General features: G+C 41.5%; 63 protein-coding genes, 1 tRNA gene, 8 pseudogenes and 2 riboswitches (1 of these 74 running past the window's edge). Of the genes and pseudogenes, 53 read left to right on the forward strand and 19 right to left on the reverse strand.

All coding sequences use genetic code 11. From position 1 onward, the window contains the following. Positions 1–374: 374 nt before the first annotated feature. The 8 genes from H8716_RS14060 to H8716_RS14095 form a co-directional block, all read right to left on the reverse strand. Positions 375–1,739 (reverse strand): sensor histidine kinase, encoded by a 1,365-nt coding sequence (locus H8716_RS14060; protein WP_249309689.1) that lies wholly within the window; start codon positions 1,737–1,739, stop codon positions 375–377. Next, on the reverse strand, positions 1,730–2,392 hold the full coding sequence (locus H8716_RS14065) for a response regulator transcription factor (protein ID WP_173701353.1): 663 nt from the start codon (positions 2,390–2,392) through the stop codon (positions 1,730–1,732). Before H8716_RS14065 ends, H8716_RS14060 begins: the two co-directional genes overlap by 10 nt. A 38-nt stretch (positions 2,393–2,430) precedes the next feature. Beyond that, complete coding sequence (locus H8716_RS14070; RefSeq protein ID WP_249309690.1) at positions 2,431–2,808, reverse strand: NisI/SpaI family lantibiotic immunity lipoprotein; 378 nt, start codon at positions 2,806–2,808, stop codon at positions 2,431–2,433. Next, entirely contained in the window at positions 2,801–3,544 is a 744-nt protein-coding gene (locus H8716_RS14075) for a lantibiotic immunity ABC transporter MutG family permease subunit (protein WP_025580193.1), read from the reverse strand. Before H8716_RS14075 ends, H8716_RS14070 begins: the two co-directional genes overlap by 8 nt. Positions 3,545–3,546: 2 nt before the next feature. Then, entirely contained in the window at positions 3,547–4,293 is a 747-nt protein-coding gene (locus H8716_RS14080) for a lantibiotic immunity ABC transporter MutE/EpiE family permease subunit (RefSeq protein ID WP_008705323.1), read from the reverse strand. Beyond that, positions 4,294–4,998, reverse strand: coding sequence for a lantibiotic protection ABC transporter ATP-binding protein (locus tag H8716_RS14085; RefSeq protein ID WP_249309740.1), 705 nt, complete (start codon positions 4,996–4,998; stop codon positions 4,294–4,296). 312 nt (positions 4,999–5,310) lie between these two features. Continuing rightward, positions 5,311–5,520, reverse strand: coding sequence for a transposon-transfer assisting family protein (locus tag H8716_RS14090; protein ID WP_128868158.1), 210 nt, complete (start codon positions 5,518–5,520; stop codon positions 5,311–5,313). A gap of 3 nt (positions 5,521–5,523) precedes the next feature. Continuing rightward, a complete protein-coding gene (locus H8716_RS14095; protein ID WP_021651320.1) occupies positions 5,524–5,664 on the reverse strand; it encodes a hypothetical protein in 141 nt (46 codons plus the stop codon). A 296-nt stretch (positions 5,665–5,960) separates the two neighbouring features. Between H8716_RS14095 and H8716_RS14100 the strand changes: the two genes are divergently transcribed. The 7 genes and pseudogenes from H8716_RS14100 to H8716_RS18080 all read left to right on the forward strand — a co-directional run. Further along, complete coding sequence (locus tag H8716_RS14100; protein ID WP_249309691.1) at positions 5,961–6,335, forward strand: TnpV protein; 375 nt, start codon at positions 5,961–5,963, stop codon at positions 6,333–6,335. Positions 6,336–6,428: 93 nt separating this feature from the next. Beyond that, positions 6,429–7,274 carry a MerR family transcriptional regulator gene (locus H8716_RS14105; RefSeq protein WP_249309692.1) on the forward strand — a complete coding sequence of 282 codons (846 nt, stop codon included), beginning with the start codon at positions 6,429–6,431 and terminating at the stop codon, positions 7,272–7,274. 57 nt (positions 7,275–7,331) lie between these two features. Beyond that, positions 7,332–7,694: pseudogene (locus tag H8716_RS14110) on the forward strand (ATP-binding cassette domain-containing protein); the annotation flags it as partial. A 17-nt stretch (positions 7,695–7,711) separates the two neighbouring features. Further along, positions 7,712–7,909, forward strand: a complete 198-nt coding sequence (locus H8716_RS14115) for a plasmid mobilization protein (protein WP_249309693.1) — start codon at positions 7,712–7,714, stop codon at positions 7,907–7,909. Between the two features lie 6 nt (positions 7,910–7,915). After that, positions 7,916–8,170, forward strand: a complete 255-nt coding sequence (locus H8716_RS14120) for a hypothetical protein (protein ID WP_249309694.1) — start codon at positions 7,916–7,918, stop codon at positions 8,168–8,170. Between the two features lie 64 nt (positions 8,171–8,234). Further along, the gene (locus H8716_RS14125; RefSeq protein ID WP_249309695.1) at positions 8,235–9,050 is read left to right on the forward strand and encodes a PD-(D/E)XK nuclease family transposase; all 816 of its coding nucleotides are present in this window, start codon (positions 8,235–8,237) and stop codon (positions 9,048–9,050) included. 302 nt (positions 9,051–9,352) lie between these two features. Then, positions 9,353–9,724: pseudogene (locus H8716_RS18080) on the forward strand (excinuclease ABC subunit UvrA); the annotation flags it as partial. Between the two features lie 11 nt (positions 9,725–9,735). Here H8716_RS18080 and H8716_RS14135 read toward each other — a convergent pair. Then, positions 9,736–9,972 (reverse strand): DUF6061 family protein, encoded by a 237-nt coding sequence (locus H8716_RS14135; protein WP_249309696.1) that lies wholly within the window; start codon positions 9,970–9,972, stop codon positions 9,736–9,738. 340 nt (positions 9,973–10,312) lie between these two features. Between H8716_RS14135 and H8716_RS14140 the strand changes: the two genes are divergently transcribed. The 8 genes from H8716_RS14140 to H8716_RS14175 all read left to right on the forward strand — a co-directional run bounded on the left by H8716_RS14140 (position 10,313) and on the right by H8716_RS14175 (position 14,664). Beyond that, positions 10,313–10,636 carry an LPS biosynthesis protein gene (locus H8716_RS14140; protein WP_119235664.1) on the forward strand — a complete coding sequence of 108 codons (324 nt, stop codon included), beginning with the start codon at positions 10,313–10,315 and terminating at the stop codon, positions 10,634–10,636. A 34-nt stretch (positions 10,637–10,670) separates the two neighbouring features. Further along, complete coding sequence (locus H8716_RS14145) at positions 10,671–11,114, forward strand: GNAT family N-acetyltransferase (RefSeq protein ID WP_004613236.1); 444 nt, start codon at positions 10,671–10,673, stop codon at positions 11,112–11,114. A 51-nt stretch (positions 11,115–11,165) separates the two neighbouring features. Beyond that, positions 11,166–11,570 carry an LptM family lipoprotein gene (locus H8716_RS14150; protein ID WP_249309697.1) on the forward strand — a complete coding sequence of 135 codons (405 nt, stop codon included), beginning with the start codon at positions 11,166–11,168 and terminating at the stop codon, positions 11,568–11,570. Between the two features lie 51 nt (positions 11,571–11,621). Next, positions 11,622–12,017: a DUF6483 family protein gene (locus tag H8716_RS14155; protein WP_005337294.1), complete on the forward strand. Its 396-nt coding sequence runs from the start codon at positions 11,622–11,624 to the stop codon at positions 12,015–12,017. A 54-nt stretch (positions 12,018–12,071) separates the two neighbouring features. Further along, complete coding sequence (locus tag H8716_RS14160; RefSeq protein WP_249309698.1) at positions 12,072–12,386, forward strand: DUF3784 domain-containing protein; 315 nt, start codon at positions 12,072–12,074, stop codon at positions 12,384–12,386. Positions 12,387–12,432: 46 nt separating this feature from the next. Beyond that, positions 12,433–12,630: a DUF6019 family protein gene (locus tag H8716_RS14165; protein ID WP_004613229.1), complete on the forward strand. Its 198-nt coding sequence runs from the start codon at positions 12,433–12,435 to the stop codon at positions 12,628–12,630. A 176-nt stretch (positions 12,631–12,806) separates the two neighbouring features. After that, positions 12,807–13,739, forward strand: coding sequence for a Fic family protein (rhuM, locus tag H8716_RS14170; protein ID WP_249309699.1), 933 nt, complete (start codon positions 12,807–12,809; stop codon positions 13,737–13,739). 658 nt (positions 13,740–14,397) lie between these two features. Further along, positions 14,398–14,664 (forward strand): single-stranded DNA-binding protein, encoded by a 267-nt coding sequence (locus H8716_RS14175; RefSeq protein WP_249309700.1) that lies wholly within the window; start codon positions 14,398–14,400, stop codon positions 14,662–14,664. Positions 14,665–14,737: 73 nt separating this feature from the next. On the opposite strand, the pseudogene H8716_RS14180 reads toward H8716_RS14175, so the two are convergent. After that, a pseudogene (locus tag H8716_RS14180) lies at positions 14,738–15,130 on the reverse strand (KilA-N domain-containing protein); the annotation flags it as partial. Positions 15,131–15,424: 294 nt separating this feature from the next. Here H8716_RS14180 and H8716_RS14185 point away from each other — a divergent pair. Then, entirely contained in the window at positions 15,425–15,856 is a 432-nt protein-coding gene (locus H8716_RS14185; protein ID WP_249309701.1) for a hypothetical protein, read from the forward strand. Positions 15,857–15,941: 85 nt separating this feature from the next. Here the strand turns inward: H8716_RS14185 and H8716_RS14190 are convergent, their stop codons facing one another. Then, the gene (locus tag H8716_RS14190; RefSeq protein ID WP_249309702.1) at positions 15,942–17,489 is read right to left on the reverse strand and encodes a PucR family transcriptional regulator; all 1,548 of its coding nucleotides are present in this window, start codon (positions 17,487–17,489) and stop codon (positions 15,942–15,944) included. A gap of 249 nt (positions 17,490–17,738) precedes the next feature. Between H8716_RS14190 and H8716_RS14195 the strand changes: the two genes are divergently transcribed. From H8716_RS14195 to H8716_RS14210, 4 genes are all read left to right on the forward strand, one after another. After that, positions 17,739–18,683, forward strand: a complete 945-nt coding sequence (locus tag H8716_RS14195) for an NmrA family NAD(P)-binding protein (RefSeq protein WP_118514200.1) — start codon at positions 17,739–17,741, stop codon at positions 18,681–18,683. A 20-nt stretch (positions 18,684–18,703) separates the two neighbouring features. Then, positions 18,704–20,053: an aminomethyl transferase family protein gene (locus H8716_RS14200; protein ID WP_249309703.1), complete on the forward strand. Its 1,350-nt coding sequence runs from the start codon at positions 18,704–18,706 to the stop codon at positions 20,051–20,053. Between the two features lie 330 nt (positions 20,054–20,383). Beyond that, a complete protein-coding gene (locus tag H8716_RS14205; RefSeq protein WP_055054195.1) occupies positions 20,384–20,641 on the forward strand; it encodes a type II toxin-antitoxin system HicA family toxin in 258 nt (85 codons plus the stop codon). After that, positions 20,625–20,987, forward strand: coding sequence for a type II toxin-antitoxin system HicB family antitoxin (locus H8716_RS14210; protein WP_117449528.1), 363 nt, complete (start codon positions 20,625–20,627; stop codon positions 20,985–20,987). The genes H8716_RS14205 and H8716_RS14210 overlap by 17 nt, the downstream gene beginning before the upstream one ends. Positions 20,988–21,506: 519 nt before the next feature. Here the strand turns inward: H8716_RS14210 and H8716_RS17925 are convergent. Next, positions 21,507–21,602: pseudogene (locus H8716_RS17925) on the reverse strand (AraC family transcriptional regulator); the annotation flags it as partial. Here H8716_RS17925 and H8716_RS14225 point away from each other — a divergent pair. Both H8716_RS14225 and H8716_RS14230 read left to right on the forward strand, forming a co-directional pair. Further along, positions 21,602–23,626, forward strand: a pseudogene (locus H8716_RS14225) (glycoside hydrolase family 2 TIM barrel-domain containing protein); the annotation flags it as partial. The pseudogenes H8716_RS17925 and H8716_RS14225 sit on opposite strands and share 1 nt — an antisense overlap. 12 nt (positions 23,627–23,638) lie before the next feature. Continuing rightward, positions 23,639–24,439, forward strand: a complete 801-nt coding sequence (locus tag H8716_RS14230; RefSeq protein WP_249309742.1) for a helix-turn-helix transcriptional regulator — start codon at positions 23,639–23,641, stop codon at positions 24,437–24,439. A 264-nt stretch (positions 24,440–24,703) separates the two neighbouring features. Here the strand turns inward: H8716_RS14230 and H8716_RS17930 are convergent. Continuing rightward, a pseudogene (locus tag H8716_RS17930) lies at positions 24,704–24,802 on the reverse strand (Crp/Fnr family transcriptional regulator); the annotation flags it as partial. A gap of 144 nt (positions 24,803–24,946) precedes the next feature. On the opposite strand from H8716_RS17930, the gene H8716_RS14240 reads away from it, so the two are divergent. From H8716_RS14240 to H8716_RS14250, 3 genes are all read left to right on the forward strand, one after another. Then, a complete protein-coding gene (locus H8716_RS14240) occupies positions 24,947–25,792 on the forward strand; it encodes a 4Fe-4S binding protein (protein WP_249309704.1) in 846 nt (281 codons plus the stop codon). A gap of 151 nt (positions 25,793–25,943) precedes the next feature. Further along, positions 25,944–26,279 (forward strand): helix-turn-helix domain-containing protein, encoded by a 336-nt coding sequence (locus H8716_RS14245; RefSeq protein ID WP_249309705.1) that lies wholly within the window; start codon positions 25,944–25,946, stop codon positions 26,277–26,279. Positions 26,280–26,348: 69 nt separating this feature from the next. Then, positions 26,349–27,026, forward strand: a complete 678-nt coding sequence (locus tag H8716_RS14250; protein ID WP_249309706.1) for a DUF6198 family protein — start codon at positions 26,349–26,351, stop codon at positions 27,024–27,026. 178 nt (positions 27,027–27,204) lie between these two features. Here the strand turns inward: H8716_RS14250 and H8716_RS14255 are convergent, their stop codons facing one another. Then, positions 27,205–27,663, reverse strand: coding sequence for a ferritin-like domain-containing protein (locus H8716_RS14255; protein WP_249309707.1), 459 nt, complete (start codon positions 27,661–27,663; stop codon positions 27,205–27,207). Positions 27,664–27,998: 335 nt separating this feature from the next. Between H8716_RS14255 and H8716_RS14260 the strand changes: the two genes are divergently transcribed. Both H8716_RS14260 and H8716_RS14265 read left to right on the forward strand, forming a co-directional pair. Then, positions 27,999–28,412, forward strand: coding sequence for an SseB family protein (locus H8716_RS14260; protein WP_249309708.1), 414 nt, complete (start codon positions 27,999–28,001; stop codon positions 28,410–28,412). Between the two features lie 23 nt (positions 28,413–28,435). Continuing rightward, complete coding sequence (locus H8716_RS14265) at positions 28,436–29,800, forward strand: MATE family efflux transporter (RefSeq protein WP_249309709.1); 1,365 nt, start codon at positions 28,436–28,438, stop codon at positions 29,798–29,800. A gap of 127 nt (positions 29,801–29,927) precedes the next feature. On the opposite strand, the gene folK is transcribed toward H8716_RS14265, so the two are convergent. From folK to folE, 4 genes are read right to left on the reverse strand one after another with little or no spacing between them, the layout of a single operon-like run. Continuing rightward, positions 29,928–30,746 (reverse strand): 2-amino-4-hydroxy-6-hydroxymethyldihydropteridine diphosphokinase, encoded by an 819-nt coding sequence (folK, locus tag H8716_RS14270; protein ID WP_249309710.1) that lies wholly within the window; start codon positions 30,744–30,746, stop codon positions 29,928–29,930. Positions 30,747–30,760: 14 nt separating this feature from the next. Beyond that, on the reverse strand, positions 30,761–31,567 hold the full coding sequence (gene folP, locus H8716_RS14275; protein ID WP_249309711.1) for a dihydropteroate synthase: 807 nt from the start codon (positions 31,565–31,567) through the stop codon (positions 30,761–30,763). 18 nt (positions 31,568–31,585) lie between these two features. After that, complete coding sequence (locus H8716_RS14280; protein ID WP_249309712.1) at positions 31,586–32,068, reverse strand: HD domain-containing protein; 483 nt, start codon at positions 32,066–32,068, stop codon at positions 31,586–31,588. Positions 32,069–32,074: 6 nt separating this feature from the next. Continuing rightward, positions 32,075–32,632, reverse strand: a complete 558-nt coding sequence (gene folE, locus H8716_RS14285) for a GTP cyclohydrolase I FolE (RefSeq protein WP_249309743.1) — start codon at positions 32,630–32,632, stop codon at positions 32,075–32,077. Between the two features lie 148 nt (positions 32,633–32,780). Next, a riboswitch (THF riboswitch) is annotated at positions 32,781–32,877 on the reverse strand. Between the two features lie 190 nt (positions 32,878–33,067). Here folE and H8716_RS14290 point away from each other — a divergent pair. The 23 genes and pseudogenes from H8716_RS14290 to H8716_RS14400 all read left to right on the forward strand — a co-directional run bounded on the left by H8716_RS14290 (position 33,068) and on the right by H8716_RS14400 (position 53,104). Then, positions 33,068–33,139, forward strand: a tRNA-Gln gene (locus H8716_RS14290). Between the two features lie 138 nt (positions 33,140–33,277). Next, the gene (locus tag H8716_RS14295) at positions 33,278–33,982 is read left to right on the forward strand and encodes an acyl-[acyl-carrier-protein] thioesterase (RefSeq protein ID WP_249309713.1); all 705 of its coding nucleotides are present in this window, start codon (positions 33,278–33,280) and stop codon (positions 33,980–33,982) included. 61 nt (positions 33,983–34,043) lie between these two features. Then, the gene (locus tag H8716_RS14300) at positions 34,044–34,880 is read left to right on the forward strand and encodes a CvfB family protein (RefSeq protein ID WP_249309714.1); all 837 of its coding nucleotides are present in this window, start codon (positions 34,044–34,046) and stop codon (positions 34,878–34,880) included. A 251-nt stretch (positions 34,881–35,131) separates the two neighbouring features. Beyond that, positions 35,132–35,365: a polya polymerase gene (locus H8716_RS14305; RefSeq protein WP_249309715.1), complete on the forward strand. Its 234-nt coding sequence runs from the start codon at positions 35,132–35,134 to the stop codon at positions 35,363–35,365. A gap of 137 nt (positions 35,366–35,502) precedes the next feature. After that, complete coding sequence (locus H8716_RS14310) at positions 35,503–38,955, forward strand: DNA polymerase III subunit alpha (RefSeq protein ID WP_249309716.1); 3,453 nt, start codon at positions 35,503–35,505, stop codon at positions 38,953–38,955. A gap of 70 nt (positions 38,956–39,025) precedes the next feature. After that, positions 39,026–40,000, forward strand: coding sequence for a 6-phosphofructokinase (gene pfkA / locus H8716_RS14315; protein ID WP_249309717.1), 975 nt, complete (start codon positions 39,026–39,028; stop codon positions 39,998–40,000). Positions 40,001–40,032: 32 nt separating this feature from the next. Next, on the forward strand, positions 40,033–40,806 hold the full coding sequence (locus tag H8716_RS14320) for a TrmH family RNA methyltransferase (protein WP_249309718.1): 774 nt from the start codon (positions 40,033–40,035) through the stop codon (positions 40,804–40,806). Between the two features lie 223 nt (positions 40,807–41,029). Next, on the forward strand, positions 41,030–42,508 hold the full coding sequence (locus tag H8716_RS14325) for a cell wall hydrolase (RefSeq protein WP_249309719.1): 1,479 nt from the start codon (positions 41,030–41,032) through the stop codon (positions 42,506–42,508). 118 nt (positions 42,509–42,626) lie between these two features. Next, entirely contained in the window at positions 42,627–43,076 is a 450-nt protein-coding gene (locus H8716_RS14330) for an NfeD family protein (RefSeq protein WP_249309720.1), read from the forward strand. A 1-nt stretch (position 43,077) separates the two neighbouring features. Continuing rightward, on the forward strand, positions 43,078–43,995 hold the full coding sequence (locus H8716_RS14335) for an SPFH domain-containing protein (RefSeq protein WP_249309721.1): 918 nt from the start codon (positions 43,078–43,080) through the stop codon (positions 43,993–43,995). 88 nt (positions 43,996–44,083) lie between these two features. Continuing rightward, positions 44,084–45,076, forward strand: coding sequence for an ornithine carbamoyltransferase (gene argF / locus H8716_RS14340; protein ID WP_249309722.1), 993 nt, complete (start codon positions 44,084–44,086; stop codon positions 45,074–45,076). 5 nt (positions 45,077–45,081) lie between these two features. After that, on the forward strand, positions 45,082–46,062 hold the full coding sequence (locus H8716_RS14345; RefSeq protein ID WP_249309723.1) for a biotin--[acetyl-CoA-carboxylase] ligase: 981 nt from the start codon (positions 45,082–45,084) through the stop codon (positions 46,060–46,062). Positions 46,063–46,073: 11 nt separating this feature from the next. After that, complete coding sequence (locus H8716_RS14350; RefSeq protein WP_249309724.1) at positions 46,074–46,433, forward strand: DUF6145 family protein; 360 nt, start codon at positions 46,074–46,076, stop codon at positions 46,431–46,433. Between the two features lie 3 nt (positions 46,434–46,436). Further along, complete coding sequence (gene dusB, locus H8716_RS14355; protein ID WP_249309725.1) at positions 46,437–47,414, forward strand: tRNA dihydrouridine synthase DusB; 978 nt, start codon at positions 46,437–46,439, stop codon at positions 47,412–47,414. A gap of 342 nt (positions 47,415–47,756) precedes the next feature. Continuing rightward, the gene (gene greA, locus H8716_RS14360) at positions 47,757–48,239 is read left to right on the forward strand and encodes a transcription elongation factor GreA (RefSeq protein WP_249309726.1); all 483 of its coding nucleotides are present in this window, start codon (positions 47,757–47,759) and stop codon (positions 48,237–48,239) included. Positions 48,240–48,380: 141 nt separating this feature from the next. Then, positions 48,381–50,384 carry a lysine--tRNA ligase gene (lysS, locus tag H8716_RS14365; RefSeq protein WP_249309744.1) on the forward strand — a complete coding sequence of 668 codons (2,004 nt, stop codon included), beginning with the start codon at positions 48,381–48,383 and terminating at the stop codon, positions 50,382–50,384. A 229-nt stretch (positions 50,385–50,613) separates the two neighbouring features. Next, positions 50,614–50,874, forward strand: a complete 261-nt coding sequence (locus tag H8716_RS14370) for a DUF6075 family protein (protein ID WP_330606642.1) — start codon at positions 50,614–50,616, stop codon at positions 50,872–50,874. Next, the gene (locus H8716_RS14375) at positions 50,867–51,082 is read left to right on the forward strand and encodes a ParA family protein (RefSeq protein ID WP_249309727.1); all 216 of its coding nucleotides are present in this window, start codon (positions 50,867–50,869) and stop codon (positions 51,080–51,082) included. The genes H8716_RS14370 and H8716_RS14375 overlap by 8 nt, the downstream gene beginning before the upstream one ends. 70 nt (positions 51,083–51,152) lie before the next feature. Further along, positions 51,153–51,329, forward strand: coding sequence for a ParB N-terminal domain-containing protein (locus H8716_RS14380; RefSeq protein WP_249309745.1), 177 nt, complete (start codon positions 51,153–51,155; stop codon positions 51,327–51,329). Continuing rightward, positions 51,313–51,726: pseudogene (locus H8716_RS14385) on the forward strand (class B sortase); the annotation flags it as partial. The gene H8716_RS14380 and the pseudogene H8716_RS14385, both read left to right, overlap by 17 nt. 102 nt (positions 51,727–51,828) lie before the next feature. Then, positions 51,829–52,269 (forward strand): helix-turn-helix domain-containing protein, encoded by a 441-nt coding sequence (locus H8716_RS14390; RefSeq protein ID WP_208913397.1) that lies wholly within the window; start codon positions 51,829–51,831, stop codon positions 52,267–52,269. A 16-nt stretch (positions 52,270–52,285) separates the two neighbouring features. Next, positions 52,286–52,501 (forward strand): PF20097 family protein, encoded by a 216-nt coding sequence (locus H8716_RS14395; protein WP_240578167.1) that lies wholly within the window; start codon positions 52,286–52,288, stop codon positions 52,499–52,501. An 87-nt stretch (positions 52,502–52,588) separates the two neighbouring features. Next, a complete protein-coding gene (locus tag H8716_RS14400) occupies positions 52,589–53,104 on the forward strand; it encodes a hypothetical protein (RefSeq protein ID WP_249309728.1) in 516 nt (171 codons plus the stop codon). A 264-nt stretch (positions 53,105–53,368) separates the two neighbouring features. Here H8716_RS14400 and H8716_RS14405 read toward each other — a convergent pair whose 3' ends face one another. Then, positions 53,369–54,061, reverse strand: a complete 693-nt coding sequence (locus H8716_RS14405) for a LytTR family transcriptional regulator DNA-binding domain-containing protein (protein ID WP_249309729.1) — start codon at positions 54,059–54,061, stop codon at positions 53,369–53,371. Between the two features lie 832 nt (positions 54,062–54,893). Continuing rightward, positions 54,894–54,969, forward strand: a riboswitch (cyclic di-GMP riboswitch). Between the two features lie 58 nt (positions 54,970–55,027). Here H8716_RS14405 and H8716_RS14410 point away from each other — a divergent pair. From H8716_RS14410 to H8716_RS14420, 3 genes and pseudogenes are all read left to right on the forward strand, one after another. After that, positions 55,028–55,323 (forward strand): annotated as a pseudogene (locus H8716_RS14410) (response regulator); the annotation flags it as partial. Between the two features lie 40 nt (positions 55,324–55,363). After that, positions 55,364–56,179, forward strand: coding sequence for a substrate-binding periplasmic protein (locus H8716_RS14415; protein WP_249309730.1), 816 nt, complete (start codon positions 55,364–55,366; stop codon positions 56,177–56,179). Next, positions 56,163–56,471: the 5' portion of an ATP-binding response regulator gene (locus H8716_RS14420; RefSeq protein WP_249309731.1), read on the forward strand. Its footprint extends 1,857 nt past the window's final position; the window shows 309 of its 2,166 coding nt (coding positions 1–309); the start codon lies at positions 56,163–56,165; the stop codon falls past the right edge of the window. Before H8716_RS14415 ends, H8716_RS14420 begins: the two co-directional genes overlap by 17 nt.

Genomic DNA, 56,471 nt, shown 5'->3' on the forward strand with positions numbered 1-56,471 from the left:
TGAATATCTGGATGATTATCTGCCTTGGAATCCTCTTGTAAAAGAATTCTGTCGATAACCGTTGACCTTTTAGTATAAAAGGCTGACGGTTATTTTTCTATACACTGTTTTATTTGACGTTTACTTCCCGTGGGCCGCCATGCCTTTAACTGCTGGGAATGACAGAAAGAAAGCAGCGGCCTTGATTTCTCAAAACCGCCACCAGTGAATATAAATTAAGCGTGAAAATGGGTCTGCCCAGCAGCGGTTTTTTTCTTTTCTGCCGCTGGGCAGATGTTTTTTCTTTAGATACATGATAAGAGGAATTTTTGAAGATTCCATAAAGATTTGAAAAATGGACGGACATAAAAGACGTCCATTACACTATCGGAAAATCAGCAAGGAAGTTTCATAGTAACCTTTGCGCCGCCGGTTTCTTTTGAATTTTCTAAAATAAGCTGACCATTATGTTGTTCCATAATCGAATTTGTAATATATAGACCCATACCAAAGTGTAACTTTGAATTGCGGCTTTGATCGCCCATATAGAACCGTTCCTGTGCGTGGCATAATGCCTCTTTAGAAAACCCCGTTCCCTCGTCTGTGACTGAAATTTCCACGAAACCGTTGTTACTCTGAACATCCACATAAAGCGTTCCGCCTTGCGGGGCGTAGTCCAGCCCATTACTGATAACATTCATAATAGCACGTTCTATCAGCACCCTATCAAATTTCAGCATTTGAGGGAGTGAAACAGTATTCATTTGCAGCCGGATTTCTTTTGTCCGGCATAGTGATTCCATATAACCGAACAAGTGCTGCATGAACGCTGGCAAGTCTATACTTTCAATATGGAGCTGATAACCAACCGCCGCCCGTGATATATCAATCAGGGTTTGAATATATGACTGCATCTGGCCGGAGCTTTCCACGACGTAACCAGCGTATAATCGTTGCTCATCATCAAGATTTGTTTCTGTGAGTAAATCAGCATTTCCTTGAATAACCGTCAGAGGCGTTTTCAAATCATGGGCAAGCGCGGCGATTTGCTCTTTCTGTGTCTGTTCGGTTTTCCATTGCCGTTCTAACGAAATTTTCAGATTATCTTTCATATCTGAAAAAGATGCAAGGACATCTTCAAACTCTTTGATTTTGGCGTGTCCTACTTCAAAATCAAGGTTTTGCTTTGAAACCTCCGCAGTTGCTTCAAAAAGCGGGGTCAGTTGTGTACGCAGGTTCTTAGCAAATCTGGCGGTCAGTATGATAATGACCAGCAGCGAATTTACAGCCATCAGGATAAACGCAAGCGTGTCAGGAGATGGAAAATATTCCGGTAGCCATGACACTGTAAATTGAGAACCAATATAATACCTTAAAACGCAAAATTCGTTTTCCCGGACAACAAGTGCAAACTGCCTCCCCGTAGCATATTCAATATATTCTCCCTTTGCGTACAGCAGGGCAATTTCTTTTTCATCATCGTCCATATTGCTGTAAAGCTCATTAAAGTTCTTGTCCAGAATTAAGTAGCCGCATCCCTGTGGAATCACAACCTTTGTAATATCCGGGGCAATCGTCAGCGTTGGAATGATCTCTTTTACCTGCAATTCACTTAGATTTGCTCTTGTAGCTAATCCAGCATTTACAGCAAGTCCCTCCAAACCAGAAGGGACAATAATTGCCGCTACCAGCATGACAATGAGGGAGATAGCAAACTGGCGAAACAATATTTTCAATGTAGGTTTCTTTTTCACTCCCATTTATATCCTATCCCCCATAGGGTGCTGATCGGACTTATTTTGAAATGCTCCAATTTCGCACGAATATTTTTTATATGCGTTGAGATCGTAGAGTTATCGCCTATTCCATCAAACCCGAAAACGGCTTCATAGATTTGTTCTTTTGTAAAAACCTGTCCCCGGTTTTTCGCAAGGTATTCACAGATTGAATACTCGCTTTTGGTAAGGGGAACCGGCTGTTCTGAAACATACAGTACCTTTGCGGAAAGGTCAAATCTTATATCAGGCTCAAATGAAAGTGTGCTGTGATGCTCCCTTTTTTCTCTGCGTAAATGTGCCGCGACACGGGCGCGAAGCTCCTGAATACGAAAAGGTTTCGTAATATAATCATCCGCACCGATGCCCAATCCAAACAATATATCTTCCTCTAATGTCTTTGCGGTCAGAAAGAGAATCGGGCAGTCTACCATATTCCTGATCTGTTTGCAAAACTCAAACCCGTCTGTGCCAGGCATCATCACATCCAAAAGAATGAGGTCATAGAAATGCAGCTTTTTGATGTCTACATCATCCGCATTTTGACAGACTGTTATCAAATATCCATCTTTCCCCAAACTGTTCTTAATCAATTCCAAGATAGAAACTTCATCGTCAACTACAAGTAAGTGGGTCAAAAAATCACCTCCTGCCCCATTATACCACATTGTCGAGGTTACTCATCATTATTTTTAATGTCAGCTTTCCGATATTCATTGTTGATATTTACAGCTACGGCATTGCTTATATCCACATCCACAATACTGTAAACGTAGCCGAAACTGAAATCTTCCCCCGCCACATTTTTGAAGCGTTTCGATACCTGCCCGATTTCTTCTTGCAGTTCTGACATTTCAAGACATTCATCCGTTATGGTATATGTCAGGCCGTTATATGAAATTTCATCATAGTTTGCGGTGTTCAGCTCATAATACGGCAGAGATTCATTTAACGCCTTATTTATATCGGCGGTATCGCGGAACGCACCGCAGGCCGATAAGCATATAAGACTTACAAGCACAATTACCACGGCAAACAGGCACTTTTTATTCACTGTTTTTACCTCCCTCCCAACCATGAAACCAAACCAAACTGGCAATCAGCAGACAAACAGTGCAGCATACAGAAATAATCATACCGCTGAAAAAATCGGTTTTTACCTGTGCATACAGTTGGGGGCTATCCCATGCAAGCACAGTGTAATCCATAGCACGAACGCCCCAGGCCCAGGGAATATATTTCCATGTAGCGTCACCAAGCCCTGTTATCATAAGGGCAGCTATTAAACTCCCTGCAATTCCCAATCCCATAGATGCACCTTTTCCGAAGCTCATTCCCACAAACAAATGAATCAGGTAAATGGGAAGCATGGTAATCAACAATAGAATCCCTGCTTTCAGGTAAAGGCTTGCCGGAGCATCCCTATATAGTGCAGCGAATGTTCCTAACGCTAAAAATGTTGCGCCAAAAGCACAGATCATCAGAAAACCAAGTTTACCAATATACGTTGCCATGCGAGATGGGATTGTTCCCAACAAAAGCTGATAATGCCCGGCCTGATTTTCAATCTGAACAACCAGGCCCACAATAATGCCGATCAGAAACGGGAACGCAACGGCCAGCACTTCCAGATAGGCACTGATTTTGGTTGCCAGTTCCCATCTGGATATATGATAGTAACCCGCAAAAATCGCCGCACATATAATCGGAATCATGCTGTGCATATAGAGCAAAATGCTATGTTTACACTTCTGATATTCTGCTTTCCAGCAGCGAACCACAGATACCATAGTTACCCCACCTCCTTTTTCTCAAACCATCTTGCAGTTAAAAATGACAGCGCCGCAAACCAGGCCAGCGAAATGACCAATACAAGTATAATCATCCAAAATGCCATTGCCGTACTCTGATCTGCAACCGGCTCACCATTAGGCAAAATACCTAACACGGAAATCATAAGATGCGGCACCCAGCTATACGGGCAGATCATCCACAAAGAGGTTGTAGCCGTGAAAATCCCTAAAACGCTTCCAAGTCCGGCATTAAGAATAACCGTGACAAAGATACCAACTTTTTTTGATAACCATAAGCACAGCGGAACTTCCCATAGGCTTGCAATGACAATACAAGCTGTTCCGGCCGCAGCCTGCCAAATTCCGATTGTCAGGGGAATTTCGTTGATAACTAATATTGCAAAACCGCCCAACAGATTTAGCGCCAGGAAAATGAAATTCCCCACACAGGAGTAAATACCGGCCACTCCAATTTTTGCTTTCCAGACTTTGTTCTGCGAAACAGGCAATGAAGCAACGGCACGATATTTTAGTTTGCCATTATCCCGCTGTTCAATCAAGGCACAGGTGAGCGTAAGGAATCCAGGATAAAGCAGGATATACCACCAATTATAAGAATTGAGCTGGAACCAAAGAGGGGCAAAAAAGTTCATAAGCGCAGTTACAAACGGGGCCAGAACGATCAGCGTTTTTGTGAAAGTTCTCTTATGCTTTAGGTTCTCTGCCTGAATATATGCCATCTCCATTTAATATCCCTCCTTATCATTTCTGCGAATAACATCCATAAAGAGTTGTTCCAAATCTTCACCGGCGCGAAGCTCTCCCTCATATCCAAGGACGCCGCCAGCAATGATACCCACATGATCTGCAATCTGCTGGACTTCTGACAGAATATGGCTGGACAAAATAACTGTAATCCCTTTGCAGGGAAAAGAGCGAATTAACTCTCGAAGTTCCTCAATCCCTAAAGGGTCAAGGCCGTTAGTCGGTTCATCCAGAATCAAAAGCTGGGGACTGTTCAGCAATGCAATAGCAATACCAAGCCGCTGCTTCATACCAAGAGAAAACTGCCCGGCCCGTTTCTTGCCGGTATTCGTGAGCTGGACAATTTGCAATACCTCGTTAATTCGTGCATCGTCCAGGCCGAGCAATGTAGTTCTGACTTTGAGATTTTCGTATGCAGTCAGATTTTCGTAAAGCGGGGGCATCTCAATCAAAGCACCGATATGCTCCAGATCATTCCGCTTCCACGGGTGGCCGTCAAACTCGATGCTTCCCGATGTGGGGCGCAAAATGCCGGTGAGCATTTTTAAGATCGTGGATTTGCCAGCTCCATTCGGCCCCAGCAGACCATAAACCGAGTTGCGCCGGATGTTCAGTGACACATTGTTTACCGCCATTTGCCCCTTGAAATTTTTGCAGAGGTCAGTCGTTTTCAAAATCATATCCATATAATCAAGTCCTTTCTTTGATTTTACGGATAGCATACCGGGCAATTTTGAAGATTTCATAAAGATTCCCGAAAACAGAATATGAACAATACACCTTAACCGTGGAGCATATCGCAACAAAGCACCAACCTACGCATTTAGGGCCTTAAAAAGCCCTATATTTCAAGGTTTTTCCCGCATAGTCGGCGGGGTATGTGAGTGTTTTATCCTATCCCCGTCAATACTGGGTTCTAAATGCGTAGGAACAGGCAAAAAGAAAAGACGCCGGACGCAAGCGGCCACATGGCCGCCGCGCCCGGCGTCTGCTGTTATTTATTCGTTCTCGTCTGTGAAATAGAATTTCTGGCTGTCATAGTCAGAATCCGTCATACGTTTCAGCTTGGAAAGGGTCTGCTGGGCCAGCGTCCACATATCCCCGTCCATACCCGGCATGGCTGCGGTGATCTTGCCTATCGTCCTGCGTCGGTCTGCGTTGTGGTACATACAGATCAAATTTTCTTCTTCCACGGTAAAGTGCATCATTCCTCATACCTCCAATTCATTTTTCTTGGTTCTGGCCGCCGCCTTTTTCGGGCTGGTGGCCTGTTTGCTGTCGGCAAGCTGCTTGCGGATAGATGGCCGGGGCTTGCGAATACTCACATCACGGCGCTCATCTTTGTTAATCATTGGAAAACTTCAGAAACAGTCTCAAGAGGTAAGACGCATACAGCAGGATATCCAGATGTTCAGTCTTTTGCAAAGGTGTATCATAAGTCGGAAAAGCTCATTCAGGAATACAATGAAGAATTAAGGGAATGGGAAAATAGGACGCAACAGAAACAAGAGAAACCGTTGGAACAGCCGAAAAAAGTGAGTGTACTGGAAAAGCTGTACCGCTATCAGCAGGAAGGCAGACAGCAGCCGAAACGATCAGTTAAGAAAAAATCAATAGATAGAGAACGATAAGAATGGTGAAATAGACAATGAAGAAAACAATATTTGAAGAAATGGGCGGTACTTATGTCAGACACGGGGATTATTTTATCCCCTGTCTTACCTTGCCGGAGGAAGAACAGAGATTTATTGGCGTATGGGGACAAAGACATTTACGTTATCTGAAAGAATATCGTAGAGGTGTATATCTGAATCTGCTTACAAGTGGAAGGTTGAATGATTATTTGGCCGATATAGAAGAACAGGCACAGGAACGCTTTGAAAGGGTTGTAGAGCAGATGGCAGAGAGTGAAGGTATTACCAAACGACTTAAAGCAACTGATCAGGTGGCTTGGGTAGGAGAAATGAATAATATTTGGAGTAGAGCAAGAGCGGTTGTGAACGCTGAATTGATTTATAACTAAAAGAGAAGAGACTTTGGATAAATGCTTGACTGTAAACCTTGTTTATAGCTTATTCTTAAGATAAAATAGAGTTGCTTGAAAGGAGTGCATAACATGAAAATAAAAGACGTAGAAGAACGAACAGGTTTATCCCGTTCTAATGTTCGTTTTTATGAAAAGGAAAAACTCATTGAGCCTGCAAGAAACGAAAGTAATGGTTATAGAGAATATTCAGAAAATGATGTGGAAAATATAAAGAAGATTGCATATCTACGTACATTAGGAATTTCTATTGAGGATATACGAAGCATTATATCTGGAAAAGTAACATTGCAGGAAACGCTTGAGAGGCAGAATGAAATATTAAATAGTCAGATTACTGATTTGAATAAGGCAAAACGCATGTGCGAAAAAATGTTGGGTGAAGAAAGTATTAGTTATGAAAAATTACAGGTAGAACAATATGTAACAGAGTTGCAGGATTATTGGAAAGATAATCAAACTGTTTTCAAACTGGATTCAGTTAGCTTTTTGTATATATGGGGAGGTATGCTTACTTGGATAACGATTACCGTACTATGCTTGATTATTGGGACATTGTCTTATTCTAAGCTGCCGACAGAAATTCCGGTACAATGGAGTAAAGGTGTGGCAACATCTTTGGTGAATAAAAATTGGATTTTTATTTGTCCGGTTATCTGTATTATAATCCGTTATTTATTAAAACCTTTTATCTATGCCAAATTACAGATGAATAATTATTATGGAGAAATTATAACAGAGTATTTGACAAATTATATGTGTTTTATTGTATTGTCAGTAGAAATTTTCTCAATACTTTTTACTTTCGGAGTGGTAAAAAGTGTTGTTGTACTTTTATTTGTGAACACGGCAGTCTTTATGGGATTGTTAGTAGTCGGATTGACGAAAATGGATTTGAGAGGAAAAGAAATTTTATGATTCAGATTTCAAATTTAACTAAAAATATGGTGAAACAGTCGTTTTTCGAACTTAAACTATACATTTGAAAATACTTGTATTTATGGACTTGTTGGAAGAAATGGAGTTGGAAAGACTACCCTTTTGAATATACTTTCGAATTATGATAAAAATTATACGGGAGTAATTTCTATTGACGGAGAAAAAATGAACAAGGTTGATTATCTTGATATGCCGGTTGCCTATGCAATGGATGATCTTCGTCACTCTCATGCTAGCTTACTGATTTCCAAACTGGGGGCACAGCCTAATCTGGTAGCGGACAGACTGGGACATGAAAAGATTCAGACAACGTTATCTACATATTCTCATTTGTATCCAGACCAGTCACGAAAGCTGGCAGATCAGTTGGAGAAGTTAGCGGAAGCGGATGAAAATTAATGGAAGGAGCAGAAAGTATGCCAGGACAACACAGCAATTCAACAATAGCGTTTCGTCCTACGCAATGGGAACGGGCAATGATTGAAGAACGGGTAAAAGCCAGTGGGTTGTATAAGAAAGATTTTATTGCAAGAAGCTGTATCTATTCCAATATTGTTGTAGTGGGAACAAAACAGCGGGTACGGTACCTTGTAGAAGAATTACGAGAAACATAGATAGTTATGAAAGAGATCACCGAGCAGATTCTGTCCGGTGATTTCCCTATGTCTGGGGAAAGCTACAAGGAGCTGAAAGAAGATTATCTGGCGTTTGTGATTACAATGGTGGATATTCTGAATGGAGCTGCGTATTTATTTGAAAAGAAGCCGGATTCCGATAACAGGCATTGGAAAGAACAGCAGGAGATTCAGCAGTATTGTGAAGCACTTGGAAAGGAGATTGGTGGAAAAGAAAAACAGGGCAGGAAAGGGATGTAACGGATAAAAATGTAGTTGTGCAAAGACCAGATAATAGATATAATATAGAAAAGAAGGTGAGAAAATGCAGGTATTAAATCTGGAAGAAAAGAATACAGAGCGTATGGAGGCTATTAACAAATTTACGTTAATGGATGATACCTTTATGACGCAGGTTTTTTCAGGCGATTTAGAATGTGCAGAAGAGCTTTTGAAAATAATATTAAAGAGAAATGATTTATCTGTGATAAAATCGGTTACACAGTTGACAATAGGAAATCTGTTTGGACGATCTGTGAGACTTGATATCTATGCCAATGATGCTACAGGAAAACAGTATGATATTGAAGTACAGCAGGATGACAGTGGAGCTGTTCCTGAACGAGCCAGACTTAACAGTGCATTATTTGATTCAAGGCTTACCACATCAGGAGAAAAATATAAAGAAATGCCGGAGACATACATTATCTTTATTACATCTAATGATGTTTTAAAGGGAGGACTTCCGGTATATACAATAGAAAGAACCATACAGGAAACAGGAGAACTGTTCGGAGACAAAGCACATATTGTTTATGTAAATGGTTCTTATAGAGGAAATGATGAAGTCGGATGGCTGATGCACGATTTTAACTGTAAAGATTATCGTGAGATGCACAATCCTAAGATTGCAGAAAGAGTCAGATATTTTAAGGAAGAACCGAAAGGAGTGACTGAAATGTGTGAAACGATGCAGAAAATTGTAGACAGAGAGCGTGATGACGCTGATGTTAAGGCAAGAATGGATATAGCACTGAATTTGTGGTCAGAAGGAGAACATGATCTTGATAAGATCTCAAGAACTACAAAATTGTCAATAGAGCAGGTTCGGAGAGCGATAACGGTTGTTCAGCCGGCTTGATGTCAAAGTATATCAACTGTGTAATTTACAAGATATTTTGATATAAAATTGTCATGGTTAGGATTGTTAGTTGGAATTTTAGCATGCTGCTCTGTCATATATTCTCAAAAGATTAAAGGTAACTTTCAACTGAAATTTGCATTATCTGGAGGTACGATTATGGCAAACGGTGGAATGGTTTATGAGTATTGTGTAACAAAGTAGCTTCATAAAGGCAAAAGCGTATTGTGGTTTATACGACCGGCAATACGCTTTTGCTGTATAATAGGATAAGAAAATTGTTATACGGAAAGGATAAGAAAATGAAGGAACAGAATCATCCGAATGTGATTAAAATTCGAAATGCACATGTTCATAACCTGAAACATATTAATGTGGATATTCCACTAAATAAGATTGTGGGAATTGCCGGAGTATCCGGTTCCGGGAAGTCATCTCTTGCACTTGGAGTGCTGTATGCGGAAGGCTCACGGAGATATCTGGATGCGTTATCGACTTATACCAGACGCAGAATGACGCAGGCTCCGAGAGCGCAGGTGGACGAGGTGCTGCATATTCCAGCGGCACTGGCATTACACCAAAGACCGGGGGTTCCGGGAATCCGAAGTATATTTGGAACCGGATCGGAACTGTTAAACACATTACGACGGATGTTTTCAAGACTTGCAAATCACAGTTCAAAACTTTATAATTCTAAGGAATCTTCAGCATCTACCCACATCTGCAAATTTTCATCAAGATATAACCTTGCATATTCTAATGGCTCATCAATTGCAAGCGATGTCAAAGCACAATCAGATCCAGGTGTGGTTTTTAAATTCTTTTCTGCTTCCCAGCAGTCAATGCGGAGCATATATCCCGCACAGGTATAAACATCAATGCTGTTGCAGTGTGGATTGTATTCTGCAAATATTGTTCTCATCGTATCCCATCTCCTTATTATTCAATCAATCATTAATTGTAAAAATTAAGAAGCATTTCAATCAGTTCACCATGTCAGTTTTATTTTGTGTTATACTGTTTTATAGATTTTTCTTGCCCTTGTATTTTCCCTTATCAGAGTCCGTAAACACTGGTGGGACGATATAACACAAGGGAAACAATAAGGGAAAGCTCACCTGTGACAAATCCAGTGTTTTCAAGGGCTTACAGAGAATTTAATAACAAAATATAACAGTTATTAAATCTCTTAAAACAGGTGAAATCTCAATCGGAATTTATCAGAAAATGAGGAATAGTTGAAATGGAGGCGCTATAATAACATGAAGATTGAAGGGAACCAGAAAGAACTGGATGCAATGGTAGAATTTCATAAGGGAAACCGTGTCGAGGGACTGAGACTGCAAGAAGAATTTGCAGCGGAATTTCGTAAGGAGTATAAAGACAAAGATCACTGTCCTTGCCTGAAAGTCTGTCGTTATCACGGAAACTGTAAGGAATGTGTAGCAATCCACAGAGCGCATCAGGAACATGTTCCTAATTGTATGCGACCATTGATTAATAAAAAATTGAAATTGATGTCAGAATTAACAGAGCATACCTTGGCAAATGAAATAGAAGCTCCACATGAGATTTTAAGAAAATAGGCAAGTTAAATTCAAGTTTGACGGAGTAATAAATATGAAAATCCGAGAAGTGAATGAGAATAAAAAGCAATTTATAGCATTATTGTTATTAGCTGATGAGCAGGAAAATATGATTGATCACTATCTTGAAAAAGGTACTATGTATGTACTTGAAGATGGTAATGTAAAAGCTGAATGTGTCGTTACTGATGAAGATAATGGAATACTTGAAATTAAAAATATTGCAGTTGATCCTCAGAATCAAGGACAGGGCTATGGGAAAGCATTGATTGACTTCCTTTCAAGTAAATATGCAGATGAATATTCTATTTTGCAGGTTGGAACAGGTGACAGCCCGTTGACCGTACCGTTTTATGAAAAATGCGGATTTGTCCGATCTCACAATATTCCGAATTTCTTTACGGACAATTATGACCACCCAATTTATGAGTGTGGTGTACAGTTAATAGATATGGTATATTTGCAAAGATGTTTATAACTTCCAGTTTTTGAAACTGAGAAATCGTAATTGATGGGGGTAGTGTGAATTATGAAAAAGATTGTATGTGCAATGCTATGTATTCTGCTTGTATTTAGTTTGAGTGCTTGTGGTGGAAGTGTTAATGAAGTAAACACGCATAATGTAGAATCTGAAATATATTCTGAAGAGGATATTGCAGCTGCTATTGACACCATAAAAAAAGAGTTTAAGAGCAACTGGAATGGATATACTCTTACAGAAATTTATTATGCAGGGGATGACAGCTCTAAAGACCATCAAGATTGGGCAGATAGGAACAATGCAGATGAAGTCATTGTTTTGCTATCTTCATTCGATATTGATTCATCTGGAGGAGATGGTTCTCTGAATCCAAATAGTACATACAATGATTGGAAGTGGATTTTAGTTAGAACAAATGGCGGACAATGGCAACATGTTGACCATGGATATTAAAATAAATTCCAGTTTTTGAAACAGAGAAATCGGTAGTTATGGATGTGAAAAATGTATTTCACAGACGAAAAAGACTATATTATGCGAATGATAAAAGAAATGGTAAGAGTATTATTTTCTTTAATGTTTGGGAAAAAGTATGTTTCTGTTGAACTTGAAAAAGAAAATAAATATGAAGTATCAGGGAAAAATTTGAAAGATTTTCTTGATATGATTGATTCTGGGAAAATTAACGAAGCAGAGAATATACTTTTAGATAGCATTGATTATACAGACAGAAATGAGGTAATGGCAGCAGCTCTTTTCTACCAATACCTTAGTGAGAAGGATAGTGAGTTTTTGAAAAATAATAATTATACAAAAGAAGAAGTGATGTCTGGTTTTAAGCAATTACTTATGCAGTCAGGATATACTGATTTGCTATGTTTGGTCAAAGCTGAAGAGTAATGTAGAAAATTCAAAGAGATAAGAGTGATTGGCTGAAAGGAGAAATTGTATTATATGTTCTATATTGTTTTTGACTTTATGATGGCAGTGATTATGTTTTTGTTTGGAATGTGGTTTTATAAATCAGAAGGAAAAGCTGCTAAATTCTTGTCGGGTTATAATATGAAATCAGCGGATGAACGAAAGAAATACGATGAGAATGCTATGTGTAAGGCATATGGAAAAAGAATGATGTTTATGTCAGTTCCTTTTATTATTGGAATAATCATAGATATCCAATATCAAGGAATAGGCTGTTGGATCGCATGGGGGATATGGCTTATTATGTTTGTTTTGTTGCTTATTGATAGACATAAAAGAGAATGTTAAATTCCAGTTTTTGAAACTGAGGAATTTGAATTTGGAGGATTGAATTATGTGGAATGAATTAGGCATAAGCGGAGGAACCGCAATTGTTATTTTGATAGCACTATATTTTGTCATTAAGTGGGCTGTGAAGAATGGTGTGAAAGAAGCATATAAGGATATTACCGGAAAGAAACCTGTTGAAGATGAAAAAAATGAAAAAGAGCTAGAAGGACTGGTAAATGATTCACAAGACGCAAAAATTTAATATGAAATCTGAACGTAGAGCGTATAGAGAAATCTATGCGTTCTATTTTTTTGCTTATTTTTGAAAAAAGTGATTAAAAAACTATTGACATTTTGTTACTGGCAGTTGAACTATATGAGTATTGTAGGTGGATAAACATATATTGTACATTATGAAGAAGGTAATAGGTGAAGAACATGGGAAATGATATCGTCTTATTTATGGATGGAAATATACAATTAGAAGTACCAGTATCTCGAGATGGAGAATCGGTATGGCTGTCTGCGAATCAAATGGCAGTTTTGTTTGATAAGGATGAAACTAATATTAGAAAGCATATAAATAATGTTTTTAGATCTTCAGAAGTTGATAAAAATAACAACACGCAAAAAATGCGTGTTGATGGAGTAAAACAGTCGGTTGCATTTTATTCTTTAGATGTGATTCTGGCAGTTGGATACAGAGTCAATTCACAAAGAGGTATAGCTTTTAGAAAATGGGCAAATAATGTTCTTAAACAGTTTATTTTGAAAGGCTATGCAATCAATGAAAAGCGTCTTCAGGCGCTTAAGAAAACAGTTGATATTCAGTCAAGGATGCTTGCAGATGCACTTGATATAGAGGAGAAAGATGTGCTCAGAGCTGTGAATGAATACACAGATGCATTGATTCTTCTAGATCAATATGACCACCAGACATTAAGTAAGCCAGAGGGAAGTGCTCCGGTATACCGCATTACTTATGAAGAGTGTGTTCAGATGGTTGGTCAGATGAAGGATTCTTTTGAAACAGATGTATTTGGTGTAGAAAAAGAGGCTGGTAAGGTAGAAGGGATTATTGCTGCTGTTTACCAGAGTGTATTTGGACAGGATGCGTATCCATCATTGGAAGAGAAAGCGGCGAATTTATTGTATTTTATGATAAAAGATCATCCATACGCAGATGGCTGTAAAAGAATTGCAGCATCACTGTTCCTGGAATTTTTAGACAAGAACAATGCGTTGTTCTTGGATGGAGAGAAGAGACTCAGTGATGGAACGTTAGTAGCAATAACGTTAATGATTGCTGAATCAAAACCAGAAGAAAAAGATGTGATGGTAAAACTGATAATGAATCTATTGAAATTATAGTGGCATTGCATCGTTTTTATATTACAACAGTATATGATGAGATGAACCAACCTTGTGCCCACTGGGCACGAAGTTGGCACAGTCACTACGGTGTCAGGAGAAATCCTGGCATCTTTTTTATGTCTTTTTACACTTCAAAAAATAATCTTAAAAAATTTCTAAAATCATGTCCGATTTTGTCGCTCCCAATACAGAGTATATGGAAGGCAAATTGAAAATCCTCTGATTTCCAAAAATCACAAACGTAAAAGAGGTTCAGACAGTTCTTCCGATTGCACCTTGACAATTGAAGGAGCTGATACATCTTGAGGAACATGCTTACCGGAGATAATCCGGCTCGTGAAGGCGAAGACTCCTACGGGAAGAGCGAAGCAATAATGATACCACCGAAAGGTACAGGACCTCTGCTGAAACAGAGACTGTGACTGTATTTTTACAGCCGGGTTATCTGGAATGATAACGATCAGATGTATATGTACAGACAAAGCCCAAATGCGAATACTTAGATTTTCTTATTTATATTATAGGAGAAATCCTGTAGTAAGTGGGGAATGGTTCGACTCCATTCCTCATTTTTTCGTGCAGAAAATGCATAGATTATTATCCTGTTTGAAATACCGGGGAAAGGTGTTGCAGGAAGAAAGGGAGGACAAGAAGCATGAATACGATTGTTTTAATAGGTAGACTTGCCAGAAATCCAGAAACTAAGCTGGCATCTACGCAAAAGGGACAAACCAAAGTATCCAGGTTTCCACTGGTGGTAAAAAGAAATCGCACCAGCAAAGCATTTGTAGTGATGATCACAGCTTATGGAAATAATGCAGAATTTGTGGAGAAATATCTTGAAAAAGGAATTAAGATTGCTCTCTCCGGAGAGTTAGTAATACATCATTCATCTATTCTGTTTTTTGCTGTTCACTTTTAGAAGTGAAATTAATATATTTGGCACGTTGTAAAATTGAAATAACTGCATCAATGCTTTCTGGATTGGAAAAGCTCATGATAAAAAGCTTAAATTCCGGAGAAATCCATGAAGCAAACTCAAACGCTATATCCGTATGAGCATAAGTACCGCCATATCGTCCCGATTTTGATACGATACCGATTGCATCCGTTGCTTTTATCCACTGTTGTGGTGTCAATGTAAAAGCATTATCTCCAGATTCTGCTTTAAACCTATCGAATTCGATAGGTTTAAAATTGGGATTGTGAATTTGTTCCCACAAGCCCAAAAATGAAATCGTAGAATGATTGCGCATCCAGTTTGCTACCACGATAAAAGCATTGTCTGGATTTTTATATTTTGCAATATCAGTGAGTGAAATGTAAGCATCCTCATTAACAACATCGCCCATCACTCTGATTTCTGTTCCATTTGCATCTATTTTCATGTTTTTCAATCTTGTTTTTCCCCCTTTCTACATTACGGACACTCTCTTTCAAAATAATTTTCTAATTTTTCTTTTCTATTTCTCGCCATATGTAATTGTCACATCAATTTTCGCAACTGAAATTTAACGTTCTCTTTTATGCCTAGCAATAAGCAACAAAACAAACATAATAAACCATATCCCCCATGCAATCAAACAACCAATTCCTTGATATTGGATATCTATGATTATTCCAATAATAAAAGGAACTGACATAAACATCATTCTTTTTCCATATGTGGTACGATTGCATCTATGTTGACATTGGGAAATTGTATTGGTTCTATTACAGGTCCCATTGTATTCTCTAAAATCAAAAATGTTAAAGTGTTTGTATCAGGAGCTGCCGTGTTGAGTTTTGCCGGAATTATTATGTGTTGGAGATTTCCGTCCATATTCGTTTTACACATACTGGTTCTTTATACTGGAATTATGCTTGGAGCGTCAATGCCTATTTTCCTTTCCGCACCGGTTTTGTTAGAAGGACTTGGAACTAAATATGCAGGAAGTGCGGCGGGTGTCATCTCTACATTACAGCTTCTTGGAGCTGTTTTGATTCCAACTTATATCTTAACACCGATTGCGGGAGATAATTATAGTTTGTTGTTTATGCTTGCATCCATATGTATGGTAATTATGTTCCTCTGTGGGCTGTTACTCCCTCAGTTTGGAAACAATCAAAAGTAAGAATCACAAAATAAATGAAAATCTTCCTATGTTGCAATGAAATTGCTGTCGCAAGCCAAATTTCAAGCATAGGAGGATGACCAAATTAAAGTGTTTCGCAGATGAGGCAGGATATTAATAAATAGAGAAGCATATTTTCATCCAGGTAATCCAGTGAAATATGGAGCAGGTCTTCGATTTTTCGTAGCCGGTAGATCAAGGTGTTTCTATGAAGATGAAGCGTCCGGGCAGTCTCCGCTATATTTCTTCCGTTGATAAGATAGCATTTTAAATTATGAATGAGTGTGAGATCCTGCTCCATATGGCTTTGCCACAGGGATAAAACAGCTGGGTGGCAGAAGCCCGGCAAGGAGTTTTTTTCCTTAAGGACACCATATAAAACATGCGGAAAGGCTTCATCAAACCTTTGAATATGTTTTTGAGGCTCCAAAGGGTAAGATTTCATAAGCCTGCATTGTCCATATGCCATGGAAAGCTCCGTGAATCTAAAAAAACGGGTGCTTATATAGACCTTAAGGGAAAGCCGTTTTAGCAAATCCTCCAGTGCGGCATATGATTTTTCATAATCAGGATCAAAATCCCGCCTGCGGCAAACCGCAACAATAGAATGTTCAAAATAGAGGACAACTCCATGAGGCAGAATGTTTTTTATCTGATGAATATAGGCAGACTGACGGGTATCCGAGACGTCAGATTCCGGAAGGGAAAATTGATAAAGATACCAAATATCCTCGTTCGTATAATTTCTGGATTGGAGATAATAAGAGGTAGAAAGCTCATCTGCCGGATATCCCTGTAAAAGCCGTATAACATAATAGTTTTCTTCATCCTGCAAAAGAAAAGGCTGAATCTGGTGATTCATAGCAAGCTCTGTAAAATGAACGACTTCTAATAACAAAGCCTTTTGTGCTTCCGTAAAGGGACCGTTCATATCTGTCGTACCGAATGCTCCAAAGTTTTTTCCCTCAAAATAAAGCGGAGCGGTCAGAGAGTGATGGGATGGATCCTGACGAAAGACGCTGGAGATTAAGCGGTTTCCGCTGTGAATTTCCTGCATAACTCTCTGGTGTTCGTCAGGATATATGGATTCTGTCGGTGTAAAGCCGAAATTGATAACCTCGTCCCAGAGAGTTCCCTCGATTTTTTCCTGAAATTTCCCGGTATAATGCAGCAGCTTTCCGGTTGGAGAAAAAAGGGCAATCGGGTTGCAAAGAAAGGTGGCCGCATAATCAAGCAGATCTGAAACGTCTTTGTTTTCGATAATTATATTTAGGCATTGCTCATACCAGGCATAGTACTTATCAAAAATATCCAGAAACTCACGGAATACCTTATGAAAAGGCTCGTCCGTATATAAGATGGCGGCATGCTCCATCCAGGAAGGGTTTATCTGTCCCTCCTTTGATCCGGTTTTGGTACAGAAAATCAGGAACCGGGGCTTACGTATATCCCATTCCCTATCAAGGAAAGAGCTCTCTTGTGTTAAATACAGAAAATCATTATCGATTATTTCCATGGAATCATCAAGCATGCGGGCATGCCGGAATAATTGATCTAAGCCCGTAGATTTATAAAAAATCCTGTATTTATCAGGAATCCAGTCAAGGATGACAGAAATGCTCATAGATTTCATTGCAAAAAACTCCTTTGGTCATTTTTGACGAAAAAAGACGGTATAAATGAATTATATAACTGATGACGGGAGATGGCAACTGCTTTACTATGAATATATAGGAAACACTGTTCAGGCGCCGACAGTTAGAGTGGAGATAATATAATTCAGACAAAAGGAAGGAGGCAATAAAAAGAGCTGAGGGAGCATCCTATAAAGGGGTATCGATTTTTTAATATTATAATTATATAGTTGAAAGGATTATTTTTTATGAAAAAGATATTGTTAAATGGAGTAGACGGAAATTTTGGAAGCAGATCAGCCCGTGTATTGCTGGAAAAATATCCTCATGAAGCTTTGATTTTTACGGCTCCAACAAAAAATGGTCTTGAAAAATACCAGGCAATGGGCATTGAAACCAGAATTGCCGATTTTAACAATGCGGAAAAACTGACGGAAGCATTTAAAGATGCGGATACAGTTATTCTGATCTCCATGCCATTCGTTGGACCGAAAAGAAGAGCGGCACATAAAATTGCAATTGATGCGGCTGTGGCGGCAGGTGTAAACAAACTGGTTTATACATCGATTGTAGGAGCCGGACATGAGGATATCAATGCTTACGAAGTAAACGATCATGTATGGACCGAAAGGTATATCAAAAAACAGCCCATCCATTATTTGATTCTTCGGGATTCCCAATATGCGGAAGCAATGGTCTCCACATTTGTGGAAGCAGTTGAAAATACAAACGGCATCATCCGCAATAACATGGGAGATGGGAAAATGGCATTTGTTTCGAGGGATGACTGTGCGCTTGCGGCGGCCTGTGCGGCAATGTCTGATTGGGAAGATCGAATTGTTGATATAAATGGAGCCGAGCTTCTGACAATTGCACAGTACATGGCAATCGCCTCGGAGGTTACGGGTAAAAAGACGGAATATCAATATATCAACGATGATGAGATGTATGAGTTCTTTGACTCCATCGGCGTTCCAAGGACAACGGAGGAAATGTGGGCGGACACGGCGAAGAACTTTCCATTTTGCTCAGATGGAATGGTGTCCTTTGGCAGGGCAATCCGTCTGAATCAAATGAGTACATTTACGGATGATTTTGAAAAGCTGACAGGGCAAAAGCCCATCACGGTAAGAGAAATGTTTGAAGATATGGAAAATCATTTAATCGGAACAAGAACATCTACAGATAATTAAAAACAGTAGGAGGACGAAAAATGGCAGAAATGATGAATCCGGCGCTGGAAGGCGCCACCTTATTGTTCCCACAGGGATCTTTTATTACGGCATATGCTTATACGGGCGTGGAGGATGAGATCAAGGCATATCAGACCAGCGCATGGATTGGAACGGCGCTTATGACATCCCCCATTTATGATGTATACGGACCGGATGCCGTTAAATTAATGGGACAGGTTTGTACAAATGATTTTACCACGCTGGGAATGAACGGCATACGCCATGCCGTAATGTGCAATGAGAAAGGTCAGATTCTGACAGACGGCGTTGTAATCCGTATCGGAGAAGATCGTTACAGAACCTACTGGCTTGATCCGGTGATCTCTTATTATGTCAATACATCAGATCTGGATGTGCATGGCGAAAACATGAGCGGAAAGGAATATTTTATCCAGATTGACGGTGAAAAGTCCTTAGAGATTCTGGAAAACGCATTCCAGGCCAATCTTCACGACATCAAATTCGGCAGACATAGAATCCAGGAGGTAAACGGAAAACAGGTACGCATCATCCGGCTTGGCATGTCCGGCAACCTTGCTTATGAAATTCACGGAGATATGGCGGATTATGCGGAGATCTATAATCTGGTATGGGCGGCAGGTGAAAAGCTGGGAGCAAGAAAGCTTGGGCTCCAGGCTTATAACATGTTTAACCATACGGAGGCCGGATTCCCGAATATCAATCTTCACTATCCGCTTCCGTGGCTGGAAACCAGCGAGAAAATGACAGAATATATGCGCACAGTGCCTCAGTTATCCATGTTCAATCTCAATCGAAGGCTTCTCGGAAGTGTAGGGGATGATCTTCAGGCTCGCTTTGTTACTCCCTATGATGTGGGATGGGATTTCCTGATTAAATACAATCATGACTTCATTGGAAAAGAAGCCCTCCTTGAAATGTCGAAAAAGCCCCAAAAAAAATGCGTAACCCTGGAATGGAACGCCAAGGATGTGGCAGAAGTCTTTGCAACCATGCTCAGCCCTGGGGAGGAACCCTGCGAGGATATTACCAAACCATCCGCTCTTGAATACTATTTCTGTGTCAGAGAGTTTGGTTTTGAGTACCGGGCGGATAAGGTGCTGGCTGCAGATAAGGAGATCGGGATCACAAGCGGAAAAATCATCTCTTATACCTATAACAGCATGATTTCTCTGGCCTTCATTTCCGCAGAATATGCCAAAGAAGGGACGGAGCTTGAAATACTCTGGGGAACGCCGGGAACCCGCCAGATGAAGGTTCGCGCAAAGGTTGCCAGATTCCCGTATAATCAGGATTATATCCGTAATGAAAAGCGGGATGTTTCGGATATACCTGTTTTTGAAAGATGAAACCGGAGATGATTACATAGGGAAAATAAAATTTATGTGTTCCCCTGCAGAGTTTTCAAGCTTTGCAGGGGATCTGCTGTTTACGGGTTTATTCTTTTAACTTAATACATATACCTGTATTAATTATTGAGCATAATATAGAATTCATTTCTCATGTAGCAGATTATCTTGTAGATGTAGGAAGAAATGCAGGAAATAAAGGTGGAGAGACTATAATTCAGGGAAAACCAATAGAAGTTGTTAGGAACGTAGAATCATCATGGAATAATATAATAAATTGATTGACACCACATATGACACCATATATAATATAGATAGGAGGTATGACAAATGTCAAAATGGGATAAACTGATAACACGTATATGCAATTTATCGAAAGACCTCCGGTTTGATGAGTTACGGAAGGTATTGGAAAGTTATGGATACGAAATGAATGCACCAAGAAGTGGAAGTAGCCATTATACTTTCAGAAAACAAGGGTGTATGCCAATTACAATACCAAAGCATGAACCAATCAAGAAAGTATATGTAGAAATGGTAAGGCAGATTGTAGAAAGCGAGGCGAAGAATGATGAAGACGCTGAATGATTATATGGCAATGTCCTATCGTATGGAAATTGTGGAAGATAAAGATGAAGGCGGATTTGTAGTTTCTTATCCGGATTTGCCTGGTTGCATTACTTGTGGTGAGACAGTGGAGAGTGCGGTAGCAAATGCACTGGATGCAAAAAAAGCATGGATTGAAGCTGCATTAGAAGATGGTGTAGAGATTCATGAACCAGACAGTCTGGAAGACTATTCTGGACAGTTTAAATTGAGAATTCCGAGAAGTCTGCACAGATCACTGGCAGAGCATTCGCAGAGAGAAGGAATCAGCATGAATCAGTATTGTGTGTACCTTCTTTCCAGAAATGATGCAGTGTTCTCAAAATAAATGTTGTCAAACTTATTTACACCATTTACAATAAGCTGGCAACAAATTGGCAACATTTTGTGGTTATTCGACGAATAAAAATTTTATTTCATAACGTATATAAAGAAACCTTACTGATTTTCAGAAGTAAAAAACTGAATATCGGTAAGGTTTTCTTTTTCCTTATTTTTCTTTTTTAGTCAATTCTTTTACGAGGTAATCACTCAATTCCTGAGATGGTATCTTGGCACGTTTCTGGTAAGTATCCAGTTCCGGGTATTTATATCTCCATCTGCGACCTCCATAGAGAACAAAAGCACGATAGAGTACGGAACAGAGCAAGGATTGGCAGCACTGATCTATGGCGAACAAGGAGTGAGTTCGTTGCCGATACAGGACATTACAGGAGAATACATAGATACAGATAATGAGTATATGTATTATTATTCGGCTGAGTTTGTAAAATAAGAATAGCAAAAGTGAGAAGAGGATATTACAAATCATTGTTTTGATAATTCGGTGGTATCCTCTTTGTGGATTTCAGAATTTGTTTCTTAGCTTTCGGTATTCTCTTGGCGAATATCCTTTCAGCTTGTGAAAAAGCCGACTGAAATAAAGCTGGTTATCATATCCGATATCTATATAAACTGATTCTTGAAACAGAGAATGAAGTAATTGTAGATCACATTGCATTAAGAAAGATAGAGATTAAAGACCAGGTTATTTATTTAAATGGACAGAAGATTAAATTCCGTGGTGTCAATCGACATGATTCTGATCCGGTTACTGGATTTACAATCAGTCTGGAACAGCTCACAACCGATCTTACGTTAATGAAGCAGCATAATTTTAATGCGATCCGTTCCAGCCACTATCCGAACGCACCATTTTTCTATGAAATGTGTGACAAGTATGGATTCATGGTGATAGATGAAGCAGATATTGAAGCTCATGGTCCATTTATGATCTACAGAAAAGAAGACACCGATTACAATCGGTTCAAACGATGGAATGAGATGATTGCAGATGATCCGGCATGGGAAGAGGCAATCGTTGATCGCGTAAAACTTATGGTGGAACGTGACAAAAACCGTTTCTGTATTGTTATGTGGTCAATGGGAAATGAGAGTGCTTATGGCTGCAACTTTGAAAAAGCACTGGAATGGACAAAGAATTTTGATCCAGACCGTATCACACAATATGAGAGTGCAAGATACCGTAATTATGATGAAACATATGATTACAGCAATCTGGATGTGTACAGCCGGATGTATCCGGCGCTTTCCGAAATTCAGGAATATCTGGATAAAGATGGAAGCAAACCCTTCCTTTTGGTAGAGTACTGTCACAGTATGGGAAACGGACCTGGAGATTTTGAAGATTACTTCCAGATGATTCAGGATAATGATAAAATGTGTGGCGGCTTTGTCTGGGAATGGTGTGACCATGCGATTGCTCATGGAACTGCTAAGAATGGAAAGACTATATATGCTTATGGGGGCGACCATTGCGAAGAAATTCATGATGGCAACTTCTGTATGGATGGATTAGTATATCCGGACAGAACGGTACATACAGGACTTTTGGAATACAAGAATGTTTATCGCCCGGCAAGGGTTATTTCCTATGACAAAGAAAGCGGAGAACTGGTGCTTCATAACTACATGGATTTTGATGACTTGAAAGATTATGTGAAGATCAGTTATGAACTGACGCAGGACGGGCTTGTAATCAGCAAAGGTAAACTTCCAGAAGTTTCAGCAGCACCACACAGTGAAGGAAAAATAAACCTTAAAATCAATGTGCCAGAGAGTGGAAAATGTTATTTAAAATTTATTTACCATCTGAAAAAGAAATTGCCACTGTTGGATGAAGACCATATTCTTGGATTCGATGAAATTGAGGTAAGCAAAGACGGTGCAAAATGTAAACTTGCTGAGAAATGGCTACAAAAAACAGCAGTGGACTCTGAGTTACAGGTAAATGAAAATGATACACAGATCCATATCAAGGGGCGTGAATTTGCTTATACCATAGACAAACGTACTGCACTCTTTACAGAGATGAAATTCGCAGGGCGGGAATACTTGAACCATCCGATGGAATTAAATATTTGGAGAGCTCCAACAGATAACGATATGTACATCAAGTCTGAATGGAAGAAAGCCCATTATGATAAAGCTTATACAAGAGCTTACACGACAGAGGTCGTGCAGGGAAAGCATGGTGTGAAAATTACAAGCCATGCATCCGTTGTGGCAGAGACAGTACAGAAGATTCTTGATGTGACGATTACATGGAAAATAGAAGCTGCTGGAAAGATTGATGCAGATATTGCAGTAACAAAAGATGATGAATTCCCGGACCTGCCAAGATTTGGTGTGAGGATGTTCCTGGATAAAAAACTTTCAGCTGCACGATACTTTGGAATGGGACCACAGGAAAGCTATTGTGACAAACATCAGGCTGCGAGCCACGGTTTGTACCGGGCAGATGTAGGGGATTTACATGAGGACTATATCCGTCCACAGGAAAATGGAAGCCATTATGATTGTGAATATGTAGAGCTTAACAACAGCCGATATGGAATTGTGGCATCCGCAGAAAAGGCATTTTCATTCAATACTTCTTATTATACACAGGAAGAACTTGAGAAGAAAGGGGAGTATTTCATGCAGTTAAAATATGTTGACACAAAAGAGGAGATTATAGCAATAAATAGGAAGTCAAAACATATTGAACCACATCTTCATAATGCACTGGAGATCGTTTGTGTAACAAGTGGATCATTAGAACTTGGTGTCGGACAGGAACTATACCATATGGAAAAAGGAGATATTGGCTTTGTATTTCCAGATGTTATTCATCACTATCAGGTACTGACATCCGGTGTAAACAAAGCGACTTATCTGATTGCATCGCCATTTACGATAGCCAAATTTGCAGATATCATGCAATCCATGGCTCCTGAATACCCAATCATCAAAGCGGAAAAGGTTGAACCGGAGGTATATAGGGTTATAAATGCAATTTTAGAGACAGAACAGTCGGATATTACTGTTGCACAGGCATATCTTCAAATTGTGTTGGCACGCTGCATAGGAAAGTTAAATTTGGTAGAAAAGAGTAATGTGGGGAGCAACGATCTTATTTACCAGACAGTTTCCTATATATCAGCAAATTTTAAGAAGAAATTTTCGCTGGAAGAGATGGCAAAAGATCTGGGGGTGAGCAAATATGTTTTATCCAGACTCTTTTCCAAAACATTCCATAGAAACTTTAATCAATATCTTAACGATGCAAGGCTGAACTATGCATGCCAGCGTTTGGAAAATACGAGTGATTCTATTACAAACATTTGTCTGGATAGTGGATTTGAAAGTCAGAGAACATTTAACCGAGTATTTAAAGAAAGATATAAAATATCACCGAGTGATTATCGGAGTATTTGTGTGAAAGAGATGTTGTCATAAAAGGTTCTGTTGATCGAAATATTTACTTTGATTTTACAGTGCTATGTATTTGATTTCATGTGTGGATGATATAATATAAAAATATTTGTAGAAAAAAGAGTTTTATTCTATTATGAAAAGAGTAAGGTGTATTCTAAAGAAACAAGAAAGGCAGGGCGCAAAAAACTGAATATCGGTAAGTTTTCTTTTCTCTTATTTTTCCTTTTTAGTCAATTCTTTTACGAGGTAATCACTCAGTTCTTGAGATGGTACTTTGGCACATTTCTGGTAAAGTGTAATCTCCCGCCCTTCATTTGAAAATATGTAAGTTCGAAGCTGACCGGATTTAACCAGTAATAATCCAGTACAATCCAGGTTTCCGTTGAAAGATGATACAATGCTCGTTTATATTTTATTATATATAGATTCAGAATAAACAATCTCTTGGACATGAAATGTGTCTGGGAGTGTTAGCGTCGGTCCTGCAATTGATGCACTGAGAAAAAAAGAAATCACAGGAGCATGAGGATGATGAGAAAGAATAGCGTACTTCGAAAATATATGTCGTCGATTTTGTTATTTTTGTTATTTGAGACAGTGGCAATTATGTTATGGATTGCTAAGGATAATCTGTTTTATTTGCTGAATTTCAGCTACATCGGAGGCTGCCTTGCATTGGGAACAGCACTTTTTACTGCAGGAAAACACTATGCCAGGCATTTCGTGCAACTGACGGTTGGAAGTTATATGTTGTTGTACCTTGGGATAATCTCCTGTGAAAATATGCAGATTGAAGGTTTTTGGTATTATTTGTTTCAGGGTGTTTTTGAGGCAGCAACAATTCACTATGCGGTGGCAAAGATTTTCGGTCCTTTGCTTTTTGGGCGGGGATGGTGTGGTTATGCCTGTTGGACGGCTATGGTACTGGATTTTCTGCCTTACAAACAGCCGAAAAAGCCCAGAAAGGAAAAGCTGGGCATTCTGCGTTACGTGATGTTTGCAGTATCCCTGACAATGGTTTCTGGCTTGTTTTTGATGAAAATCACAAATCTGGAGAAAATCATGTTCTGGATGTTCCTTGCAGGAAACGCACTTTACTATATTGCGGGTATTATGTTAGCTTTTATATTCAAAGATAATCGCGCATTCTGTAAATATCTGTGCCCGGTTACTGTGTTTCTTAAGCCAATGAGCTACTTTTCACTTTTGCGTGTCCATTGCAATGAAAATAAATGCGTCCATTGCAGCAAATGCCTGCAGGTTTGCCCCATGAATGTTGAAGTCAACAAAGAATCTCGTAAGCGCAAAAATGGGACGGAGTGCATTTTATGCTACGAATGCACGAAAGCCTGTCCCACCAAAGCACTGTATTAGGATAAAAATCATGGATTGCCGAAATCGATTTCAATCTTTGCCACCGGCAGCATCCTGGAAAAAACTGGTGAAGCAATTGAAAAGTAATATGATAAAGTGTAATATGGTAAGAGATTATTTAAGAAAATGAAATCAGAACAGGAGTAGAACTGTGTTAATCAGCGAAAAAATATTTTATTTAATTGGAAAAAATAAATTAACCCAGAAGGAATTTTCAGAGCAGACGGGTATTTCACAGAGTACGATCAGTGACTGGAAAAGGAAGAAGACGAACCCGTCAGCAGATAAAATCCTGAAAATATGTGAAGTATTGAAAGTGACACCGTATGAATTGCTGTCAGAGTCTGATATCAGTAAAGATGGTAAAATGGATTGTATTCTGGCATTAGATAAAGAGGAAGAATTTCTGTTAGAAGGTTTCCGAGATCTGCATAGCAGACAAAAGGACCGTTTGATCGGGTATCTGACTGCGTTGCGGGAAAAATAGCAGAAAATGCTTGCATCCGCCTACCCCTCATACTACAATAAATCCTTGTGAGAACGGAGGTATGAAAAAATGACAGAGAAAACAGAAAAACAGTTACCTGTATTCAGAGGGGAGATTTCTCTGCTGGCAGTGATTTTGATCAACAGTTTAGGTGTGGTGCTGATGTTGTTTGCGGGATCGGGTATTTCAGCAATCTCCAGTGTACCGTATGCATTATCCCTGGTATTTCCGCACCTGACCCTTGGAACCTGGACCTATATTTTTCAGGGAACACTGATTTTTTCTTTGATGATTATGAGAAAGAAGTTTGTGCCGAACTATCTGTTTAGTTTTGTAGTTGGATTTGCATTCAGTATGATGCTGGATGTGTATGAACTGAAACTGGCATGGCTGCCAATGACGATACCGTGCCGCGTACTGTATTTTGCGGCAGGCTATCTGTTGATTGCCTTTGGTGTGGCATTGTCTAATCGCTGCGGGCTCCCGATTATCCCAACGGACTTATTTCCAAGAGAAGTGTCAGCCATTAAAAACTGGAAGTATTCCAGAGTGAAGATCACCTGTGATCTGACCTGTCTTGCAGTAACAGGACTTCTGACGGGAATTTTTCTCGGGCATATTGACGGTCTTGGGATTGGAACAGTCATTGCGGCATTCACTATGGGAAAAGTGATTGGAAGCATTGGAGAGTGTATGGATCATCATGTGAAATTTGTTTCTTTCATGACGAAGAAAAATGCGATGTAATGAAGAACATATGATTTATGCTGGCACTGGGGGAGTAATATTCCCGATCTTGTTATTACTGAGAATCATTCTGTGCAAAAAAGAGAAAAGCATTGCGAAATAAAGCTACTGGGCAGGCTGTCGGATGTTATCGGACAGCCTGCCCAGTATCGTGTAAAAGACGTTGTGTCAGGATCGGTTAAGCCATGCCATTTGCCATTTTGTATTTGTATAACATTTCGGCATGATTCTGTTCTTCGACCTGAATATCGGCAAGAAGTTTGCGAATATCACTGGAGCCAAATGCAAAGACTTCGGTGTTATATTCCCCGGATACCAGTTTTTCGGTAGCAATACAGTCTGTGGCAAGAAAAGCATCCTGCATTTTATCCTCAGATACGGCAATTTCAGTGTAGGTTGCTTTTGGAGTGTAATTACGTCCGTCACTGTCGTTACAGTTGCAGGATGGAACCTGTCCCTTTAATACATCTGCGAGAGAAGAAAAGTGAGTGCGCTCTTTTTCCTGAAGCATCTGAAAGAGATTTTTCAGTTCAGGATCTTTTGCCTGCTGAGCATAACGCCCGTATTTTTCCACACAACTTTTTTCCTGAGTCTGCAGATCTTCGATGACAGCACGTTCTTTTTCACTTAAAATCATATTATTTCGTCCTTTCCAAATAGTTTATTGTTTCATATGGAGCCAGTACATCATACTGCAAATAACTGTACCACATAACTTGCCTGAAAATTCATTCTGCGTTATTAGTCCAGTTAATTTTTGTATGCTGTACTAGTATGCATCGAAAATCAAGGTTATATTCGCAAAAAAAGGAAACAGCTTACTTTTGTGCTGACAGCATATTTTGCAATGCACAGAAAGTTTAAAGAAAATATATTTTGGGACTGGATTCATTTATGTTTACTGTTATAATAAATAGACGGTAACTGTCAGGTGGCAGAACAGTTCAGGCAGATGGATACAAGGAGAGGAATATGGAGAAAGATCAGGTTTTACAGGGGAATGAGAAGATAGAAGAAGCCATTCGGGGGCTTCAAAATGAGCCAACGCAGGAGATGCTGGCTCATGCCCTGACGGTGGTCAGAAGAAGAATGAAAGAGAATGGACATTTGATTGTGGCAGTGGATCCGGCAGGAGCAATGGAGAGCCTGCAGGTCCAGACCATACAGACAGCAGATGGAAAACGGTGGTTTGCAGCGTTTACCGGGTTTGAGGAACAGATGAAGGGAAGCAATGCGGTGATGTCAGCATTTACGGCAGAGATCGAAAAATTGTTCCAGATGACACTGCAGACAGAAGAAATAGAGGGACTGATTTTGAATCCTTGGGACTGTACGATGATGCTCAGTAAGAGCCTTATTCACATCGTACTTGGGGAAAACAGATAAATTTGTGGATAAGAGGGGAAAACATGAAACAGAATAAATACGAAATTGATATGTGCCATGGTACCATTATGGATAAGTTGATTTCTTTTGCACTGCCATTGATGTTGTCCAGCATTTTGCAGTTGATGTTTAATGCAGTGGACGTCATTGTGGTAGGGAGATTCAGTGGAAGCCAGGCACTGGCGGCTGTGGGATCTACCACGGCACTGATCAATACATTTACCAATCTTTTTATAGGGGTGTCACTTGGAGCCAATGTACTGGCGGCAAGGTTCTATGCTTCCGGAAAAGAAAAAGAGATGTCAGAGACGGTACATACGGCAATTATGCTGGCACTGATCAGCGGGGTGGTGATGGCAGTCATCGGACAGATTTTTGCAAGAGGTGCACTGGAGCTTATGGGCACGCCGGAGGATGTCATTGACAAGTCCACACTGTATATGCGGATCTATTTTCTGGGAATGCCGTTTTTCATGATGTATAACTATGGAGCGGCAATCCTGCGAGCAGTGGGAGATACCAAAAGACCGTTGCTGTTTTTGATTGTGTCAGGTATAACCAATGCATTGTTAAACATGACTTTTGTTATTGTTTTTCATATGAGTGTGGAGGGAGTAGCTATTGCGACAGTGATTTCTCAGATACTGTCCTGTACGCTGGTATTACGCTGTCTGCATCATACAGAAGGCTGTTATCAGCTCCGGTTCTCCAGACTGAAGATAAAGAGCTATTACCTGAAACAGATTTTCCAGGTGGGAATACCGGCGGGAATTCAGAGTATTGTCATTAATTTTTCCAATGTACTGTTACAGTCCTCAGTGAATTCCTTTGGTTCTGTATCTATGGCAGGTTATACGGCAGCGGATAACCTGATGGGATTCATATATGTATCGGTTAATGCTGTGACACAGGCGTGTATGAGCTTTACCAGTCAGAATTACAGCGTGGGAAATTATAAAAGAATGGACAAGGTGTTGCGGAACTGTATGATATTGTCAGTTGCAGTAGCTGCTGTGATGGGAAGCTGCTTCTGGTTCTTCGGACCACAGATTCTGCGTGTATACACCAATAATCCAGAGGTCATCACCCATGCCATGGAGATTATGTCCATTACGGTAATGCCATATTTCCTGTGCGGAATCATGGATCTGTTTCCGGGAGCACTTCGCGGAATGGGACATTCCGGAGTGCCGATGATCCTGTCTGTCATCGGAACCGTAGGAACCAGAATTATCTGGATCTTTGGTGCGTTTCCACATCACAGGACACTGCGTTTCCTGTTTGTCTGCTATCCGGGGTCCTGGGCAGTTACAATTGTTCTGCAGGTTGTATGTTTCTGGTTTGTAAGGAAGAAAGTACATCGGAACCGCATGGCTGAGGCAGAATAGAAGAGAAGAAAGATCGGAATACGAAAAAAGAGCACGAGGAATACTGAAAATACCGGATAAAATCTGGTTATTAAGATTCCTCGTGCTTTTATGTTACAAAAGCATATCATAAATTTTGCAGATAAAACTATTTTGTATTCAATTCTTCCAGCATCTGCGCTACGGTCTTACCGATCAGCGGGTGTCTTTTCCATGGGGCGATCTCTGCCAGTGGAATCAGTACAAAGTCGCGCTTGTGCAGTTCGATATGTGGAATATGCAGATCCGGTGTATCCAGTACCAGGTCATCGTACAGGAGAATATCCAGATCCAGTGTTCTTGGCCCCCAGTGGATGATCCGCTCCCGGTGAGCTGCACATTCGATCTCATGAAGGCGGTCAAGAAGTTCTTCTGGGGACAGGAGTGTACGCAGTGCCAGTGCACCATTTAAGAAATCATCCTGTTCCACACCGCCGTAAGGCTCGGTAATCAGAAAATCAGAAACCGCAGTTACCTGGCAGTCAGGTGACTCATTCAGTGCTTCAATGGCACCGCGAAGATAAGCTTCTTTGTCACCCATATTGGAACCAAGAGCAATATAAGCAGTATGCCATCCACGGCTGATCTCTACCGATACCGTATCCAGAGGCAATCCCACCGGAGCCCATGGCTTTTTGATGGTAAGATCTACCTGAGAAACCAGCGGATAGGCAGTCAATATGGCATATGCAGTCTCTTCGGCAATCTTTTCCACTAATTTCCAGGTATTTTCGGTTACGATTTTTTTGATCAGATGACTGACTTCGCCGTAATGTACGGAAGCAGTCAGATCATCGGTCAGTCCTGCACGGCGAGTGCTGGTATGTAATACAGCAGTCACCAGAAACTTTTGGCCCAGTACATTTTCTTCCGGGAATACGCCGTGATTGGCGTAGATCTCCAGATCTTTAATAGTAATTTTATCCATGATCCATCCCTCATTTATGCATTGATAATTGCTTTTGTCATATCGATGATACGTTTGTTTTCCTTCACATCATGCACACGAACAAACGCACATCCGCGCAGCATACCGATTACGGTAGTAGAAAGAGTACCTTCCACACGCTGGTCGACCGGAAGGTTCAGTGTGTTGCCGATCACGGATTTTCTGGAAGTACCCAGAAGAACCGGAAATCCCAGAGGAAGCAGTACATCCACATGGTTGATGGCTTCCAGATTCATTTCATAAGTCTTACCGAAGCCAACACCCGGATCCAGCATAATCTTATCATCTGCCACACCTGCTTTTCTCGCAATGGCTACAGACTCTTCCATGTCTTTTACCATATCCTGAAGGAAATTGTCGTAGACTGCTTCGTTACGGTTGTGCATCAGACAGCAGGCTGCCTGGTATTTGGCAGTTACTTCTGCAACTTTATAATCATGTTTAAACCCCCAGATATCATTGACCAGATCGGCACCGGCCTGGAGCGCAGCTTCTGCTACGTGGCCCTTGTAAGTATCAATGGAAACCGGAATATCAAAGTGTGCCTTGACTGCTTCGATGACCGGTGTAACACGGGCAATTTCTTCTTCATCAGAGAGCAAAGTATATCCCGGTCTGGTGGATTCTCCGCCGATGTCTACGATGGCAGCACCGTCAGCAATCATAGCTTCTGCATGGCGCAGTGCATCGTCCATATGGTTGAAACGTCCACCGTCCGAAAAAGAATCCGGTGTAACATTCAGAATACCCATAATATAAGTTTCGTTTTTGGTATCAAATTCATGATTTCCGATTTTCATAATAGGAACTCCTTTGTTTTAGTAGTCAATTTCCAGATTTTTCTTAGATTCCGGCCAGTTACATTCTAAACTTGCAGGGCAGCAGAAGCAATTGCGGGACTGCTTGTCGGCACGGTACAGATAAAGGGCGAGCGGTGTCGCTCCCGTTGCCTCATTGCCACGGTGGTGCAAAATGGCATCCTGTATCTGGTGAATTTCCGTATCTGCAAATCCGGTCTCAGCTAAGATCAGCTGTGCCATCTGTGCACTGGCAATATCATGGGGCGTACCATGGGCAATCTGCTCATATCGGCCGATATCATGCAGAAGAGCAGCTGCATAAATCAGTTCTTTGTCCAGCCCGGCATGTTCTTCCAGATTATACAGATACATCAGTCGGGCAACATCCAGAAAATGTTCCATTGTATGTCGGCAGAAAATCCGGTTTTTTTCCACATCAGTCAGAAGTGAAAACTGCTCCTGATAGAGTGGATGGGAATAAACAGCCTGTATACGTTTCATGCTGATTTAACCCTTTACCATCTGCAGGAAAGTCTGCTGGAGAGTAAAATCTTCTGCAAACGTACCGCGTACAATGGAAGTAACGGTCTTGCTTCCAGGCTTCTGAACACCGCGCATGGTCATGCACATGTGTTCTGCTTCGATCATAACCATGACTCCCTTTGGCTGCAGGTATTCTTCCAGTGCATCTGCGATCTGTGCAGTCAGATTCTCCTGAATCTGAGGTCTGCGGGCGAATACCTCTACTGTTCTGGCAAGCTTGCTTAAGCCTGCAACACGCTGATCCGGAATATAGGCAACATGTGCCTTGCCGTAGAATGGGAGTAAATGGTGTTCGCAGGTGGAATAGAAGGTAATATCCTTCTCCAGTACGATATTATTGTTGGTTGCGTGGAATTGTTTGGAAAGATGAGTGGCCGGATCTTCATAAAGTCCCCCGTAGATCTGTTCGCACATTCTGGCAATACGGTCCGGGGTATCCAGCAGCCCCTCTCTGTGAATATCTTCTCCGATGCCCTCCAGCATAAGGCGGACACCTTCTTTGATCTTTTCGTGATCCATCATAATGATTGGTAAACCTCCTGAATTCTTGTTCATCAGGATGCTTCCGGTTCAGACTGGAAAAAATTGCATAAAAAAAACATCCTGATGGGAATATATGTTACGACAAGTTACTATCCCTTCACAATCAAGATGTATAGCATCTGTATGTTGCAACGGGTGCGGAATTCATATCGTAAGACGAGCTTTTCGTTTCCGTGGCAACTCCCCATCCACAGAACACTTGACGCATGAAAACCTATTTTGCATAATAGCAATCAGTTCGGTATGATGATTGCATAATTGCTTCTATGTAATATTTACTAGATGCCTGAATTATAGCATTATTAGTATAGATAAGCAATATAAAAATAGATGGAAATGAAAAAAATGAAAAAAATTTTAAAAAGTACTTGCATTTTTTAAAGGATTAGTATAGAATACATTGTGTTGTGACATTGGGCTATCGCCAAATGGTAAGGCAACGGACTCTGACTCCGTCATTTCAAGGTTCGAATCCTTGTAGCCCAGCTTTTAAGAGATATTCATTTGGATATCTCTTTATTTTTTGCAAAAAATTACTTTGCAGGAAGTTTTATTTTTGTTATAATCCAAGATGCCAGCAGGCATCTTTTGACTTTAATATCGTAATCGAAACAGGAGATTTATATGCCATATCAGTTTCAGAGCCGTATCAGATACAGTGAAATAGGAGAAGATAAGAGACTTACCCTGCCGGGGTTGATCAATTATTTTCAGGATTGCAGTACGTTTCAGTCAGAGACACTGGGAAACGGCGTCGATGACATGTACGCCAAAGGAAAAGTGTGGGTGCTGGCGTACTGGCAGATCGAGATTAAAAGGCTTCCTGTTCTGGGAGAAGAGGTGACCGCACAGACCTGGGCGCATACTTTTAAAGGCTTCCAGGGAGAACGTAATTACCGTATGCTGGATGCAAAAGGCAGTAGTATTGCCTGTGCCAATTCTCTTTGGATCTATGTGGATCTGCAGACAGGGCATCCGGTGAGAGTGGACAGAGAGGTACAGGAACGCTACCCAATGGAACCGGCACTGGAGATGGAACGTATGTCAAGGAAGATCAAAGTTCCGGAAGGTGGTGTAACAGAAGAGGCATTTAAGGTATGCCGTCATCATCTGGATACCAATCATCATGTAAATAACGCACAGTATATCGATATGGCGCAGGAGTATCTTCCAAAGGAATGGAAGCTGGCCAGAGTGAGAGTAGAATATAAAAATCAGGCGGTGCTGGGAGACATGATCTGCCCGGTAGTGTGCCGGATGGAAAACAGTGTGACAGTAGATCTGCGCGGTGAAGATGGCAGATCCTATGCTATTGTGGAATTTGCCTGAGAGCAGGCAGACGGAACAGGGAACAGAGAAATAATAACGGAAAGACAGATTAGGTGAAGTAATGTTAGAATTAGGAAAAAGACAGAAACTGAATATTGTTAAGAGAACAGATTTTGGTGTATATCTGGCAGAAGGAGACAACGTGGAAGAACGTGTCCTTCTTCCTCGTAAGGAAGTTCCGGAAAATGCAGTCATCGGCGATGAACTGGATGTTTTCTTGTATAAGGATTCCAGGGACCGCCTGATTGCAACTACCAGACAGCCGAAGCTGGAACTGGGACAGGTGGGAATCCTGAGAGTAAAAGAAGTAGCAAAGATCGGAGCATTTCTGGACTGGGGACTGGAAAAAGACATTTTGCTTCCATTTAAGCAGCAGACCCGGAAGGTACGGGAAGGAGAAGACTGGCTGGTAGCCCTGTATATTGATAAGAGCGACCGTCTCTGTGCGACGATGAATGTCTATGAATATCTGGAGAAGGATTCTCCTTATAAGAAAGATGATCATGTAACAGGAACCATCTATCAGATCAGTGAACGGTTTGGTGTATTCGTAGCAGTCGATAACCGTTATTCTGCACTAATTCCGCAGAAAGAGGCTGCAAGACATTATACGATTGGCGATCAGATCACTGCCAGAGTGACAGGAGTGAAGGAAGATGGCAAGCTGGATCTGTCGGCAAGAGAAAAAGCATATCTTCAGATTGATGAAGATGCAGAGGCAGTTATGATGGCAATCGAGGAATTCTCAGGTGTTCTGCCATTTACAGACAAAGCATCACCGGAAGTGATCAAAAGAGAGATGGGACTGAGCAAAAACGCATTCAAGCGTGCAGTGGGACATCTGTTAAAAGAGGGCAGAATCGAGATTACAGAACGGGTAATCCGAAAAGTAAAATAAAGACTGATACGTTCTGAAGTCGAAGCTGTAGCGTCCCTGTGTAGATTTTGCACGACAGACGGGGAAAGCAGCACCGGAGAATGAGACAATTGTTATAAAATAAACGAAGTATAGAATCTAAACTAATAGTCATAAGGGAGAAAGCGAGAAAACCGCTTGTAATTTCTGGCAAAATCGCATATAGTATGGGTGTAGCGAAGAAAGAGTTTAGAGGCAGACCGCAAGAGAAGATGCGGTGAAAGGAGTATAAAATGAAAGTACAGAATATCACAGATATAAATAAGTTTTTTGAGGTAGTAGATAGCTGTAAAGGAAAAGTAGAATTAGTAACAGGCGAAGGTGACAGACTGAATCTGAAGTCTAAGCTGTGTCAGTATGTTTCTCTGGCAAACATTTTCTCCAACGGTGAGATTCCGGAACTGGAAGTTCTTGCTTACGAAAAAGAAGATGTAGATAAACTGATCAATTTCATGATCAATGGTTAATTTAATGATAACAGAGTCAAAAGCCTGAATCATAATATATAATTTTTAGACTGTCAAAGACCGTTGTAAGATGTTATACTAAAAAAAGACATTTTACAACGGTCTTTTTTCATATAAATAGAAATGAGGTTTCAATTTTGAATTTTACACATTTGCATGTGCATACGGAGTACAGTCTTCTGGACGGCTCCAATAAAATTAAAGAATATGTAAGCCGGGTCAAAGAACTGGGAATGAACAGTGCGGCAATTACAGACCATGGAGTGATGTTCGGTGTGATTGATTTTTACCGTGCAGCACGGGCAGAGGGAATTAATCCGATCCTGGGATGTGAAGTATATGTGGCACCTGGATCACGTTTTGACAGGGAAAAGTCCAGCGGGGATGACCGGTATTATCATCTGGTTCTTCTGGCAGAGAATAACAAAGGCTACAGCAATCTGATGAAGATCGTGTCCAAGGGCTATACGGAAGGGTATTATTATAAGCCACGTGTGGATCGCTCCGTTTTGGAAGAGTACCATGAGGGGATCATTGCTTTGAGTGCCTGCCTGGCTGGAGAAGTGCAGAAGTATCTGGCAAGGGGCATGTATGAAGAGGCGAAGAAAGCAGCGCTGGAGCATGAGCAGATATTTGGAAAGGGTAATTATTTTCTTGAATTGCAGGATCATGGGATACCAGAGCAGAAACTGGTGAATCAGCAGTTGCTTCGGATGAGTAGAGAGACAGGCATTGAACTGGTGGCTACTAATGATGTGCACTACACTTACGCAGAGGATGCGGATTCCCATGATATTCTGCTGTGTATCCAGACTGGCAAGAAGCTGGATGATGAAGAACGTATGCGCTACGAAGGCGGTCAGTATTATGTGAAGTCACCGGAAGAAATGGCACAGCTTTTCCCATATGCACTACAGGCACTGGAAAATACCCAGAAGATCGCAGACCGTTGCCATGTGGAGATCGAATTTGGCGTGACCAAGCTGCCAAAGTTTGATGTTCCGGAAGGCTATACCTCATGGGAATATCTGAATAAACTATGTTTTGACGGCCTTGCAGAACGGTATGAGGAACAGCAGGCAGAAGAATTAAAAGAACGCCTGAATTACGAACTTGGCATTATTCAGAAAATGGGTTATGTTGATTATTTCCTGATTGTGTGGGACTTTATTCATTACGCCAGAGAGCATGACATTATGGTGGGACCGGGACGTGGATCAGCTGCTGGAAGCCTGGTTTCCTATACACTGGGAATCACGAAGCTGGACCCGATTAAGTATAATCTGCTGTTTGAACGATTCCTGAATCCGGAGCGAGTATCCATGCCGGATATTGACGTGGATTTCTGTTTTGAAAGAAGACAGGAAGTCATTGATTATGTGGTGCGTAAGTATGGCAAGGAAAAAGTTGTTCAGATCGTTACCTTTGGTACGCTTGCAGCCCGTGGCGTCATCCGTGATGTGGGACGTGTCATGGATATCCCTTATGCGATAGTGGACAATGTGGCAAAGATGATACCGCAGGAACTGAATATCACCATAGACAAAGCCTTAAAAATGAATCCGGATCTGAAAAAGCTATATGAGGAAGATGCGCAGATGCGGCGGTTGATTGATATGTCCAGAAGGCTGGAAGGTCTGCCAAGACATACCTCTATGCATGCGGCAGGAGTTGTCATCTGTCAGAAGGCAGCAGATGAATATGTGCCTCTGGCCCTGGGATCTGATGGCTCGCCGGTTACTCAGTTTACCATGACCACACTGGAGGAACTGGGACTTCTGAAGATGGACTTTCTGGGACTTCGAACCCTGACCGTGATTCAGAACGCAGTAAAATTTGTAGAGCAGAATGTCGGAATGGTGTTAGATATGGATCACATTGATTATAATGATCCCAAGGTTCTGGCATCCTTAAGTACAGGAAAGACAGATGGCGTGTTCCAGCTGGAAAGTGCGGGCATGAAGAATTTCATGAAAGAACTGAAGCCGGAGAGCCTGGAAGATATCATTGCGGGGATTGCTCTGTATCGTCCGGGGCCAATGGATTTTATTCCACAATATATTAAAGGAAAGAACAATGCAGAGAGCATTACCTATGACTGTCCGCAGCTAAAGCCGATTCTGGAAGCCACCTACGGATGTATCGTTTATCAGGAACAGGTTATGCAGATCGTACGTGACCTGGGTGGATATACACTGGGACGAAGCGATCTTCTCCGACGTGCCATGTCTAAGAAAAAAGCGGCAGTCATGGAGAAGGAACGGCAGAATTTTGTATATGGTAATAAAGAGGAAGGTGTTCCGGGCTGTATCAAAAATGGAATTTCAGAAGCAGTTGCCAATAAAATCTATGATGATATGATTGATTTTGCAAAATATGCTTTTAATAAATCACATGCAGCAGCCTATGCAGTGGTTTCTTATCAGACGGCATATCTGAAGTATTATTATCCGGTAGAATTCATGGCGGCACTGATGACGTCAGTCATTGATAACTCGGCAAAAGTGGCAGAATACCACATGACCTGCCGTCAGATGGGAATCCAGATTCTGCCGCCGGATATAAATCTGGGAGAGAGCGGCTTTACCGTAGATGGTAACAATATTCGATACGGGCTGTCTGCCATCAAGAGTGTGGGAAAACCAGTGATCGCAGCCATTGTGGAAGAACGTAAACTAAACGGAAAATATACTTCCCTGAAGAATTTTATGGAACGTCTGTCAGGAAAAGAGATCAATAAGAGAACGGTAGAAAACTTTATTAAATCCGGAGCCTTTGACAGTCTTGGCGGAAACAGACACCAGTTTATGCTGCTCTATGGACCATTGATGGATTCTGTGAATCAGGAGAAGAAGAATTCTATGGCAGGTCAGATGTCCCTCTTTGATTTTGTAGGAGAAGAAGAAAAGAAAGGATTTGAGGTCAGCATGCCAGAGGTGGAAGAATATGAGAAAGAACAGCTTCTGGCCTATGAAAAAGAGGTGCTTGGTTTTTATGTCAGCGGTCATCCTCTGGAAAAATACGAAAGTATCTGGAAAAAGCATATTACCAATGTGACGGCTGACTTTGCGCTGGATGAAGAGACCGGGCATTCCAGAGTCACCGATGGTATCAAGGCTACTGTGGGCGGGATGATTGTGGAAAAGACCATCAAGTATACGAGAAATAATCAGACTATGGCGTTCCTGACACTGGAAGACCTGCTGGGAACAGTAGAAGTCGTGGTATTTCCAAGAGACTACGAGAAGAATAAAAACCAGCTTGTGGAAGATGAAAAGGTATTTATTACAGGGCGGGTATCGGTGGAGGAAGATAAGCCAAGTAAGCTGATCTGCGAGAAAATAAAGAACTTTAAGGATATCAACCGGGAAGTATGGATCCAGTTTGCAGATATGAATGCCTATCAGGAAAATGAGAGACAGCTATATAATATTCTGCGGGAATCTGACGGAAAAGATCGTGTGGTAATCTATGTCAGATCACCGAAAGCAGTAAAGCGTCTTTCGGAAAACTGGACGGTAAATGCCAATGAAGAACTGCTTCGGAAGCTGGCTGAGAAGTTCGGAATAGAAAATGTAAAAACTATTTGAAAATGCAAATGAAATGAATTACACTATAGAAAAATGTGAAAACAGCAAAGCCTTTTGAGGAGGAGATACCATGGAAAAAGAAATCAAAACAATTGGTGTGCTGACCAGCGGCGGAGATGCATCCGGAATGAATGCTGCCATCCGTGCGGTAGTCAGAAAGGCAATCTACAATGGCAAAAAAGTAAAGGGTATCTACCGTGGATACAGCGGTCTGTTAAATGAAGAGATCAGGGATATGACAGCAAGGGATGTGTCAGATACAATTGCCCGCGGTGGTACCATTCTGGGAACTGCAAGATGTGCAGAATTCCGCACAGAAGAAGGTCAGAAACTGGGTGCTGAGATCTGCAAGAAGCACGGTATTGACGGTCTGGTAGTTATCGGAGGTGATGGCTCTTTTGCGGGAGCGCAGAAGCTGGCGGCATTGGGGATAAATACCATTGGTGTTCCGGGTACCATTGATCTGGATATTGCGTGTACCGAGTATACCATCGGATTTGATACAGCAATCAATACGGCAATGGAAGCCATCGATAAAGTTCGTGATACCTCTACTTCTCATGAACGGTGCAGTATTATAGAGGTAATGGGAAGACATGCAGGTTATATTGCATTATATTGTGGTATTGCCAATGGAGCGGAAGATATTCTGGTTCCGGAACGTTATAATTATGATGAACAGGAACTGATCAATAACATTATCCGTAACAGAAAGCGTGGCAAGAAGCACCATATCATTATTAATGCAGAAGGTATCGGACATTCCACCTCTATGGCAAGACGTATCCAGGCAGCAACCGGTGTGGAGACAAGAGCAACCATTCTTGGTCACATGCAGCGTGGAGGAAGCCCAACCTGTAAGGATCGTGTATATGCATCTATGATGGGAGCCTATGCAGTAGACCTTCTGTGTGCAGGCAAGAGCAATCGTGTGGTCGGATACCGTCATGGCGATTTTACAGATTTTGACATTGACGAGGCACTGGCTATGCAGAAGGATCTGCCGGAATACATGTGGGAGGTAGCAAGAGCGTTATCGGTATAGCAGACAGGTGACAATTGCAGATAAGTCATAATATGATAGAAAGTACAGCAAATAAGCAGGTCAGGAATCTGATACAATTGATAAAGAAGGCGAAAGTCCGTCGGGAAACACAGACTTTTGTGGTGGAAGGCATTCGTATGTTCCGTGAGGTGCCAAAAGAACAACTGGTGCAGACTTATGTATCAGAAAGTTTTCTGGAAAAACAGGAAAATCACGAAGCTCTGAAGGGCATTCATTATGAAGTCATGACGGACAAAGTGTTTGCAGCAGTTTCTGACACACAGACGCCTCAGGGAATACTCTGTGTTGTGCGGCAGAAGGAATATACACTGGAAGAGATCTTAAAGAAAGAATTTCCGTTTCTGATGATTCTGGAGAATCTTCAGGATCCGGGCAATCTGGGTACAATTTTCCGCACAGCAGAGGGAGCGGGAGTGGATGGTATCATTATGAGTTCGGATACCGTGGACATTTATAATCCCAAGACGGTGCGTTCAACCATGGGATCTCTGTACCGTATGCCTTTCTTCTATGAGAAGGATCTGAAGGGTGTGGTTGAGAGAATAAAGGAAAAAAACGTCTCCGTTTATGCAGCGCACTTAAAAGGCAAACATGCATACTACCTTGAGGATTACAGAAGTGGATGTGCATTTCTGATCGGCAATGAAGGAAATGGACTGACAGATGAACTGGCGGCACTGGCAGACACGTATATCAGAATTCCAATGGAAGGTCAGGTAGAGTCTCTGAATGCAGCCATAGCAGCAGCAGTATTAATGTATGAAGTAAAAAGACAGCGAGATTGATCAGAACCCGTCTTACTCAAATTGGTAAGACGGGGATTTTTATGACAGTTTTTAGGGGGTTGACAAAGAAAGTTAACTATCGTACAATAGGACTGTAAAAATTCTTAACAAATTTGTAATAATATGCGCTGAGAAATGTAAAAACTTACAGAGAGTCATAAAAAAGGGAGTTGCAAAAAGGCTTTCACGTGGTGATTACAGGCGCATATACGGAGGTTATGTAATGAAAAACAGAACAAAAGCAGCAATTTGTAGTACTGTCTCAGTCCTGACACTTTCTGTGCTGTCTTCCTCTACCGTTATGGCAGCAGAAAGCAGCAGATGTGGTGGAAAGAACGTGGCAGTTGCCAATGTAAGCAGCGAATTACTGATTCGTGCAAGCGCAGATGACAGCAGTGCTGTGATTGGATATGTACCAAGTGCCGGCGGTGTGATGGTAAAGAGTATGGATGCTGACTGGACGAAGGTAGAGGTTGGAGACAAGACAGGTTATGTACGAACAGAGTATCTTGCATTTGATGACAGGGCAGATGAACTGAAGTCTGTATACGGAGTACAGGGGGCAGTTGCTTCCTGGGATAATGTAAAGATTTTCTCAGATCATGAAGATACATCTTCTATTATCGGAACGATGAATGAGGGAGAAGGATACGAGGTACTGGGAAGCACAAATGACTGGGTAGAGATTCAGCTGGATAATGGCGAGACGGCATATGTGGCAGCAGAAGATGTGGAGACGACCATGGTAGTTGATGGTGCAGTGTCAGTAGATGACAGCACAGCACAGCCGGCAACGACTACATATACTGTAGCGCCACAGAATGATACTTACATAGAGCAGGCTGAGGATACCTATGTGGCAGAAACCGAGTACGTCCCAGAAACGGATTATGTGGCAGAAACCGAGTACGCTCCAGAGACGGACTATGTGGCAGAAACAGAGTACATCCCAGAGACGGACTATGTGGCAGAGACCGAATATGTTCCAGAGACGGACTATGTGGCAGAGACCGAATATGTTCCAGAGACGGACTATGTGGCAGAGACCGAATATGTTCCAGAGACGGACTATGTGGCAGAGACCGAATATGTTCCAGAGACGGACTATGTGGCAGAGACCGAATATGTTCCAGAGACGGACTATGTGGCAGAGACCGAATATGTTCCAGAGACGGACTATGTGGCAGAGACCGAATATGTTCCAGAGACGGACTATGTGGCAGAAACCGAATATGTCCCAGAAACAGATTATGTGGCAGAAACCGAATATGTCCCAGAAACAGATTATGTGGCAGAAACCGAATACGTCCCAGAGACGGAGTATGTAGAAGAAACTGAGAGCACAGAGAGTACGGAAAGTACGGTAAGCGCAAGCAGCAGTGATCTGGATCTGCTGGCAGCACTGATCTACTGTGAAGCAGGCAACCAGTCTATGGAAGGTAAAATTGCAGTAGGACAGGTTGTTATGAACCGTGTGGCAAGTTCATCTTTTGCGAATAGTATTCATGATGTTATTTATGAAAGTGGACAGTTTACACCGGCATCCAGTGGATGGCTGGACAGTGTGATTGGAAGTGCGCCAAGCGACTGTTACGAAGCAGCACAGGCTGCTATGAATGGACAGGGAACTGTTGGCGGAGCACTTTACTTCAATACCGGGTCCGGAAAAGGAACTCAGATTGGTGCACATCAGTTCTACTAAAATATAAGAAGAATATTAAGATACCATATCTGATACTTATGTGTCAGGTGTGGTATTTTTTTATATGTTATGATATAATAGGAAAACATGAAAAGCCGGACGGGAAAGGAGGAGCAAAATGGATTTTGTTATGTTACCGGTGCACTGGATGATCTTGTTTATTCTGTTGCTGGTAATAGAACTGCTGACGATGGGGCTAACCACAATCTGGTTTGCGGGAGGAGCTCTTGCAGGGCTGATTGCCAATGTCTGCGGACTGGATTTCTGGCCACAGATGATGGCGTTTGTTGCAGTTTCGTTTTTATTGCTGTTTTTTACAAGACCATTTGCGGTAAAATATGTGAACAAAGGGCATGTTTCTACCAATGTGGATGAGCTGATCGGAATGGAAGGCGTAGTCCTGGAGGAGATTGACAATCTCAGGGCATCCGGCAGGGTTCAGGTCAGAGGGATGGAATGGACAGCCAGATCTCAGAATCAGGAACAGAAAATTGCAAAAGATAAGATCATAGAAGTATGTGCTATTGAAGGGGTAAAATTAATTGTAAAAGAAAAGGAGAACAACTGATATGAGCATTGCAATTATTATTCTTATTGTTATATTATTATTACTGTCAAGAAATATTCGTATTGTACCGCAGGCACAGGCAATGGTAGTAGAGCGTCTGGGTGGATACAGGGCAACCTGGAATGTGGGACTGCATTTTAAAGTGCCGATTCTGGACCGCGTAGCAAAGAAAGTGGTTTTAAAGGAACAGGTAGTGGATTTCCCGCCACAGCCGGTGATCACTAAAGATAATGTTACCATGCAGATTGATACAGTAGTATTTTTCCAGATCACAGATCCGAAGTTATACACATATGGCGTGGAAAATCCAATCATGGCAATTGAGAACCTGACGGCTACCACATTAAGAAATATTATTGGTGACCTGGAACTGGATGAGACACTGACTTCCAGAGAGACAATCAATACGAAGATGAGAGCATCCCTGGATGTAGCCACAGATCCATGGGGCATCAAGGTGAACCGTGTGGAACTGAAGAATATCATTCCTCCTGCAGCTATTCAGGAAGCAATGGAAAAGCAGATGAAGGCAGAGCGTGAAAGACGTGAGACGATTCTGGTGGCAGAAGGTGAGAAGAAGTCAGCCATTCTGGTAGCTGAAGGTAAAAAAGAAGCCATGATTCTGGATGCACAGGCAGCAAAGGAATCGGCCATTCTGAAAGCCGAAGCAGAAAAGGAAAAGATGATCCGTGAGGCAGAAGGTGAGGCAGAGGCAATTCTGAAGGTTCAGCAGGCCAACGCAGACGGTATCCGTTTCCTGAAGGAAGCAGGTGCAGATGAGAGCGTACTGACACTGAAGAGCTTTGAAGCAATGGCGAAGATTGCAGACGGTCAGGCAACCAAGATTATCATTCCGTCAGAGATGCAGAATCTGGCAGGAAGTATCAAAGCAGCAGTAGAGGTAGCCAAAGAAGCATAAGAAAATAAGGAGATTTTATTGAATTTTGGCTTCGTATCTGTGAAGGTACTGAACAGATACAAAAATATAAGACAGAAGGTTTAAGAGGATGAATTTAAAAGGACGTAATTTTTTAACACTGAAAGACTTTACACCGGAAGAGATCACATATATGCTGGATCTGGCAGCAGATCTGAAGAATAAGAAGAAGAAGGGCATTCCGGTAGATCATTATAGAGGAAAGAATGTGGCACTGATTTTTGAAAAGACCAGTACCCGTACTCGCTGTGCATTTGAAGTGGCAGCTCACGATCTTGGAATGGGCTGCACTTATCTGGATCCGACCGGATCACAGATTGGTAAAAAGGAAAGTATTGCCGATACAGCACGCGTACTTGGCAGAATGTTTGAAGGGATTGAATACCGTGGATATGGTCAGGAGATTGTGGAAGAACTGGCAAAATATGCCGGTGTTCCGGTATGGAATGGATTGACCAATGAATATCATCCGACTCAGATGCTGGCAGATATGCTGACCATTCGGGAGCATTTTGGAGATCTGAAAGGAAGAAAGCTGGTATACATGGGAGATGCCAGATACAATATGGGTAATTCCCTGATGATCGTCTGCGCAAAACTGGGACTTCATTTTGTTGCATGCACTACAAAAGAATACTTCCCAAATGAAGAGCTGGTAGAGACATGCAAAGGATATGCAAAAGAATCCGGAGCAACCATTACACTGACCGATGATGTGAAGACAGGAACCAGAGATGCAGATGTGATCTACACCGATGTTTGGGTATCTATGGGTGAGCCGGATGAAGTATGGGAGAAGCGTATCAAGGATCTTTCCCCATACAGAGTAACAAAAGAGGTCATGGAAAATGCAGGAGAGAAAGCAATCTTCCTCCACTGCCTGCCAGCATTCCATGATCTGAAGACCAAGATTGGCAAGCAGATGGGAGAAAAATACGGACTGACTGAAATGGAAGTCACAGATGAGGTATTTGAATCTGCGCAGTCTAAGGTATTTGATGAGGCAGAGAACAGAATGCATACTATCAAGGCAGTTATGGTAGCAACGTTGGGAGAACAGTAGGAAGTATGAAGAGTGAAATTCTCAGTGTCCTCCGTAATACGGAAGGCTATATATCCGGACAGGAGCTCTGCGAACGGTTTGGTGTCAGCAGGACTGCAGTCTGGAAGGGTATCAATCAATTAAAAAATGAAGGATATCAGATTGAGGCGGTACAGAATAAAGGGTACCGCCTTTGCGGGTATCCGGAGAGCATTTCCAAAATCGAACTGGAGAGTCGTATGCACACCAAATGGGCAGGACAGAATCTGATCTGTCTGGACAGCATTGACTCTACCAATGATTATATTAAGAAGCTGGCTGAGGAAGGCGCGCCGCATGGAACACTGGCCGTAGCGGATTACCAGTCCGGAGGAAAAGGCAGAAGAGGACGGAGCTGGGTGACACCACATGGTTCTGCTATTGCCATGAGTATACTGGTACGCCCGAAGCTGGCCCCTGAAAAGGCATCTATGATGACGCTGGTGGCAGGTATGGCAGTAGCAAAAAGCGTAAAAGAAGTTACAGGATTGGATGTGAAGATTAAATGGCCAAATGATGTGGTCATCAACGGCCGGAAGATCTCAGGAACGCTGACAGAGATGAGTATGGAACTTGGAGCTATTCACTATATTGTGATTGGAACCGGAATCAATGCCAATGTGACAGAATTCCCGGAAGAGATTAAGGACATTGCAACGTCTCTGATCCTGGAAAAAGGAGAAAAGGTAGACAGGGCAGCCATTATCTGTGCTCATATGGAAGCCTTTGAAGACTTCTATGACCGTTTCATGGAATATGGAGATATGACATTATTGAAGGAAGACTATCAGGAGCTTCTGGCGAATCAGAATCAGCAGGTGCGTGTTCTGGAACCAGGCAATGAATATACGGGAATCGCCCGTGGCATTGATGAACTGGGACAGCTCCTGGTAGAAAAAGAAGATGGCAGCATCGTAAAGGTCTATGCCGGAGAAGTGTCTGTCAGAGGAATATATAACTACGTTTAAGAGGATATACAATGAATCAGAAATCAGAAAAAACTGTGCTCTGCGGAGCAAGTGCTTATACAGAAAAGTACTATTTAAATGATGAATTCCAGGCACTGCCGGATGCGATCAAAGACGAACTGAAGATTATGTGTGTGCTCTATACCAATGATGTGGGCGGAGTGCTGACACTGGAGTTTAGTGAGGACGGAGAACTCTGCTTTCATACAGAGGCAGAAGAGAACGACTTCAGCTATGATGAGATCGGAAGTGTGCTGAAGATCCGGGAATTACAGAGAACCAAGGGGGAACTCCTGGAGTCTCTGGAACTGTATTACAAAGTAGCCATTCTGGGGATAGATGCATCCACTATGGCAATGGATGAGGAGTAACAGATGGAACCAAAGGAATTAAAGATTGGAAATGTCAGACTGGAAAATCCTTATATATTGGCTCCTATGGCAGGTGTAACAGACCTGCCTTTTCGTTTGTTATGCAAAGAGATGGGAGCAGGGTTGATCTGTATGGAGATGGTTAGTGCAAAAGCAATATCTTTTCATAATAAAAATACAGAAAAGCTAATGGAGATCGAGGAACAGGAACGACCGGTTTCCATGCAGCTCTTTGGCAGTGATCCGGATCTGATTGCAGAGATGGCAGCACAGATCGAGGAACGTCCTTTTGATATTCTGGATCTGAATATGGGATGTCCGGTGCCGAAGGTGGTAAATAACGGAGAAGGATCTGCATTGATGAAGAATCCACATCTGGCTGCGGAGATTGTGAGAAAAACATCCAGAGCAATCCAGAAGCCCCTGACAGTCAAGATCCGAAAAGGATTTGATGAGAAGCATGTGAATGCAGTGGAGATGGCAAAATATCTGGAGGATGCCGGAGCGGCAGCAATTGCTGTACATGGACGCACCAGAGAGCAATATTATGCGGGAAAAGCTGACTGGGAGATTATTCGTCAGGTAAAAGAAGCAGTCAGCGTACCGGTAATCGGAAACGGAGATGTGTCAGATCCCATAACTGCTCACAAAATGATGAAAGAGACCGGATGCGATGGTGTGATGATAGGTCGGGCAAGCCGGGGAAATCCATGGATATTCCGACAGCTTTTAGAATATGATAAAACAGGAGTGCTTTTGGAGAAACCAGATGTGGCTGAATTAAAATCCATGATTCTGCGTCATGCCAGACTGCAGCTACAGTATAAGGGCGAATATACCGGAATCCGGGAGATGCGTAAGCACGTGGCATGGTATACAGCAGGTTATCCACACAGTGCGGCAATCCGCAGAAGAGTAAATGAAATCGAGACAATAGGGCAGTTAGAAGAAATGCTTGAGAGTATACCAGATGTGAGATGACTCCCACCTCTTTAGGTGGCGAGGAGCAAATTAGTATCAGTGGTGGGAGTCAATCTCCCATCTGATATAGCCTCCGGCAGGATTGCAGAGATGCGCAAAAGAAATATGTCATGCTTTGCATGACGCGCATCTCGCAGCAAGAATGCCGAGGCATTCTTGAATGGCAGCAGGAAGGCACAATCTGTAATCACAGCCTGCAAAGCGTGAAATAACGGTGAAAATCAACATTTTCTTGACATGATCGGTCTGGAATATTATAATATTATGACTGATTAGGTAAACTTACGTAAATTATAAGCCAAAAGGCATAAAAATATTAGATTTTGAGAGGTGCAAAATATCATGGAAGCAAAGAAAAATTTATTAACCTATACAGGTTTGAAGGCACTGGAAGACGAGATGGAAGATCTGAAGCTGAACAGACGTAAGGAAGTTTCACAGAAGATCAAAGAGGCAAGAGAACAGGGAGACCTTTCCGAGAATGCAGAGTACGACGCAGCAAAAGACGAGCAGCGTGATATCGAAGCCAGAATCGAAGAGATTGAGAAAATCTTAAAGAATGCAGAGGTCGTAGTAGAAGATGATGTGGATTCTGACAAGATCAACGTTGGATGCACTGTTAAATTATACGATGAAGAATTCGAAGAAGAGATTGAATACAAGATTGTAGGCTCTACAGAAGCTAACAGTCTGCAGGGAAAAATCTCCAATGAGTCACCGGTTGGAAAAGCACTGATCGGCGCATCCGTAGGACAGGAAATTGAAGTAGAGACTCAAGTAGGTATTATCAAGTACAAAGTTTTGGGTATTGAAAGATCCTTATAACAGATGGAAGAAATGAGACGATAATGGCAGACTTGAAATTCTCTGGTTATAGAAAAACAGTGGACAGGAATTCAGGCAGGAATAACACAGGAGGAATGAGAATTGGCACAGGGAAATAAGAAACAGGGAAACGGTCAGGAAATGGATGTGAACAAGCTCAGACAGGTTCGCCGTGATAAGCTGGCAGAGCTGCAGGCTATGGGTAAAGACCCGTTCCAGATTACAAAATTTGATCAGACACATCATTCAGCAGATGTGAAGGATCTTTACTATGCACACGAAGCTCAGATCCTGGCAGGCAGAACCACACCTTCTGTAGAAGGTATGGATGAAGCACAGGCCAGACAGGTTCTGAACGATGATTATAATGAAAGAAGAGCAATCATGGATGCACAGCCGATTCATGTATCCATTGCTGGACGTATGATGTTCAAGCGTGTCATGGGTAAAGCTTCTTTCTGTAACATTCAGGATTTAAAGGGCAATATTCAGGTATACGTTTCAAGGGATGCCATCGGCGAAGAGTCTTATGCAGAGTTCAAGAAGTCTGATATCGGTGATATCTATGGCGTAAAAGGATATGCATTTCGTACCAAGACAGGGGAGATTTCTGTTCATGCAACAGAAATGATTCTGATGGCGAAATCGCTTCAGATTCTTCCGGAAAAGTTCCACGGACTGACCAACACTGATATGCGTTATCGTCAGAGATATGTGGATCTGATCATGAGCCCGGAATCCAAAGAAGTATTCCTGAAGCGTTCTCAGATCATCAAAGAGATCCGTAAGTTCCTGGATGGAAGAAACTTCATCGAAGTAGAGACACCTACTTTGGTAAGTAATGCAGGTGGTGCAGCGGCAAGACCATTTGAAACCCATTACAATGCACTGAACGAAGATGTAAAGCTTCGAATTTCTCTGGAGCTTTATCTGAAGAGACTGATCGTTGGAGGCATGGAAAGAGTCTTCGAAATCGGCCGTGTATACCGTAACGAAGGTGTAGATACCCGCCACAACCCAGAATTTACGCTGATGGAATTATATCAGGCATATACAGATTACGAAGGTATGATGGAACTGACAGAATCCATGTTCCGTTACCTGGCAGAGACAGTACTTGGAAGCAGCAAGTTTACTTACAATGGCATCGAGATCGACTTTGGTAAACCATTCGAACGTCTCACTATGAACGATGCAATTAAGAAATACGCAGGTGTAGACTTCGATAAGATTAAGACAGACGAAGAAGCGAAAGCACTGGCAAAAGATCGTGGTATTGAATTTGAAGAACGTCACACCAAGGGTGATATCATCAATCTGTTCTTCGAAGAGTTCTGTGAAGAGAACCTGATCCAGCCGACCTTTATCATGGATCATCCGCTGGCAATTTCTCCATTGACTAAGAAGAAACCAAATGATCCGGAAAAGGTAGAACGTTTTGAACTGTTCATTAATACCTGGGAAATGTGTAACGCATACTCCGAGCTGAACGACCCAATTGATCAAAGAGAGCGTTTTGCACAGCAGGATAAGAATGCAGAAGCCGGTGACGAAGAAGCGCAGCATACGGATGAAGATTTCTTGAATGCTCTTGAGATCGGTATGCCGCCAACAGGTGGTATCGGATACGGTATTGATCGTCTGGTAATGCTTCTGACAGACAGCCAGGCAATCCGTGACGTACTTCTGTTCCCGACAATGAAGTCACAGGGGGCAGCAAAGAACGAAGCAAACAATGCTGCACAGGAAACAAAGCCAGTTGAGAAGATTGATTTTTCCAAAGTAAAAGTTGAGCCATTATTCGAAGAAATGGTTGATTTCGATACTTTCAGCAAGTCAGATTTCAGAGCTGTAAAGGTAAAAGCATGTGAAGCAGTTAAGAAATCCAAGAAGCTGTTACAGTTCACTCTGGACGATGGAACAGGCATAGATCGTACCATTTTAAGCGGTATTCATAGCTTTTATGAGCCGGAAGAACTGGTTGGAAAGACTCTTATTGCTATCACAAATCTTCCACCGAGAGCTATGATGGGAATTGATTCTTGTGGAATGTTACTTAGTGCAATCCATGAGGAAGAGGGCGAAGAAAAACTTCATCTTCTGATGGTTGATGACCATATTCCAGCAGGTGCAAAGTTATACTAAAAATCAAAAAATGTGTTTGTAAAAGTTGCATACTACAACAGAAGTACAACAAATTTTTGTTGTATAATACGTGATAACACTTGATATTACGTTGGTGTGCTTATGAATTGAGCTTTATAAATGTATCGCAAGGACATTTTCCTAAGAGAAATTTTAGGGAAGTGTCCTTTTTGGTTGTAGTCGAAATCCAAATTAAAGTAAAAAATAACAGTTTAAAGGAGAAGAAGCAATGACAAGCACAGCGTTAAGAGCAGAGAATAGCAATTCTCGCACAATTACTTTCAAGAGCAAGGAACACGAAAAATTTTATATGGAATATCTGGAAAAATGCAGATATCAGGATGTTTACCATCAGGCTCTGGTTTATTGCCTGGGTATCGACAGAGATACAAGAAATAATGTGGATAAAATCTATAATTTTAGTAAAGGGAATCCATCAGAGGTTCAATCCGGGTTTACAGATAGAAGGCATTTTATTCACAATGGATAATTGCCGTTACAATAATGCAAAGAGAAACAAACAGGCAATCAAAACTACATATGGAAATGACATTAAGATTTTCGAGCAGACAATTCCGAGAACAGAAAGCCTTGCAGAAACAGCATCGGAGGGGGTAAGTATCTTTGCCTATGATGGAAAAAGCAAGGGGGCAGACAGCTATCTGGAACTGGTTCAGGAGGTGTTGAAACATGCGTAGACCGAAAAAAGATATTCAGCTTACCTCTTATGATGAATTACTGGGATTAGAGGAAACACCGGAAAAGAGTATGAACCAGGTTGTGGAAATAGATCTGGCAAAGCTCTATCCCTTTAAAAATCATCCGTTCCATGTAAATGATGATGAAAAAATGGCTGAAACCGTAGAGAGTATTAAAACATACGGTGTTTTGACTCCTGTACTGGTAAGACCTCGATCCGAGGGTGGATGTGCAGGAAAATTGTGATGTGCAGAAACCTTCAGACAACATCGTTATAGACGGACACCATATGAATGACGGTTCGATGTTTACGGGACTGATGAAGTACAGAAACAAGAGCTTTTGGGAAGGTCATAAGACTATTACCTTTGATACACTGACGGACAGACACCAGTATGAAGTGATTGCAGTCTTTAAGACAGTCGTTTATACAGACAGCTCCAATAGCTTTAAGTATTATGAGTTTACGGACGCAGAAAATGCGGCAGAGTTTGATGCGTATGTTGCTAAGTGCAAGGAACTTTCTTTGTATGATACCGGAGTATCGGCAGAGTATGGCGACAAGCTTATTTCTCTTTTTACTTGTGAATATTCAAGAAACAATGGCAGGATTGTTGTTGTCGCTAAGAAGATATCTGAGTAATGCAGGTAAAATTAACATTAAAAACACTTTTCTGACAAGTTTGTATGGTGGAAAGTGTACTTTCTCGGACGTATAATATTAGTAGACGAGGAGGTGAAGTAAGTGTTGGCAGATAACCTGATATTTCTTCGTAATATCAAAGGACTGACGCAAGAACAGGTCGCAGAAGTGATAGGAATTTCCAGACAGTCCTATTCTAAATGGGAACAGGGAGAAACTTATCCTGATATTGATAAGTGTGACAAGCTGGCAAAATACTATGGTGTTACGATAGATTCACTTGTTCATCAGGACAATAAAGTCGATGATATAAAGATTGCTCCTGCCCCGATAGGTAAGCATTTATGGGGGACAGTCACTATCGGCAGCAAAGGTCAGATTGTAATACCGAAAGCGGCAAGAGAAACATTTGAACTAAATGAAGGCGACAGATTAGTTGTTCTCGGAGATGATGCAGAAGGCATTGCTCTTGTTAAGGCAGATGTCTTTGAACAGCGAGTGCAAGAAGCATTAAAATTGAGTAGGCAAATGACAAATGAATGAAATGGAGGTGCATACAATGAAATGCCCTGAATGTGGTAAAGAGATGCGTGATGGATACTTGTTTTGCAGCAAAGATGGTGCTTTTAGCTTTGCAAATAAAGTACCGGGAGTATTTGAAAATGCGAAAAATGCAGAGGGCTTTGTGAAAATCACAGAGCTTAAACCAAGTCATAGAACAAGGGTAGCTGCTTCAATTTGTGAAGAGTGCAAAACAGTTATATTTAAGTATTGAGCAGTTACAATTCAATAAAGAAATTATGAGACAGTCTTACGAAATCAAACGTAAGGCTGTTATTTTTTTCGAGAAAGGAGGAAACCGATGGCTGATATAAAAACAAGAGATACAAGCAAAGGTACAATCAAGACCATAAATAAGGCAGCAGTTGGGTTCTCTGCAATCAATGATATTTTTGCGGAAAATGCGTGGTATTTCAGAAATGCACTTGTTCGTGCAAATTATACGAATCTGCAAAAAGGTATTCACGAAACAACAGAGTATTTGGAAGCATTTCTCAGAAATCTACTTTTGAACGAGAAAAACGAGCTTCATAATCGAAATCTTCATATAAGTGGACTTTTGAACGAAGAAAAAGTGGACATTGGGGACACAAAAGTGGATATTGAGAATGGAAAAGTGGACATTCAAGACAAAAAAGTGTATATTGAAAGATTACTTTCCGAAAAAGGTAGTGATTTCTCAGTAAAAACAACGGTTCATATCCATAGACTTTTTGAAAAATTTGGTTTTGATGAAGTATTTGGAAGAAGTGCAGTTATGGAGCTTCTTGAGCTGAAAGCTTCAGGTGCTTCAAAACTTCTTTCCAATTTGGTGTAGGCAGATATTATTGAACCAGTATCCGGTCACGGAAAAGGGAAATATAAATTCAAGAAGTAGTTTATAAGATTTTGCTAAAAATTGTCGACACATCGTGTAGACAATCCAATGCTTTATCTTTAGGAGGGTGTGAGTTGGCATGAGTCACACCCTCCCTCTCTTAGAACTGTCTATTTCAGGACAGCTCCTTTGTTTCGTTATGATGTTTTAACGAAAGGATAGCTGCGGAGCGGCGCAAGGACATATATTGTTTTCTTATTCGATTTATCGATCCGTTACTTGCAACACGCAGGCGCAATAGCCGGGTTTGGGCTGATAGCAATGGATGGTAAGATACTTGTCTATCTCCGGGCTGTAATCGTGGAGGGTGTGCTTTGTACCGTTCAGAGCTACATCCGCATATGCCACAAGCCACTTTTTATCGCCATTGCGAAAGACCTCGTAGAACGAGCGGTCCAGCATTTCTTCCACGGGAACGCCTTCCACATTCGCCATTTCCGCATTGCAATAGCGGAAAATGAAATCCACGCCGCGGCCGTCCTTGTTAAAGACAAGCTCTATCACGCAGAATGCCAGCGGCATATCGTCCAGCAGGCTGCATTTTTCCAGCATACTCAGGGGACGGGGGTTCTTTTCTGCCAGCCCTATTTCTGTACGCAGGCGGCGATGGCTGCTCAATCCGCGTTTGCGCCCTTGAAAAGTGCGGCCATCCGACATAGTATAAATGCCGTCATTGCTAATATTTACAATATGGCTGCGGCATACGACTGTCCCTTTGCTGATGCTCAAAAACTCGCTTTCCGGCAAAGTGGATAGAACACTACGTACCGGTATAAACAGTGCAAATTCCTCACCGTCCGTGCGCTGAATGACGGTCTTTCGGTCTTTGCGGTAAATGTACAGGATGTTCTCCGCACAAAGACCATGCTTTTGAAAGTATGTGTTCAGGTCGGTCATAGAGACACTCCTTTTTCAGTTGATGTTTCTAGTATACCATGCCATGTCAGGAGATACAATAAATTTATTAAAACTCGTTGAAAAATGAGGTTTATTTAATATATTGCGCAGATTCTTTCGAATAGTCATTCTAACGCTTGATATCATAGACGTATTATTGACTTTTAAACACGATTTATATAGAATAAGCATAATGATTGACTTGATACCCTATAAGGAGCGAACAATGTATTTGAGAAAGTAAAACAGAAACTGGTTTCGTTGAGAAAATATAAATAAGAAATCAACCGGGAAAAGATAAGCCGGAGAGAAAAAATGCTTTGTGCTTTAAAGTTTCAGGTGACAAACGTAATAACCTATGATATTATACAAACAATATAAGCGAAAATGACTTTTGCGGAAACAAAAGTATCTTTATATTTTTTTATGCGAAAAACGTGATATCAGTAAATACAGATTATCGCAGCTGTCGGGAATTTCCCAGTCATCACTGGGAAGAATCATGGCGCAGGAAAACCTGTCGTCGTTGCTCGCACTTGAAAAAATGTACAGCATTAGTCGTGACATTATCATAGTTTTTTCAGGAAGGTAATTCGGAGAATTTGACAGAAAACAGAAAGAAGTTTTAAGGATATGGAACAATCTGAGTACAAATGAGCAGGAAACAGTAATGTTAATGCTGCGTGGACTTCGGAAGTAGGAGAACAGTTCGAGTATATATCGGCTGTTCTTTTTTATTTTTGAACGTTAAAACGGTAATGTTTTTCTTGTGTACCGTAGAGCATCAGAGTATAATAAAACCAGTTTTTTTGCATAAGTTTAAAAGCTATAATAAGGAAATCGGCAAACCAGATGAAAATCTGGGACGCAAAGCTACAGGGCCTGTAAAATGGCAGCCAGTTGCATAAAATGAAGTGCACTGTCTGTTTGACAGTGCTTTTTTGAAGATGGAATATCTTCATGATAGAGGATAATGAGCTGAACGCAGAGATCCTGACGGAACTGTTAAAGATTGAAGGTGCAGAATGTACCATCTGTGAAAATGGTGAAGAGATCTTGAAAGCATTTGAACAGTCTGCGCCGGGTGATTATGACATGATCCTGATGGATGTGCAGATGCCAGTTATGAATGGTTATGAGGCAACGAAGGCAATCAGCAGAAGTTCCCATGAACTGGCAAAGACGATCAGAAGCATAAAATCCGGCGGGGGGGGGTACCGAACCGCAGGCCATTGAACAGTAATAAATGGCAGCGAATCTGATATGAAAGAATCGAAAAGGATAATTAGGAATAAAAGGAAAATGAAAAGAAAAAGAGTGATTGCAGGCATTCTGCTTGCAGGAATTTTAGCAGTCACCCTGGCAGGGTGTAAAAACACAGATAACACGAAAGAAGAAACAGAAAAGCCTGTTATTACCCTCGGCAGCGACAACTATCCACCATACAATTATCTGAATGAGGATGGTGTACCGACGGGAATCGATGTAGAACTGGCTACAGAAGCTTTCAAAAGAATGGGATATCAGGTGGAGGTTGTCCAGATCAACTGGGAGAAGAAAAAAGAACTGGTGGAGAGCGGAGAGATTGACTGTATCATGGGCTGCTTTTCCATGGAAGGACGCCTTGACGATTACCGCTGGGCGGGACCATATATAGCAAGCCGTCAGGTGGTCGCTGTAAATGAGAACAGTGATATTTATAAACTGAGTGACCTGGAGGGAAAGAACCTGGCTGTTCAGTCCACAACCAAACCGGAAGGCATCTTTCTGAACCGGACGGATGAGAGAATCCCAAAGCTGGGCAATCTGATCAGCCTGGGACACAGGGAGCTGATCTATACATTTCTGGGAAAAGGATATGTAGATGCAGTCGCCGCACATGAGGAATCGATTGTTCAGTATATGAAGGATTATGATGCGAGCTTCCGTATCCTGGAAGAGCCGCTGATGATTACTGGAATAGGCGTTGCTTTTGCAAAAGATGACGATAGGGGAATCTGTGAGCAGATGGATCAGACACTGGAGGAGATGCGTCAGGATGGCACATCCCTGAAAATCATTGGAAAATATCTGGATGATCCCCAGAAATATCTGGAGGTGGATGATCTTGGATATTAAGAGAAAGAAAAAAGAAAAACGAATCCAGCTGATCGGTGGTCTGATTGGAATCTGTGTGGTTGTAGTATCTCTGTTTTATTTCTTCCATGCAGAAAAAACGGAAGCAGAGAAAAGAATGGTAGAAATTGTAAACTATGTGAAAGTGCAGTGCTCCACCTACACCCATTATAATGAATCTTCGGAATCCAAAAGCCTTCTCCGCGCCATTGAAAGTGCCAGACAGATAAGTGCGAATATCGATACGGAAATAGAAAACGGCGGTCAGCTAAGTCAGGAGTTCCTGAAAGAAAAC

Source organism: Jingyaoa shaoxingensis, from assembly GCF_014385005.1.
GTDB lineage: Bacteria > Bacillota > Clostridia > Lachnospirales > Lachnospiraceae > Marvinbryantia > Marvinbryantia shaoxingensis.

Bases quoted from the DNA above. Each gene is read 5' to 3' on its own strand.
- H8716_RS14320 (WP_249309718.1), top strand. From the start codon at position 40,033: ATGATAGAAAGTACAGCAAATAAGCAGGTCAGGAATCTGATACAATTG.
- H8716_RS14325 (WP_249309719.1), top strand. From the start codon at position 41,030: ATGAAAAACAGAACAAAAGCAGCAATTTGTAGTACTGTCTCAGTCCTG.
- H8716_RS14075 (WP_025580193.1), bottom strand. From the start codon at position 3,544: ATGGTATCTGTGGTTCGCTGCTGGAAAGCAGAATATCAGAAGTGTAAA.
- H8716_RS14165 (WP_004613229.1), top strand. From the start codon at position 12,433: ATGTGGAATGAATTAGGCATAAGCGGAGGAACCGCAATTGTTATTTTG.
- dusB (WP_249309725.1), top strand. From the start codon at position 46,437: ATGGAACCAAAGGAATTAAAGATTGGAAATGTCAGACTGGAAAATCCT.
- H8716_RS14140 (WP_119235664.1), top strand. From the start codon at position 10,313: ATGAAGATTGAAGGGAACCAGAAAGAACTGGATGCAATGGTAGAATTT.
- H8716_RS14280 (WP_249309712.1), bottom strand. From the start codon at position 32,068: ATGAAACGTATACAGGCTGTTTATTCCCATCCACTCTATCAGGAGCAG.
- H8716_RS14190 (WP_249309702.1), bottom strand. From the start codon at position 17,489: ATGAAATCTATGAGCATTTCTGTCATCCTTGACTGGATTCCTGATAAA.
- H8716_RS14160 (WP_249309698.1), top strand. From the start codon at position 12,072: ATGTTCTATATTGTTTTTGACTTTATGATGGCAGTGATTATGTTTTTG.
- H8716_RS14100 (WP_249309691.1), top strand. From the start codon at position 5,961: ATGAAGAAAACAATATTTGAAGAAATGGGCGGTACTTATGTCAGACAC.
- H8716_RS14255 (WP_249309707.1), bottom strand. From the start codon at position 27,663: ATGATTTTAAGTGAAAAAGAACGTGCTGTCATCGAAGATCTGCAGACT.
- H8716_RS14335 (WP_249309721.1), top strand. From the start codon at position 43,078: ATGAGCATTGCAATTATTATTCTTATTGTTATATTATTATTACTGTCA.
- H8716_RS14095 (WP_021651320.1), bottom strand. From the start codon at position 5,664: ATGATTAACAAAGATGAGCGCCGTGATGTGAGTATTCGCAAGCCCCGG.
- H8716_RS14210 (WP_117449528.1), top strand. From the start codon at position 20,625: ATGAAGACGCTGAATGATTATATGGCAATGTCCTATCGTATGGAAATT.
- H8716_RS14265 (WP_249309709.1), top strand. From the start codon at position 28,436: ATGAAACAGAATAAATACGAAATTGATATGTGCCATGGTACCATTATG.
- H8716_RS14330 (WP_249309720.1), top strand. From the start codon at position 42,627: ATGGATTTTGTTATGTTACCGGTGCACTGGATGATCTTGTTTATTCTG.
- H8716_RS14380 (WP_249309745.1), top strand. From the start codon at position 51,153: ATGAACCAGGTTGTGGAAATAGATCTGGCAAAGCTCTATCCCTTTAAA.
- H8716_RS14105 (WP_249309692.1), top strand. From the start codon at position 6,429: ATGAAAATAAAAGACGTAGAAGAACGAACAGGTTTATCCCGTTCTAAT.
- H8716_RS14240 (WP_249309704.1), top strand. From the start codon at position 24,947: ATGATGAGAAAGAATAGCGTACTTCGAAAATATATGTCGTCGATTTTG.
- H8716_RS14125 (WP_249309695.1), top strand. From the start codon at position 8,235: ATGCAGGTATTAAATCTGGAAGAAAAGAATACAGAGCGTATGGAGGCT.
- H8716_RS14295 (WP_249309713.1), top strand. From the start codon at position 33,278: ATGCCATATCAGTTTCAGAGCCGTATCAGATACAGTGAAATAGGAGAA.
- H8716_RS14150 (WP_249309697.1), top strand. From the start codon at position 11,166: ATGAAAAAGATTGTATGTGCAATGCTATGTATTCTGCTTGTATTTAGT.
- H8716_RS14145 (WP_004613236.1), top strand. From the start codon at position 10,671: ATGAAAATCCGAGAAGTGAATGAGAATAAAAAGCAATTTATAGCATTA.
- H8716_RS14405 (WP_249309729.1), bottom strand. From the start codon at position 54,061: ATGACCGACCTGAACACATACTTTCAAAAGCATGGTCTTTGTGCGGAG.
- lysS (WP_249309744.1), top strand. From the start codon at position 48,381: ATGGATGTGAACAAGCTCAGACAGGTTCGCCGTGATAAGCTGGCAGAG.
- H8716_RS14300 (WP_249309714.1), top strand. From the start codon at position 34,044: ATGTTAGAATTAGGAAAAAGACAGAAACTGAATATTGTTAAGAGAACA.
- argF (WP_249309722.1), top strand. From the start codon at position 44,084: ATGAATTTAAAAGGACGTAATTTTTTAACACTGAAAGACTTTACACCG.
- H8716_RS14175 (WP_249309700.1), top strand. From the start codon at position 14,398: ATGAATACGATTGTTTTAATAGGTAGACTTGCCAGAAATCCAGAAACT.
- rhuM (WP_249309699.1), top strand. From the start codon at position 12,807: ATGGGAAATGATATCGTCTTATTTATGGATGGAAATATACAATTAGAA.
- H8716_RS14400 (WP_249309728.1), top strand. From the start codon at position 52,589: ATGGCTGATATAAAAACAAGAGATACAAGCAAAGGTACAATCAAGACC.
- H8716_RS14345 (WP_249309723.1), top strand. From the start codon at position 45,082: ATGAAGAGTGAAATTCTCAGTGTCCTCCGTAATACGGAAGGCTATATA.
- H8716_RS14120 (WP_249309694.1), top strand. From the start codon at position 7,916: ATGAAAGAGATCACCGAGCAGATTCTGTCCGGTGATTTCCCTATGTCT.
- H8716_RS14205 (WP_055054195.1), top strand. From the start codon at position 20,384: ATGTCAAAATGGGATAAACTGATAACACGTATATGCAATTTATCGAAA.
- H8716_RS14135 (WP_249309696.1), bottom strand. From the start codon at position 9,972: ATGAGAACAATATTTGCAGAATACAATCCACACTGCAACAGCATTGAT.
- H8716_RS14260 (WP_249309708.1), top strand. From the start codon at position 27,999: ATGGAGAAAGATCAGGTTTTACAGGGGAATGAGAAGATAGAAGAAGCC.
- folP (WP_249309711.1), bottom strand. From the start codon at position 31,567: ATGAAAATCGGAAATCATGAATTTGATACCAAAAACGAAACTTATATT.
- H8716_RS14080 (WP_008705323.1), bottom strand. From the start codon at position 4,293: ATGGAGATGGCATATATTCAGGCAGAGAACCTAAAGCATAAGAGAACT.
- H8716_RS14060 (WP_249309689.1), bottom strand. From the start codon at position 1,739: ATGGGAGTGAAAAAGAAACCTACATTGAAAATATTGTTTCGCCAGTTT.
- H8716_RS14375 (WP_249309727.1), top strand. From the start codon at position 50,867: ATGGATAATTGCCGTTACAATAATGCAAAGAGAAACAAACAGGCAATC.
- folK (WP_249309710.1), bottom strand. From the start codon at position 30,746: ATGGATAAAATTACTATTAAAGATCTGGAGATCTACGCCAATCACGGC.
- H8716_RS14085 (WP_249309740.1), bottom strand. From the start codon at position 4,998: ATGGATATGATTTTGAAAACGACTGACCTCTGCAAAAATTTCAAGGGG.
- H8716_RS14250 (WP_249309706.1), top strand. From the start codon at position 26,349: ATGACAGAGAAAACAGAAAAACAGTTACCTGTATTCAGAGGGGAGATT.
- H8716_RS14350 (WP_249309724.1), top strand. From the start codon at position 46,074: ATGAATCAGAAATCAGAAAAAACTGTGCTCTGCGGAGCAAGTGCTTAT.
- H8716_RS14395 (WP_240578167.1), top strand. From the start codon at position 52,286: ATGAAATGCCCTGAATGTGGTAAAGAGATGCGTGATGGATACTTGTTT.
- H8716_RS14195 (WP_118514200.1), top strand. From the start codon at position 17,739: ATGAAAAAGATATTGTTAAATGGAGTAGACGGAAATTTTGGAAGCAGA.
- H8716_RS14415 (WP_249309730.1), top strand. From the start codon at position 55,364: ATGAAAAGAAAAAGAGTGATTGCAGGCATTCTGCTTGCAGGAATTTTA.
- H8716_RS14370 (WP_330606642.1), top strand. From the start codon at position 50,614: ATGACAAGCACAGCGTTAAGAGCAGAGAATAGCAATTCTCGCACAATT.
- greA (WP_249309726.1), top strand. From the start codon at position 47,757: ATGGAAGCAAAGAAAAATTTATTAACCTATACAGGTTTGAAGGCACTG.
- H8716_RS14305 (WP_249309715.1), top strand. From the start codon at position 35,132: ATGAAAGTACAGAATATCACAGATATAAATAAGTTTTTTGAGGTAGTA.
- H8716_RS14155 (WP_005337294.1), top strand. From the start codon at position 11,622: ATGTATTTCACAGACGAAAAAGACTATATTATGCGAATGATAAAAGAA.
- H8716_RS14200 (WP_249309703.1), top strand. From the start codon at position 18,704: ATGGCAGAAATGATGAATCCGGCGCTGGAAGGCGCCACCTTATTGTTC.
- folE (WP_249309743.1), bottom strand. From the start codon at position 32,632: ATGATGGATCACGAAAAGATCAAAGAAGGTGTCCGCCTTATGCTGGAG.
- H8716_RS14185 (WP_249309701.1), top strand. From the start codon at position 15,425: ATGTTGACATTGGGAAATTGTATTGGTTCTATTACAGGTCCCATTGTA.
- H8716_RS14090 (WP_128868158.1), bottom strand. From the start codon at position 5,520: ATGATGCACTTTACCGTGGAAGAAGAAAATTTGATCTGTATGTACCAC.
- pfkA (WP_249309717.1), top strand. From the start codon at position 39,026: ATGGAAAAAGAAATCAAAACAATTGGTGTGCTGACCAGCGGCGGAGAT.
- H8716_RS14230 (WP_249309742.1), top strand. From the start codon at position 23,639: ATGCAGTTAAAATATGTTGACACAAAAGAGGAGATTATAGCAATAAAT.
- H8716_RS14115 (WP_249309693.1), top strand. From the start codon at position 7,712: ATGCCAGGACAACACAGCAATTCAACAATAGCGTTTCGTCCTACGCAA.